This is a genomic window from Flavihumibacter sp. UBA7668, assembly GCF_002483205.1.
In the GTDB taxonomy this organism is placed as follows: domain Bacteria; phylum Bacteroidota; class Bacteroidia; order Chitinophagales; family Chitinophagaceae; genus Flavihumibacter.
Genome location: NZ_DLHM01000003.1, coordinates 1 through 57,671, shown reverse-complemented (window position 1 = coordinate 57,671; position 57,671 = coordinate 1). Strand labels below are relative to the sequence as shown.

At 42.4% G+C, this 57,671-nt stretch carries 58 protein-coding genes and 1 tRNA gene (1 of these 59 running past the window's edge); 34 read left to right on the top strand and 25 right to left on the bottom strand.

The genetic code is table 11. The annotated features are described in order from the left end of the window. Positions 1 to 201, top strand: the 3' portion of a protein-coding gene (locus B2746_RS05970) for a PKD domain-containing protein (protein ID WP_290791942.1). It extends 132 nt beyond the left edge of the window; 201 of the gene's 333 nt are visible here — the last part of the coding sequence; its start codon lies beyond the left edge, outside the window; its stop codon occupies positions 199 to 201. 207 nt (positions 202 to 408) lie between these two features. Here B2746_RS05970 and B2746_RS05965 read toward each other — a convergent pair whose 3' ends face one another. Next, complete coding sequence (locus B2746_RS05965) at positions 409 to 1,194, bottom strand: FKBP-type peptidyl-prolyl cis-trans isomerase (protein ID WP_290791941.1); 786 nt, start codon at positions 1,192 to 1,194, stop codon at positions 409 to 411. A 118-nt stretch (positions 1,195 to 1,312) separates the two neighbouring features. Here B2746_RS05965 and B2746_RS05960 point away from each other — a divergent pair, with 118 nt between their 5' ends. Together B2746_RS05960 and B2746_RS05955 are read left to right on the top strand one after the other, a co-directional pair. Further along, positions 1,313 to 2,047 (top strand): DUF4197 domain-containing protein, encoded by a 735-nt coding sequence (locus B2746_RS05960; RefSeq protein WP_290791940.1) that lies wholly within the window; start codon positions 1,313 to 1,315, stop codon positions 2,045 to 2,047. A 65-nt stretch (positions 2,048 to 2,112) separates the two neighbouring features. Beyond that, entirely contained in the window at positions 2,113 to 3,327 is a 1,215-nt protein-coding gene (locus B2746_RS05955; protein WP_290791939.1) for an MDR family MFS transporter, read from the top strand. Positions 3,328 to 3,398: 71 nt separating this feature from the next. On the opposite strand, the gene B2746_RS05950 is transcribed toward B2746_RS05955, so the two are convergent. Further along, the gene (locus B2746_RS05950; protein WP_290791938.1) at positions 3,399 to 5,285 is read right to left on the bottom strand and encodes an ABC-F family ATP-binding cassette domain-containing protein; all 1,887 of its coding nucleotides are present in this window, start codon (positions 5,283 to 5,285) and stop codon (positions 3,399 to 3,401) included. A 56-nt stretch (positions 5,286 to 5,341) separates the two neighbouring features. Between B2746_RS05950 and B2746_RS05945 the strand changes: the two genes are divergently transcribed. Together B2746_RS05945 and B2746_RS05940 are read left to right on the top strand one after the other, a co-directional pair. Continuing rightward, positions 5,342 to 6,394, top strand: coding sequence for a DUF4421 domain-containing protein (locus B2746_RS05945; RefSeq protein ID WP_290791937.1), 1,053 nt, complete (start codon positions 5,342 to 5,344; stop codon positions 6,392 to 6,394). A 7-nt stretch (positions 6,395 to 6,401) separates the two neighbouring features. Next, entirely contained in the window at positions 6,402 to 7,799 is a 1,398-nt protein-coding gene (locus tag B2746_RS05940) for a serine hydrolase domain-containing protein (RefSeq protein WP_290791936.1), read from the top strand. A gap of 2 nt (positions 7,800 to 7,801) precedes the next feature. On the opposite strand, the gene B2746_RS05935 is transcribed toward B2746_RS05940, so the two are convergent. After that, positions 7,802 to 8,932, bottom strand: coding sequence for a lactonase family protein (locus B2746_RS05935; protein ID WP_290791935.1), 1,131 nt, complete (start codon positions 8,930 to 8,932; stop codon positions 7,802 to 7,804). A gap of 9 nt (positions 8,933 to 8,941) precedes the next feature. After that, a complete protein-coding gene (locus B2746_RS05930) occupies positions 8,942 to 9,592 on the bottom strand; it encodes a DnaJ domain-containing protein (protein ID WP_290791934.1) in 651 nt (216 codons plus the stop codon). A 109-nt stretch (positions 9,593 to 9,701) separates the two neighbouring features. Between B2746_RS05930 and B2746_RS05925 the strand changes: the two genes are divergently transcribed. Beyond that, positions 9,702 to 10,565, top strand: a complete 864-nt coding sequence (locus B2746_RS05925; protein WP_290791932.1) for a polysaccharide deacetylase family protein — start codon at positions 9,702 to 9,704, stop codon at positions 10,563 to 10,565. On the opposite strand, the gene gcvP is transcribed toward B2746_RS05925, so the two are convergent. After that, positions 10,566 to 13,448, bottom strand: a complete 2,883-nt coding sequence (gene gcvP / locus B2746_RS05920; RefSeq protein ID WP_290791930.1) for an aminomethyl-transferring glycine dehydrogenase — start codon at positions 13,446 to 13,448, stop codon at positions 10,566 to 10,568. A gap of 123 nt (positions 13,449 to 13,571) precedes the next feature. Here gcvP and B2746_RS05915 point away from each other — a divergent pair, with 123 nt between their 5' ends. Both B2746_RS05915 and B2746_RS05910 read left to right on the top strand, forming a co-directional pair. Beyond that, positions 13,572 to 14,054, top strand: a complete 483-nt coding sequence (locus B2746_RS05915; RefSeq protein ID WP_290791928.1) for a YkgJ family cysteine cluster protein — start codon at positions 13,572 to 13,574, stop codon at positions 14,052 to 14,054. Between the two features lie 43 nt (positions 14,055 to 14,097). After that, complete coding sequence (locus B2746_RS05910; RefSeq protein ID WP_290791926.1) at positions 14,098 to 16,329, top strand: cation:proton antiporter; 2,232 nt, start codon at positions 14,098 to 14,100, stop codon at positions 16,327 to 16,329. Positions 16,330 to 16,334: 5 nt separating this feature from the next. On the opposite strand, the gene B2746_RS05905 is transcribed toward B2746_RS05910, so the two are convergent. The 3 genes from B2746_RS05905 to folK are packed head-to-tail and all read right to left on the bottom strand — an operon-like array spanning position 16,335 to position 18,714. Then, positions 16,335 to 17,591, bottom strand: a complete 1,257-nt coding sequence (locus tag B2746_RS05905) for an MFS transporter (RefSeq protein WP_290791924.1) — start codon at positions 17,589 to 17,591, stop codon at positions 16,335 to 16,337. 8 nt (positions 17,592 to 17,599) lie between these two features. Further along, the gene (locus B2746_RS05900) at positions 17,600 to 18,232 is read right to left on the bottom strand and encodes a deoxynucleoside kinase (protein ID WP_290791922.1); all 633 of its coding nucleotides are present in this window, start codon (positions 18,230 to 18,232) and stop codon (positions 17,600 to 17,602) included. Next, positions 18,229 to 18,714 carry a 2-amino-4-hydroxy-6-hydroxymethyldihydropteridine diphosphokinase gene (gene folK / locus B2746_RS05895; protein ID WP_290791920.1) on the bottom strand — a complete coding sequence of 162 codons (486 nt, stop codon included), beginning with the start codon at positions 18,712 to 18,714 and terminating at the stop codon, positions 18,229 to 18,231. The genes B2746_RS05900 and folK overlap by 4 nt, the downstream gene beginning before the upstream one ends. 59 nt (positions 18,715 to 18,773) lie before the next feature. Here folK and sppA point away from each other — a divergent pair, with 59 nt between their 5' ends. The 6 genes from sppA to B2746_RS05865 all read left to right on the top strand — a co-directional run bounded on the left by sppA (position 18,774) and on the right by B2746_RS05865 (position 24,945). Beyond that, positions 18,774 to 20,531, top strand: coding sequence for a signal peptide peptidase SppA (sppA, locus tag B2746_RS05890; protein WP_290791918.1), 1,758 nt, complete (start codon positions 18,774 to 18,776; stop codon positions 20,529 to 20,531). A 17-nt stretch (positions 20,532 to 20,548) separates the two neighbouring features. Continuing rightward, positions 20,549 to 20,995, top strand: a complete 447-nt coding sequence (locus tag B2746_RS05885; RefSeq protein WP_290791915.1) for a hypothetical protein — start codon at positions 20,549 to 20,551, stop codon at positions 20,993 to 20,995. An 18-nt stretch (positions 20,996 to 21,013) separates the two neighbouring features. Continuing rightward, positions 21,014 to 21,502 carry a DUF2911 domain-containing protein gene (locus tag B2746_RS05880; protein ID WP_290791913.1) on the top strand — a complete coding sequence of 163 codons (489 nt, stop codon included), beginning with the start codon at positions 21,014 to 21,016 and terminating at the stop codon, positions 21,500 to 21,502. Between the two features lie 187 nt (positions 21,503 to 21,689). Further along, positions 21,690 to 22,262, top strand: a complete 573-nt coding sequence (locus B2746_RS05875) for an RNA polymerase sigma factor (RefSeq protein ID WP_290791911.1) — start codon at positions 21,690 to 21,692, stop codon at positions 22,260 to 22,262. Beyond that, positions 22,249 to 23,694: an outer membrane beta-barrel protein gene (locus B2746_RS05870; protein ID WP_290791909.1), complete on the top strand. Its 1,446-nt coding sequence runs from the start codon at positions 22,249 to 22,251 to the stop codon at positions 23,692 to 23,694. Before B2746_RS05875 ends, B2746_RS05870 begins: the two co-directional genes overlap by 14 nt. A 6-nt stretch (positions 23,695 to 23,700) precedes the next feature. Continuing rightward, on the top strand, positions 23,701 to 24,945 hold the full coding sequence (locus B2746_RS05865) for an LVIVD repeat-containing protein (RefSeq protein WP_290791907.1): 1,245 nt from the start codon (positions 23,701 to 23,703) through the stop codon (positions 24,943 to 24,945). Here B2746_RS05865 and queG read toward each other — a convergent pair. Further along, on the bottom strand, positions 24,930 to 25,880 hold the full coding sequence (queG, locus tag B2746_RS05860; protein WP_290791905.1) for a tRNA epoxyqueuosine(34) reductase QueG: 951 nt from the start codon (positions 25,878 to 25,880) through the stop codon (positions 24,930 to 24,932). The genes B2746_RS05865 and queG overlap by 16 nt on opposite strands. 35 nt (positions 25,881 to 25,915) lie before the next feature. Between queG and B2746_RS05855 the strand changes: the two genes are divergently transcribed. Together B2746_RS05855 and B2746_RS05850 are read left to right on the top strand one after the other, a co-directional pair. Continuing rightward, positions 25,916 to 27,943, top strand: a complete 2,028-nt coding sequence (locus tag B2746_RS05855; RefSeq protein WP_290791903.1) for a DUF3857 domain-containing protein — start codon at positions 25,916 to 25,918, stop codon at positions 27,941 to 27,943. Further along, on the top strand, positions 27,940 to 29,850 hold the full coding sequence (locus B2746_RS05850) for a DUF3857 domain-containing transglutaminase family protein (protein WP_290791900.1): 1,911 nt from the start codon (positions 27,940 to 27,942) through the stop codon (positions 29,848 to 29,850). Before B2746_RS05855 ends, B2746_RS05850 begins: the two co-directional genes overlap by 4 nt. Here the strand turns inward: B2746_RS05850 and B2746_RS05845 are convergent. After that, on the bottom strand, positions 29,847 to 30,911 hold the full coding sequence (locus B2746_RS05845; RefSeq protein ID WP_290791898.1) for a serine hydrolase domain-containing protein: 1,065 nt from the start codon (positions 30,909 to 30,911) through the stop codon (positions 29,847 to 29,849). The genes B2746_RS05850 and B2746_RS05845 overlap by 4 nt on opposite strands. A gap of 206 nt (positions 30,912 to 31,117) precedes the next feature. Here B2746_RS05845 and clpB point away from each other — a divergent pair, with 206 nt between their 5' ends. The 9 genes from clpB (at position 31,118) to B2746_RS05800 (ending at position 38,752) form a co-directional block, all read left to right on the top strand. After that, positions 31,118 to 33,718: an ATP-dependent chaperone ClpB gene (gene clpB / locus B2746_RS05840; RefSeq protein WP_290791896.1), complete on the top strand. Its 2,601-nt coding sequence runs from the start codon at positions 31,118 to 31,120 to the stop codon at positions 33,716 to 33,718. Positions 33,719 to 33,730: 12 nt separating this feature from the next. After that, positions 33,731 to 34,474: an SOS response-associated peptidase gene (locus B2746_RS05835; protein WP_290791894.1), complete on the top strand. Its 744-nt coding sequence runs from the start codon at positions 33,731 to 33,733 to the stop codon at positions 34,472 to 34,474. A gap of 8 nt (positions 34,475 to 34,482) precedes the next feature. Next, a complete protein-coding gene (locus B2746_RS05830) occupies positions 34,483 to 35,001 on the top strand; it encodes a YdeI/OmpD-associated family protein (RefSeq protein ID WP_290791892.1) in 519 nt (172 codons plus the stop codon). Positions 35,002 to 35,048: 47 nt separating this feature from the next. Next, positions 35,049 to 35,597, top strand: a complete 549-nt coding sequence (locus tag B2746_RS05825) for a DsbA family protein (protein WP_290791890.1) — start codon at positions 35,049 to 35,051, stop codon at positions 35,595 to 35,597. Positions 35,598 to 35,631: 34 nt separating this feature from the next. After that, positions 35,632 to 36,321 (top strand): hypothetical protein, encoded by a 690-nt coding sequence (locus tag B2746_RS05820; protein ID WP_290791888.1) that lies wholly within the window; start codon positions 35,632 to 35,634, stop codon positions 36,319 to 36,321. 39 nt (positions 36,322 to 36,360) lie between these two features. Next, positions 36,361 to 36,723, top strand: coding sequence for a 6-carboxytetrahydropterin synthase QueD (gene queD, locus B2746_RS05815; protein ID WP_290792341.1), 363 nt, complete (start codon positions 36,361 to 36,363; stop codon positions 36,721 to 36,723). A gap of 78 nt (positions 36,724 to 36,801) precedes the next feature. Then, positions 36,802 to 37,128: a hypothetical protein gene (locus tag B2746_RS05810; protein WP_290791886.1), complete on the top strand. Its 327-nt coding sequence runs from the start codon at positions 36,802 to 36,804 to the stop codon at positions 37,126 to 37,128. 86 nt (positions 37,129 to 37,214) lie between these two features. Next, the gene (locus tag B2746_RS05805; protein WP_290791884.1) at positions 37,215 to 38,264 is read left to right on the top strand and encodes a hypothetical protein; all 1,050 of its coding nucleotides are present in this window, start codon (positions 37,215 to 37,217) and stop codon (positions 38,262 to 38,264) included. Next, entirely contained in the window at positions 38,264 to 38,752 is a 489-nt protein-coding gene (locus tag B2746_RS05800; protein WP_290791882.1) for a nucleoside deaminase, read from the top strand. The genes B2746_RS05805 and B2746_RS05800 overlap by 1 nt, the downstream gene beginning before the upstream one ends. On the opposite strand, the gene B2746_RS05795 is transcribed toward B2746_RS05800, so the two are convergent. Both B2746_RS05795 and B2746_RS05790 read right to left on the bottom strand, forming a co-directional pair. Further along, positions 38,749 to 39,105, bottom strand: a complete 357-nt coding sequence (locus B2746_RS05795; protein WP_290791880.1) for a hypothetical protein — start codon at positions 39,103 to 39,105, stop codon at positions 38,749 to 38,751. The genes B2746_RS05800 and B2746_RS05795 overlap by 4 nt on opposite strands. Then, on the bottom strand, positions 39,102 to 39,680 hold the full coding sequence (locus B2746_RS05790; protein ID WP_290791877.1) for an RNA polymerase sigma factor: 579 nt from the start codon (positions 39,678 to 39,680) through the stop codon (positions 39,102 to 39,104). The genes B2746_RS05795 and B2746_RS05790 overlap by 4 nt, the downstream gene beginning before the upstream one ends. Before the next feature lie 63 nt (positions 39,681 to 39,743). On the opposite strand from B2746_RS05790, the gene B2746_RS05785 reads away from it, so the two are divergent. Next, positions 39,744 to 40,505 (top strand): C40 family peptidase, encoded by a 762-nt coding sequence (locus B2746_RS05785; RefSeq protein ID WP_290791875.1) that lies wholly within the window; start codon positions 39,744 to 39,746, stop codon positions 40,503 to 40,505. On the opposite strand, the gene B2746_RS05780 is transcribed toward B2746_RS05785, so the two are convergent. The 7 genes from B2746_RS05780 to B2746_RS05750 form a co-directional block, all read right to left on the bottom strand. Next, positions 40,502 to 40,921, bottom strand: coding sequence for a TSUP family transporter (locus tag B2746_RS05780; RefSeq protein WP_290791873.1), 420 nt, complete (start codon positions 40,919 to 40,921; stop codon positions 40,502 to 40,504). The genes B2746_RS05785 and B2746_RS05780 overlap by 4 nt on opposite strands. A gap of 2 nt (positions 40,922 to 40,923) precedes the next feature. Then, on the bottom strand, positions 40,924 to 41,466 hold the full coding sequence (locus tag B2746_RS05775; RefSeq protein WP_290791871.1) for an inorganic diphosphatase: 543 nt from the start codon (positions 41,464 to 41,466) through the stop codon (positions 40,924 to 40,926). A 32-nt stretch (positions 41,467 to 41,498) separates the two neighbouring features. Beyond that, positions 41,499 to 41,906: a hypothetical protein gene (locus tag B2746_RS05770; RefSeq protein ID WP_290791869.1), complete on the bottom strand. Its 408-nt coding sequence runs from the start codon at positions 41,904 to 41,906 to the stop codon at positions 41,499 to 41,501. Between the two features lie 66 nt (positions 41,907 to 41,972). Then, positions 41,973 to 42,947, bottom strand: coding sequence for a PhoH family protein (locus B2746_RS05765; RefSeq protein ID WP_290791867.1), 975 nt, complete (start codon positions 42,945 to 42,947; stop codon positions 41,973 to 41,975). Positions 42,948 to 43,057: 110 nt separating this feature from the next. Further along, complete coding sequence (locus B2746_RS05760; RefSeq protein ID WP_290791865.1) at positions 43,058 to 43,459, bottom strand: SET domain-containing protein; 402 nt, start codon at positions 43,457 to 43,459, stop codon at positions 43,058 to 43,060. A 12-nt stretch (positions 43,460 to 43,471) separates the two neighbouring features. Continuing rightward, positions 43,472 to 44,356 (bottom strand): cysteine synthase CysM, encoded by an 885-nt coding sequence (gene cysM, locus B2746_RS05755; RefSeq protein ID WP_290791863.1) that lies wholly within the window; start codon positions 44,354 to 44,356, stop codon positions 43,472 to 43,474. A gap of 42 nt (positions 44,357 to 44,398) precedes the next feature. Beyond that, the gene (locus tag B2746_RS05750; RefSeq protein ID WP_290791861.1) at positions 44,399 to 44,662 is read right to left on the bottom strand and encodes a hypothetical protein; all 264 of its coding nucleotides are present in this window, start codon (positions 44,660 to 44,662) and stop codon (positions 44,399 to 44,401) included. Positions 44,663 to 44,785: 123 nt separating this feature from the next. Between B2746_RS05750 and B2746_RS05745 the strand changes: the two genes are divergently transcribed. Beyond that, the gene (locus tag B2746_RS05745; protein ID WP_290791859.1) at positions 44,786 to 45,241 is read left to right on the top strand and encodes a DUF4268 domain-containing protein; all 456 of its coding nucleotides are present in this window, start codon (positions 44,786 to 44,788) and stop codon (positions 45,239 to 45,241) included. On the opposite strand, the gene B2746_RS05740 is transcribed toward B2746_RS05745, so the two are convergent. Next, entirely contained in the window at positions 45,242 to 47,137 is a 1,896-nt protein-coding gene (locus B2746_RS05740) for a beta-N-acetylhexosaminidase (protein WP_290791857.1), read from the bottom strand. It lies immediately after the preceding gene. Positions 47,138 to 47,213: 76 nt separating this feature from the next. Here B2746_RS05740 and B2746_RS05735 point away from each other — a divergent pair, with 76 nt between their 5' ends. After that, a complete protein-coding gene (locus tag B2746_RS05735) occupies positions 47,214 to 47,723 on the top strand; it encodes a hypothetical protein (RefSeq protein ID WP_290791855.1) in 510 nt (169 codons plus the stop codon). Between the two features lie 70 nt (positions 47,724 to 47,793). Here the strand turns inward: B2746_RS05735 and ahcY are convergent, their stop codons facing one another. From ahcY to B2746_RS05710, 5 genes are all read right to left on the bottom strand, one after another. Beyond that, complete coding sequence (gene ahcY / locus B2746_RS05730) at positions 47,794 to 49,122, bottom strand: adenosylhomocysteinase (protein ID WP_290791853.1); 1,329 nt, start codon at positions 49,120 to 49,122, stop codon at positions 47,794 to 47,796. Between the two features lie 90 nt (positions 49,123 to 49,212). Then, positions 49,213 to 49,680, bottom strand: coding sequence for an NUDIX hydrolase (locus B2746_RS05725; protein WP_290791851.1), 468 nt, complete (start codon positions 49,678 to 49,680; stop codon positions 49,213 to 49,215). A gap of 3 nt (positions 49,681 to 49,683) precedes the next feature. After that, the gene (locus B2746_RS05720; protein WP_290791849.1) at positions 49,684 to 50,622 is read right to left on the bottom strand and encodes a magnesium transporter CorA family protein; all 939 of its coding nucleotides are present in this window, start codon (positions 50,620 to 50,622) and stop codon (positions 49,684 to 49,686) included. 11 nt (positions 50,623 to 50,633) lie between these two features. After that, positions 50,634 to 51,422, bottom strand: a complete 789-nt coding sequence (gene dapF / locus B2746_RS05715; protein WP_290791847.1) for a diaminopimelate epimerase — start codon at positions 51,420 to 51,422, stop codon at positions 50,634 to 50,636. A gap of 4 nt (positions 51,423 to 51,426) precedes the next feature. Beyond that, positions 51,427 to 52,302 (bottom strand): nucleoside phosphorylase, encoded by an 876-nt coding sequence (locus B2746_RS05710; protein ID WP_290791845.1) that lies wholly within the window; start codon positions 52,300 to 52,302, stop codon positions 51,427 to 51,429. A gap of 87 nt (positions 52,303 to 52,389) precedes the next feature. Between B2746_RS05710 and B2746_RS05705 the strand changes: the two genes are divergently transcribed. From B2746_RS05705 to B2746_RS05680, 6 genes are all read left to right on the top strand, one after another. Continuing rightward, positions 52,390 to 52,460, top strand: a tRNA-Cys gene (locus tag B2746_RS05705). Positions 52,461 to 53,059: 599 nt separating this feature from the next. Beyond that, positions 53,060 to 53,686 (top strand): toll/interleukin-1 receptor domain-containing protein, encoded by a 627-nt coding sequence (locus tag B2746_RS05700; RefSeq protein ID WP_290791843.1) that lies wholly within the window; start codon positions 53,060 to 53,062, stop codon positions 53,684 to 53,686. A gap of 2 nt (positions 53,687 to 53,688) precedes the next feature. Next, positions 53,689 to 55,131, top strand: coding sequence for an SIR2 family protein (locus B2746_RS05695; RefSeq protein WP_290791841.1), 1,443 nt, complete (start codon positions 53,689 to 53,691; stop codon positions 55,129 to 55,131). A 14-nt stretch (positions 55,132 to 55,145) separates the two neighbouring features. Further along, positions 55,146 to 55,637 (top strand): TIR domain-containing protein, encoded by a 492-nt coding sequence (locus B2746_RS05690; protein WP_290791839.1) that lies wholly within the window; start codon positions 55,146 to 55,148, stop codon positions 55,635 to 55,637. A gap of 183 nt (positions 55,638 to 55,820) precedes the next feature. Beyond that, entirely contained in the window at positions 55,821 to 56,417 is a 597-nt protein-coding gene (locus B2746_RS05685) for a hypothetical protein (RefSeq protein WP_290791837.1), read from the top strand. Continuing rightward, positions 56,417 to 57,454, top strand: a complete 1,038-nt coding sequence (locus tag B2746_RS05680) for a DUF262 domain-containing protein (RefSeq protein WP_290791834.1) — start codon at positions 56,417 to 56,419, stop codon at positions 57,452 to 57,454. The genes B2746_RS05685 and B2746_RS05680 overlap by 1 nt, the downstream gene beginning before the upstream one ends. Positions 57,455 to 57,671 lie beyond the last annotated feature (217 nt).

The following is a 57,671-nucleotide window of genomic DNA, read 5'->3' as shown; positions in this document are numbered from 1 at the left end:
ACCGGTTCACGCGAACCGGATGGAATTATTTCCAGATATCACTGGACCCAGACTGCCGGTAATCCCGTTGAAATAATTAACCCAGGTGCTGCCATTACCGGCCTCAACAAAGTTCAAAAAGGAACCTACTCCTTCCGCCTAACTGTTATGGACGATAAAGGTGGGGTGTCATCTGACGAAGTGAAACTTATAGTAAAGTGAGAAGTGAAGGTGAGACATCAGAAGTGGGAAGTGAGAAGTGAGAAAAAACCAAATAAAACTTGGACAGTCCTTCTATGGTACTGTTTAAAATAAAAAAGCAAAAGACCGGAGACTTCCGGTCTTTTGCTTTTTTAGTGTTAATCTTCTCCCATTCCCCTCTTTCTCCCTCTCCTCCTTTGTCTCCTTTTCCTCCGTTGTCTCCTTTTCCTATTTTCCGACAATTTCTATCAACTCCACATCAAACACGAGGGTAGATCCGGGGGCAATCTTGGCTCCCGCCTGCTGGTCACCATAAGCAAGATCTGCCGGGATGAAGAGTTTCCATTTACTGCCAACCGGCATCAATTGAAGGGCTTCAATCCAACCGCGAATCACGCCGTTAACCGGAAAATCGATGGGTTGTCCGCGATCTACCGAGCTATCAAATATGGTTCCGTCCAGCAATGTTCCATGATAATGGCATTTTACCTTATCCGTTAAACCGGGTTTGGGTCCGGTTCCTTCCTGAATGATCTGGTACTGCAGGCCACTGGGTAATTCAACCACACCTGGTTTGGTTTTGTTGGCTGCCAAAAAATCAGCGCCCTGCTTTCTTGCTGCAGCTGATTTTTCTTTCTTTAAATTCTGTAAATAATTGGTAATACTCATATTCATTTGTTCTTCGGTGAGCAATGTTGGTTGATTTTTTAATGCATCATTTAAAGCTCTGGAAACCAAGCCTGTATTGATATCGGATATGCCCTGGTCTTTATAAAAATTAGCCAGACTCATACCAATGGCATAACTCATACTGTCTTTAGCCGTTTTCAGAACCGGTGCGCCTGCTGTTGCTGTTTTTGTAGGAGGTTTGGTTACGGATTTGCTTCCTGGTTTTGCTGCTGTGTTAGTAGCTGGCTTTTTAACCGGAGTAGCCGTTTTGGGTTTCCCACTGGTCTGGGCTATTGAACAGGTTGCCCATAAAAGAAATCCGGAGGATACAAGAATTTTACGCATAGATTATTTTGAAGGGTCGAATTTACTATCCTTTTTAACATTAATTGTTGGTTGGATACATCTATTCTTTGTTGAGATACGTTTAATTTAGTGTAATTGATTGATTAAATAAGTTCCTATGCGAAAACTAGTACTCTCCTTTTTAGCTACATCCCTATTTTTTACCACCCAGGCCCAAACCGGTGAAAGTGGCGGTGGCAGCATTCTGAAAAAAGCCGGTGGACTCCTGAATAAAAACAAATCAGGAGGTGGTTTATCCTCTGAAGATATTGTTGCCGGCCTTAAAGAAGCACTTGCAGTCGGTACCCAAAACAGTGCCAACAAACTTTCTGCTGCAGATGGATTTTTCAAAGATGCAGCCGTAAAAGTATTATTGCCCCCGGAAGCTCAGCAGGTAGAACAAAAATTACGTGCGCTCGGCATGGGTAAACTGGTGGATGATGCCATTCTAAGCATCAACCGGGCAGCGGAAGATGCTTCCAAATCAGCAGCACCTATTTTTGTTAGTGCAGTAAAAAACATGACCGTAAAGGACGGATTAAGTATCCTTCGTGGTACTGATACAGCAGCCACCGGTTATTTGAGAAAATCAACCTCGCCTGAATTAATGTCCGCTTTCCGGCCGGTTATTGAATCCTCACTAGAAAAAACAGGTGCCACCAAATACTGGACAGCTGTATTTGACGCCTATAATAAAGTGAGTTTTAAAAAAGTAAATCCCGATCTTTCTGCCTATGTAACCGATAAAGCCATCGATGGTATTTTCTATTATGTGGCAGACGAAGAGAAAAAAATCAGAACTAATCCTGCTGCCAGGGTAAATGATATTCTCAAAAAAGTATTCGGCAGTTAATATCCGTTAAATCTTGTTAAACGGTAACCAAGTAAAGGCGGCACAGAATATTTTTGTGCCGCCTTATGCTTTCACGAACTTTTTCTGCTTATCGCGGTGCATATTCCGGTTTGTCCCGGGAAACCTGGCTGCTCTCCCTGATCATGCTGATCAATCGGAGCGGTACTATGGTAGTGCCCTTTCTATCTCTGTATATGACCAGTCCGGAAATGGGCTACTCAATAGGAGATGCCGGACTTGTATTCGGCTGCTTTGGAATTGGAGCATTTGCCGGTGCTTTTGTTGGAGGGAAACTCACGGATAAGATTGGCTTTTATAAAGTCCAGATGGTTGCCCTGGGCGGTGGTGCCATTTTATTCTGGGTATTGAGCTTTATTCAATCCTTCCCCTTTATTTGTCTTTTTACCTTTTTGCTGAGTTTTGTTAACGAAGCGTTTCGTCCTGCAAATTCAACTGCTATTGCCTTTTATAGTACACCGGAAAACAGAACCAGATCCTATTCCCTCAACCGGCTGGCAGTAAATCTGGGTTGGGCAGTTGGCAGTGCAATGGGTGGAATTATAGCCAAATTCAGCTATCAGTGGTTATTCTGGATCGATGGCATTACTAATTTTTTAGCTGCCATTTTAATGGTTGTTTTTTTACGCGAAGCGGCTGATCATCATACCAGACAGCAAAAGCATAAAACCGCTGCCATCCCACCCGGACCAACCGTATATAAAGACAAAGCCTACCTTTTGTTTATAATTTTGGTTACCTTATTTGCTGCCTGTTTTTTTCAAATTTTCACAACTCTTACGGTTTATTTCCGACAGACGCTTCATTTTTCAGAACCTCAGATTGGTATGCTGATGGCTTACAATGGGGTACTTATTGTTTTTGTTGAAATGATCCTGATATATCAGTTGGAGGGCCGCAGAAACCAGCTAACCTATATCGCCATGGGAGTAGCATTGGTAGCAGTATTTTATCTGTTGCTTGGACTCGGAACAATCGGACTCCCCATCGCTTTTGTGTTTATTACCATTATTACTGCAGGTGAAATGCTGGCAATGCCATTCATGAACAGTTTCTGGATTAATCGGAGCAGTGCCCATAACAGAGGTCAATATGCGGCCTTGTATACAATGGCCTGGTCTGCAGCACAAACCCTCGGACCAATGTTGTCTTCCCAATTGGCTGAGTCCAATGGATTTCGTTTCACCTGGTTTGTTAATGGTTGTATCTGTACCCTGGTAGCCCTTGCATTCTGGCATTTCAAACGCCGCCGCATCCTCTAACTTTCACCTTTCACCTTTCACCTCTAACTTTCACCTTTCACCTTTCACCTCTAACTTTCACCTTTCACCTCTCACATTTCACTTAATTCCAGCCACCTCATTTCCTTATTTTCCAGCTCCTGTGTAATTTTTCCAATCCTGTTTGCCAGATCCTGAAGCTGATTGTAATCGAGCGAACCTGCTGCCATCTGCTCACTCAGTTTTGCTTTTTCCTTTTCCAATAATGGGATTTCCTTCTCCAATTGTTCAAACTCACGTTTCTCATTAAAGGAGAATTTTTTCTTCGGTGCAGAGTTGGTGGTACTGGTTGTTTCTGTTTCTATTTGTTTCGGCTGTTCCGGAATGACGGAAACAGTTTTTTGTTCCTGTTCTTTTTGCCAGATCCGATAGAGGGTATAATTGCCAGGGAAATCACGAACGGTGGCAGCTCCTTCAAAAACGAACAGATGATCAACCAGCCGATCCATAAAATACCGGTCGTGCGAAACAATTAAAATACAACCCTGAAATTCCGATAAAAAATTCTCCAACACGGCTAGTGTAGGCAGATCCAGGTCATTCGTTGGCTCATCCAGAATAAGAAAATTCGGATTTCTGAAAAGAATAGTGAGTAGTAACAATCGCTTTTTTTCACCACCACTCAGTTTGCTGATATAACTGTATTGCTGATCCGGGCTGAAAAGAAATAACTGTAAGAATTGGGAGGCACTCAGACTACCACCGTCAGCAAGCGGAAAGTTTTCTGCAAATGTTTTCACGTATTCAATTACCCGCATATCCTCTTTGTAAGTGAGTCCATCCTGTGAATAATAGCCGAAAACAATTGTTTCACCAATATTAACCTTGCCGCTGTCTGCCTGTTCCAGACCTTGCAGAATATTTAAAAAAGTGGATTTGCCTACACCGTTCGGTCCAACAATCCCAATACGATCTCCTTTTTTAAACGTATAATCAAATCCTTTCAGAATTTCTTTTTCACCGTATTTTTTATTGATTTTTTTAAGCTCGATTACCTTTCCGCCCAGGCGGTTCATCTTCATCTGCAACTGTAAAGCCTGCTCTTCCAACCGCTGTTTGGCCTTTGATTCAACTTCTGTAAACGCATCAATTCGGCTTTTTGATTTGGTGGTTCTTGCCTTGGGCTGTTTCCGCATCCATTCCAGCTCTTTCCGGTAAATATTCCGTGCCTTATCTACACTAGCGGACTGTTGCTCCATTCTGGCTGATTTCCTTTCTATATAAGTTTCATAATCACCTTTATAGGTATATAGTTCACTGCCGTCCAGTTCCCAGATTTCTTCACAAACGGCGTCCAGGAAATAGCGATCGTGCGTTACCAGTAATAGGGTTACTTTCTCCTGATTCAAAAAATGTTCAAGCCATTCTACAGTTTGAATATCAAGGTGATTGGTAGGCTCATCCATGATCAAAAGCGTATGCTTGTGATCGAATCCTATATCAATTAGGGTTCGGGCCAATGCCACTCGCTTTCTTTGTCCGCCGGAAAGCGTACCCACTACCTGGGTCAGGTGGTGAATATTCAGCTTTCCCAGGATCTGCTTCACCTTGGCTTCAAAATCCCATCCACCGGTATCGTCCATTTTTTCAATGGCGTCCCCCATGGCATCACCATCTTCCTCTTCACTTGCTTTTTCGTAAGCCTTGATCGCATTGAGTGTAGGATGATTATGTTGGAAAATATTATCCAGTATTGTTTTATCCTCTTCAAAAACAGGTTCCTGATCAAATAATGCCACCGTTACATCTTTATTGATCCAACAGGTTCCATTTTCGGCAGTTTCCCTGCCTGCCAAAATTTTAAGTAAAGTGGATTTTCCTGAACCATTTCTTGCTATAAGGGCAATTTTGTCACCTTCTTCTATATGAAAGGAAATATTCTCGAACAGTGGCTTGATGCCATAACTCTTTCCTAACCCTTCTACCGATACATAATGCATTTCGCAAAGATAAGTAGGGGAGTGCCAACAAATTGCTGCAAATTTGTGAACCTGATATGGGACTGATTTTCCGCCTTCATAAAACGATCCTTTGCCTTATGGCTGGTTGTTCGCCATTTTGCGCCTCAGCTCAGTATCCTGATCTGGTTGCAATTGCTGACCAGGCTGATCCGGCCTATATTCAAACCTATGACAGTCTTTTAACCGGGCGTTACTATTTTTCGAGAAAATATACTTCCATTCACCTTGGGGGAGATAAATCCGTTGCCAACCTGCGCTACCGGCCAAATACCACCCTGAATATGGGGGTGGGCGCTACTTATAGAAACTTTACTCTTAATCTGGCCTATGGTTTCCCTTTTTTAAATCCTGAAAAAGGCAAAGGAAAAACCAGGTATCTTGATTTGCAAAGCCATATCTATACCCGCAACTGGACCATCGATTTTTTCGGACAATTTTATAAAGGCTATTTCCTGAATCCAAAAGGACTGGGAAATAATAATTCACAAGCCTATTATCTGCGACCCGACCTGGGGATCTCCTTATTTGGACTGGCTGTCTATAATTTGCGAAACGGTGAACGATTTTCGTACCGCGCTGCATTTTTACAAAGTGAATGGCAAAAAAAATCAGCAGGTACTTTTTTGTTTGGAGGTGAAATTTATGCCGGCTCTGTATCGGGCGATTCAGTCCTGGTTCCTTCCTTACTTGCGGATCGCTATGATCAGCGGGAAGTAAAACGAATCCGCTTTCTGGAATTGGGTCCGGGTGCCGGTTATGCCTATACGCTGGTTCTTAAAAAACATTGGTTCATGACAGGAGCAGCCACCTTAAATATGGATTTTGGTCTTTCGAGAGAGTTTTATGGCGATAGAAGTAGTGATAAAATAACCCTCAGTCCGAATTTTATTTACCGGGGAGTGGTAGGTTATAATAGTAATACCTGGAACCTGAATTTTTCACTGGTTGGAAATACTATTTTGGTGAAAGGCGCCAGTTCAAAAAACGATTATCAGTTTAATACAGGAAATTATCGGCTCACACTGGCTAAACGATTTAATCCGGGTACCAAACTGAAACGCAAATTAAAATGGCTGGATCCAAAATAAAGTAAGCATGAAATGGTTGAAAAGGGTTGTTTTGCTGGTTCTTCTTTTTGCTTTCACCTACCTGGTTAATTATCTATGGAATTCTTTTCCCATTATTACCGGGTATAGTGCAAAAATGGCCTGTTCCTGCATGTACCTGGGAGACCGTGATCTAAAATCGGTTCAGGAACAGGAATTAGGGAAATTTCCCCTCCAACTGGCAAGTTTAACCATCAACCCGGATAGTACAATAACCGCAGCCATTGCGGGGATGGCTAAACAAACAGCGGTATTCCGCCCTGGATTGGGCTGCACATTAGTAAATGAATTGAGTCTGGATGAAATCAAAGCACAAGCCTGGCAGCTGGCTGAGTTACCTTCCATTAATCCGGATACTGTTGACTGGCCGATGGGAGATCGGATTCCTGCTGACACTGGTATTGCTTTGCAAAATGCTTCTGCTTTTGAACAATCCATACGTACCGCTATTCAATTTGCATTTACCGATCAAAAACCGGATGAACCCCTGCGTACACGTGCAGTGGTGGTGCTTCATAAAGGAAGAATGGTAGCTGAACAATATGCTCCGGGATACGACCGGCATCACAGGCATTTAAGCTGGTCCATGGCCAAATCAATTACCGGAACCCTCATAGGAATACTGGTAAAAGAGGGAAGGATTTCAATTGATCAGCCGGCACCTGTAAAAGAATGGCTGACTGAAAAGGATGGCAGGGAAAAAATTACTGTCCAGCATTTATTGCAACAAACCAGTGGATTGGATTTTGAAGAAAACTATAGTAAATCTTCGGATGCTACCAATATGTTGTTTAGAAAGGCTAATATGGCCGATTATACCGCTGCCCATCCCTTAAAGGATAAGCCGGGTACTCTTTTTTATTACAGCAGTGGAAATAGTAATATTCTCTCGGGGATTATCCGGACCTCACTTGGAGATAGTCTTTACCATCGGTATCCCTATGAACGATTGTTTTACAAATTGGGCATGTATATCCCGGTAATGGAAGTGGATGCTTCCGGTAATTTTGTAGGTTCTTCCTATGTTTTTGCCAATGCCCGCGATTGGGCGAGACTTGGACTGTTATACCTGCAAAATGGTAACTGGATGGGAGAGCAGCTCCTTCCTGAAAATTGGGTTCAACTTGCTACAAAACCAGCTTCGGTTGCTCCCGTAGGTGAGTATGGTTACCAGATCTGGTTAAATGCCGGCGCACCTGGAAATCCGGCTAACAGAAAATTTCCCCAACTGCCGGCCGATCTCTATTATTTTAACGGCTTTGAAGGGCAGCATGTTTATATCATTCCATCAAAAGATCTTGTGATTGTTCGATTAGGTCAAACTGCCAATAGCAAATGGTTCGATACCCAAACTTTTGTTAATGGAATACTGGAAGTTATCAATTGATTCTATTTTCCAACTGGCACCAGCTTCAGGCAAACCGGACTTCCTACTTTTATTTCAGTTGGAAGAACGCTTAATTTTCCTGTTCCAAAATCCCGTTTGAACACCGTGATATCATTCGAGTCCTGATTGGCTACCAATAGTAATTGACCGGTTGGATCAATGGTGAAATTTCTTGGTTTCTTTCCCGGAAGATCCTGAAACCCTACAGTCTGAAGCATACCTGTTTTTTCATCAATTGAAAAAATCGACAGGTTATTTGCTTCAAAGCGGTGAGATGCATAAAGAAATTTTCCATCAGGCGAAACATGAATATCAGCACTTCCTCTGGTACCCTCATAATTGGATGGATGTGCATCTATATGCTGAAATTTTTCCAGTTTACCAGTGCCATATTTCCAACTGCTGATGGTGCCTCCCATTTCTTCAATTACATATACCCATTTTCCATTGGGATGAAAATCAAGATGACGTGGGCCGCTGCCATCGGTAATTTTTGCAAATCCCTGTTCTGTTCCACCCAGGGGCATTTTTTTCTTTTCATTGAAAGAATAAATCATGACTTTATCAGTACCCAAATCAGGCACCAACAGATATTTATTATCCGGTGTAAAATTGGTAGAATGCACATGCGGCTTATCCTGTCGTTTTGGGTTCATGCTTTTTCCATCATGATGAACCAACTGGTATTGATCAGTAAGTTTTCCTTCTTTATCAATAGCATAGGTAATCAGGTTGCCACCACCATAATTACCGACAGCTACCCATTTGCGATTTTCTGAAATAGCTATATAACAGGGACCTTCACCCCGGCTTTCTTTTTTGTTCAGAAAACTTGCCTTTCCGGTTGATGGATCCAATTTATAGGCACTGATCATACCCTTATGATCCTTACCATCTTCTGATACACAGTAAAGATATTGTCCGTCTTTGGTTACTGCCAGATAAGAGGGGTTTTCAATTCCCTTTATTACATCTACCAGTACGGTTTCGCCTGAAGGAACTGAAATCTTATAGATATAAATTCCTTCACTCATTCCATTTGTATAAGTGCCAGTATAAAGAAAATAATCCTGAGAATAGGCCATAACCGTAACTAATATGGTAAGCAATAAAAGAAGAGTTCGTTTTTTCATATTGGTAAATTAGGCAATTAAGTAAATCAGTATGCATATTAATGCAACTGTTAACAATATTATCAGTGGTTGCAATCTCATCAACAGGAATTCTTTCTTCTTTTTCTTTTCGTTTTGGTAAATAATTTCAAGCAACTGGTTATTTATTCCGGCAATTTTTACCAATGATGGAATGAGTGTTCTCCAATAATGGAATTTTAATGGATTCATTGACTTCAATACACTTAAAATGAATTCTTTTAATAAATTTTCCGATGGACAATCCTGCAACACTAAGCAATGTTTGGAATTCATTAGTTGACTTAATTCCTGATGCAGTGCTTCCTGATTCATTCGGAATACATCCATCTGACTTACTAATCTGTTGATTTTTTTTGCTTCCTGCAATAATAATTCCGGCGTTACCAGGGTAGGAGAAACAAATCGATTCTGAAAGCCTTCATGCTGCCACCTGATTTGATGGTATTCGCTTCTTTTTACCGGATTGGAAAGTATATCATAGGCTTCCTGAATTTCCCGGAAATGCTGGATCGCCAATGGGTTACCGGTATTTTTATCGGGATGATAACGCATGGCCAGTTTCCGATAGGCTTTTTTAATCTCCAATTCAGTGGCATTGTACGGTATTTCCAGAACCTGATAATAATCTTTAACCGGCATGAAAACGAAGATAAAGGTTTCCGTTTTTTTATCCACTATGATAAGAAATGCCGGATACTACCGTTATTTGTATGGAAAATCCAATAGTTAAACCAAAATGGTGGTAAAAATGAAGTCCTGGCTCGAAACCTGTTGTTATGCTGTTTTGTTGATTGGCCTGCATGCCTGTGGATCCGCCTCCGGAAATCCCACACCTGCAGAGGAAGAAGTCACCGGATTATCAAAAATAGATAGTGCAAAATTTGCACACCATGCTAAACCTGTTTTTGATAGCAGTGCAAGTTCCATTCTGGCAAGGAAGCAGGTGCCGATTCTTTGCTACCACCAGATCAGACCTTACAAGCCGGGAGATAGTCCCACTGCCAAAGCCTATATCGTTCCTCCGGACATTTTTCGCGATCAGATGAAAGCCCTTCATGATAGTGGATTTCAGACAATTCTGCCTGATCAGCTGTTGCAATACCTGTATACCGGTCAGGACTTACCTGAAAAATCGGTTTTAATCAGTTTTGATGATGGTTGTGATGAGCAGTTTGATATCACCCGTGAAATATTGGATCCATATAAAATGAAAGCTGCCTATTTTATTATGACCGTGGCGATTAATCGTCCTAATTACATGAGGGCAGAGCAGATAAAAGCCCTTTCTGACGATGGGCATACCATTGGTTTACATACCTGGGATCACCACAATGTAAAAAAATATGTGGGGGATGAATGGGTGAAACAAATCGAAAAGCCAAAAGCTAACCTTGAAAAAATTACAGGAAAGCCGGTTACGCATTTCGCTTATCCTTTTGGATTATGGAATCCCGAAGCCATTCCTGAATTAAAGAAAAGAGGAATACAATCCGCCTTTATATTATCCACAGGCAGAGATGAGAATGACCCGCTCTATACGATCCGCCGCATCATAGTGCCGGGTACCTGGTCAGGTACCCAGCTCTTGACACGTATGAAATCGGGTTTTTAATCAGGCTGTTTCTTCTGCATAGGAACTTACCGGTTCGCAGGTGCAAATCAGGTTCCGGTCGCCATGGGTATTATTTACCCTGCTGACACTTGGCCAGAATTTATTCTCCAATACATAGGGTAATGGATAGGCTGCTTCCTGACGACCATAAGGTCGGTTCCATTCGTCTGCCGTAATAATTACCTGCGTATGCGGAGCATGCTTCAAAACATTATTTGTTTTATCTGCGCGGCCTTCTTCAATGGCAGCTATTTCTTTACGTATTGAAAGCAGGGCATCGCAGAATCGGTCCAGCTCCGGTTTGTCTTCGCTTTCCGTTGGCTCAATCATGATGGTTCCCGGTACAGGAAAACTCATGGTAGGAGCATGGAAACCATAATCCATCAGTCGTTTGGCTATATCTTCTGCTTCAATTCCTGCGGATGTTTTAAATGGACGGAGATCTACAATAAATTCATGCGCACAGGTGCCGTTTTCTCCGGTATATAAAATTGGATAGGCTTTTTCCAATCTGGCTTTCATATAATTGGCATTCAGGATCGCATATTCTGTTGCGTTTCTCAAGCCTTTTGCTCCCAGGAGTTTGCAATAGGCATAACTTATCAACAGGATGGAGGCTGATCCATAGGGGGCAGCAGATACGGCACCGGAATCTTCCGGATTTATATTGCCTGTAGACCAATGTCCGGGCAGGTAATTGGCCAGATGTTGCTTTACACAGATAGGACCCATTCCTGGTCCGCCGCCACCATGCGGAATCGCAAATGTTTTATGCAGGTTCAGGTGACAAACATCTGCTCCGATCAATCCGGGTGATGTCAGTCCAACCTGTGCATTCATATTGGCACCATCCATGTATACCTGACCACCATACTGGTGAACGATTTCGCAGATTTCTTTTACGCTTTCCTCATACACTCCGTAGGTACTTGGGTAGGTTATCATTGTTCCGGCTAATACATCCTTATATTGTTCAGCTTTTGTTTTGAAATCGGCAACATCGATGTATCCGTTATCAAGGGCTTTCACCACTACCACTTTCATGCCGGCCATAACTGCTGAAGCCGGGTTGGTTCCATGGGCAGATATTGGAATCAGGCAGACTGTACGATTTGAATCGCCATTTGCCAGGTGAAAATTCCGGATGGTTAATAAGCCGGCATATTCGCCCTGTGCACCACTATTGGGTTGCATACTGCAAGCATCAAAACCAGTTATTGAGCAAAGGAATTTTGATAATTCAGAAATGATTTGCTGGTAACCGCCGGCCTGGTTTACCGGTGCAAAGGGATGCATTTTACTCCAATGTGCCCAACTCAGTGGAATCATTTCAGTTGCTGCATTCAGTTTCATAGTACAGCTTCCCAAAGAAATCATGGAAGTGTTTAAAGAAAGATCTTTATTCTCCAATGATTTCATATACCGCATCATCTGGCTTTCACTATGATGTGTATTGAATACAGGATGAGTCAGGTAGTCAGATGTTCGGGTAAGGCTGCCTGGTATTGTATCGAGAATCGCATCGTAATTAAAGGTGAGTCCGGCTGTATCAGTGCCTGCAGCAGTTGCAAAAACATGTAAAATATCCAGCAAATCTGCCTGAGTGGTGGTTTCGTCGAGCGACAGTCCAACAATCTTATCCTGATAACGGAAGTTGATTTTCTGCTGTTCGGCCAGTTCGCGAATTGCAACAATATTGGAAACTTTCACCTGAAGCGTGTCGAAATAATGTGCTTCCTCCATGGAATAACCCAAATCCTGCAGAGCTTCTGCCAGGGTTTTAGTAAGTAAGGCAACCCTTTTGGCAATTTGTAACAGACCATCCGGACCATGATATACAGCATACATAGCGGCCATATTGGCCAGTAAAGCCTGAGCTGTACAAATATTGGAAGTAGCTTTTTCCCGCTTGATATGTTGTTCCCTTGTTTGAAGTGCCATACGCAGGGCGCGATTACCGCTTGCATCCACACTAACTCCGATTATACGGCCGGGTAAGGCTCTTTTGAACTCGTCTTTCGCACTGAAAAATGCAGCATGCGGACCACCATATCCTAAAGGAACACCAAAACGCTGGGCAGATCCGAGGGCTACATCTGCACCCAACTCACCGGGTGGTGTTAAAAGTGTAAGTGCCAGCAGATCGGTCGCCATCGCAACAAATCCACCAACCGAATGCACAGATTTTATAAAGCTGCGATAATCTTCAATGCTTCCCTTGCTGTTCGGATATTGTACAAGTGCGCCAAAATAGCTGCTGTCAATGGTGGCAGTTTTGTAATCGCCTGTTACTACTTCTATTCCAATGGGAATGGCTCTGGTATAAATCAGATCAATTGTTTGAGGGAATACAGAAGCATCAACGAAAAACCGGGGTTGGTTGATTTGCTCCGTCCGGTTTACATGGTGAAAAAACATATTCATGGCTTCTGCTGCAGCAGTTGCTTCATCCAGCAGGGATGCATTCGCCAGGGGCAGGCCGGTTAAATCAGCTACCATTGTCTGATAGTTCAACAAGCTTTCCAGTCGTCCCTGTGAAATTTCTGCCTGATATGGGGTGTATTGGGTATACCATCCCGGATTTTCAAAAACATTCCGAAGTATTACGCTGGGCGTAATGGTATCATAATACCCCTGACCAATGAAATTCCGGAATACCTGGTTTTTCATGGAAACAGCTTTCAGATCACGCAGGTACTGCGCCTCACTTACTGCATCAGGAACGGCTAAGGTACCCTTTGAACGGATACTGGCAGGTACGGTTTTGTCTATCAGTTCGTCCAGGGAACCTACACCGATGGTTGCCAGCATGCTATCGGTATCTGCCAGGGTTCCAATATGACGGCCAAGAAATTCATTCGACTGTGCTTGGAATAAATTCATAATGTGTGCGGTTATGCTTTTTGGATGCGCAAAGTTACAATCTTTTCTCCACCCGATCGGTGCCACCCGACCGGAATTACCGGTCGGGTGGCACCGGTCGGGTGAAAGGAGTACCTTTGTGGAATGGAGGATTTACCGCAGCATTGGCAGAAAAGATCGGAGGAGCGTCAGAAACAGTTTAAACGGATGCTGGAAACGGCTCCCAAAAACAAGGTATTAAAAGCCCTGCCTGATTTGCATGAGGAAGCATTTGAGAAAATCAACTGTTTGGATTGTGCAGCCTGTTGCAAAAATTATTCACCAAGATTTAAGACCACAGACATCAAACGCCTGAGTAAACTGCTCGGGATGAAAGAAAGTCAGTTTATTGCCCAGTATCTCCAGCTCGACAAAGAAGGGGATTATGTTACCAAATCATCGCCCTGCCCCTTTCTTGGATCTGATAATGCCTGTAGTGTATATGATAGCAGGCCCTCAGATTGTGCCCGTTTCCCCTATACCGATGAAGATGTGCTGCTTAAAAGAATTCCACTCACACTTAAGAACAGCAGTTTTTGTCCGGCTGTTTTTCTCGTTCTGGAAAATCTGAACCAGAAATTAAAATGAAGGCCTGTCTGAAAAATGGGCTCCCTGCCCGATATTTGCGACTATGGCGCATTTACCTGTATTGATAAAAGATCTGGCATTAATTCTTGGAGCCGCTGCCATAACTACGCTTTTGTTCAAACGATTAAAGCAGCCACTGGTTTTAGGATATATCATAGCAGGTTTGCTGGTTGGGCCGAATTTCAATTTTTTCCCCACCATCGGTGATTTGGAAAATATTAAAATATGGGCTGAGATCGGGGTTGTGGTGCTGCTATTCAATCTGGGCCTTGAATTCAGCTTTAAAAAATTAATGCGGGTGGGAGGTTCCGCATCCATTGCAGGTATTTTTGAAATCACCGGCATGTTCCTCCTTGGTTACACTACCGGATCTATTCTGGGCTGGTCCACCATGAACTGTATTTTCCTGGGAGGTATAATTTCCATTTCATCCACTACTATTATTATCCGCGCATTTGAGGAACAGGGACTCAAATCAACCAGTTTTGCCAGTATGGTGATGGGGATGCTGGTTATAGAAGATATAGTTGCTGTCCTATTAATGGTTTTACTTTCCACCGTTGCTGTTAGTCAGCAGTTTTCCGGTTTGGACCTTATGATTGAAGTTGTGAAGCTGGTCTTTTTTCTCAGTCTCTGGTTTTTATTTGGAATACTTGTTATCCCCAGTTTTTTCAGATGGGTGGCACGCTGGCTCAATGATGAAACCCTGCTGATCATTTCCCTGGGTATGTGTTTGGGCATGGTAATTCTTGCAACTTATGTTGGATTTTCTGCGGCTCTTGGTGCATTTATTATGGGATCCGTTTTGGCAGAAACCACGCAGGCGGAGGCCATTGAACACCAGATGCAACCGGTGAAAAATCTGTTTGGCGCCATATTTTTTGTATCTGTCGGTATGTTGATTGACCCTGCACTCTTGTGGGAATATCGTATTCCGGTACTTATAATTACAATTGCAGTAATCCTTGGAAAAACCATCAATATTACGATTGGCTCCTTTATTTCCGGTCAACCCCTCAAACAAAGCTTGCAGGCCGGCATGAGTATGTCACAGATCGGGGAATTCTCCTTTATTATTGCAACACTTGGGGTAAGCCTTGGCGTTACCTCCGATTTTTTATATCCCATAGCAGTAGGTGTATCTGTGATAACAACTTTTTCCACCCCCTTCATGATACGATCGGCTTTACCTCTTTATAAATGGCTGGATAAAACGTTGCCACCAAAATGGCGAAACAGATTAAACCGATACAGCTCAGGTGCCCAGCAAATTCCGGCTGATGCCGATTGGAAAATGGTTTTTCAAACCTATTTCTATGCAATTGTTTTGAATTCCGTTATTATTCTTGCAGCCATTTTTCTGGCAGTTAAATTTTTGGATCCCTGGCTGGTCGAATTGCTGAATCAGCCACTTACGGCTCACCTTCTTACTATTTTCATGACATTGCTGGTTGCATCCCCGTTTATCTGGGCATTGACCATAAAAAAATTAAACCGGGGTGCCTATACAAGTCTCTGGTTAAATGAACAGGTAAACCACGGACCGCTTGTTTTGGTGGAAGTACTCCGAAATCTATTGGCTGTATTTTATCTATTCCTGTTGTTGAATCAACTCTTTACCGTTGTAATAGCCATTGTTGGTGCGGTGGTTGTGCTGGGAGTTGTATTGTTTATTTTTTCTCAACGCCTGCAAGCCTTCTATGCGCGAATTGAAAGACGCTTCATCACCAATCTGAATCATCGTGAGCTGGTGGCCAATGCAGGAGCCAATAGTACCCTCAGTCCCTGGGATGCCCACCTTGCCTATTTTATTATCAGTCCGGATGCCGACTGTTTGGGTATGGATCTGGAAACGCTGGCCTGGCGCGAAAAATATGGCATCAATATAGCGTCCATAGAACGTGGAAAAAAATTAATTACAACACCCCAGCGTACTGAAAAAATTTACCCGTACGATAAACTTGCTATAATTGGAACCGATTTGCAATTACAGGTTTTTCGTCCGGTTGTAGAGCCGGAAACCATGCCATTACTTACGGAAGAAGAAGAGGAAGTACGATTAATGAAAGTTCGGGTGGATGAACATAATCAGCTAAAAGGGAAAACCATAAGAAATTCAGGAATCAGAGAAAAAACAAACGGGCTGGTTGTTGGTATTGAACGAGCTGGGAATCGAATTCTTAATCCCGATTCACATACTGAATTTCAATGGGATGATATTGTATGGATAGTGGGCGACCGGGAAAAAATTGTGGATTTAATCAAAGCTGAATAAATAGTTTAATATTCCATTTTTCTTAAAGAGGGTGCTTTGAACCAGGTGATAATAACGACTGCAAGGGTCATGGTACCTCCGAAAATTACAGAGGGAACAACACCCAGCATTCGGGCAGCCATACCACTTTCAAATTGCCCAATTTCATTGCTGCTGTTGATAAACATACTATTTACGCTCATCACCCGGCCTCTCATTTCATCCGGCGTTTTCAGTTGAAGAATGGTGCCCCGGATAACAACACTGATACCATCCAGCACCCCTGAAACCAATAAAGCCGCAAAGGAAATCCAAAAAGTTTTGGAAAGCGCAAAGAGAATAATACAGCATCCAAATCCGCCTACGGCAAAAAACAGTTTTTTCCCCTGCGCTTTTTTCATGGGAAAAAAAGTCAGGGTTAGTATAACCAGAATAGCACCAATATCTGCAGCGGCATTCAACCATCCGAATCCAATTGGACCAATTTTCAAAATATCTTTTGCAAATACCGGAACCATCGCCACTAAACCACCGAATAACACGGCAAACAGATCAAGTGTCAGGGCTCCTAAAACTTCTTTGGTTCCAACTACAAAACGGATTCCCTCCTTTACACTTTCCCAGGTTTTCTGCTGGCCGGCTTTGGCAGAAGGTGGTTTGGGTAAAAGCCGGTACATGGATAACAATCCTATTGCAATCAGAGAACAAATAACCCAGAGTGTTCCGCTGGAATGAACAGTGGCAATTATAAATCCACCCGCAGCATGACCGGTTACCGAAGCAGTTAACCATACGCCCTGATTCCAGGTAATGGCATTGGCCAATAAGGGCCGGGGTACCATCTGTGCTAATATAGCCGAAAAAGAAGGGCCGGTAAAAGACCGGATTATGCCGGTGCAAAAGATTACACAATAAATACCAGTAACCAGCATGGTTTTATTATTGCCGGTTTGAAAAGAATAGGAGAGTAGTAGTAAAACACTGGCAGCAGCCAGATATAATGTCACGCCCCTTAGCAGGAGTTTTCTTTTGTCCGACAGATCAATAATATGTCCGGCATACAATGCCAGTGAAATAGCCGGCACAGCTTCCGCCAAACCAACCAGTCCAATAGCAAAGGGATCGCCTGTTAATTCATACAGCCACCATCCCACCAGGGTGGCCATCATTCTAAGCGCCATTATAAAACTAAACCGACCTGCCATCATGAACCTGAATTCCGGTAATCGCATGCTGGCCATCGGATCATTCCTGGACTGTTCAATGGTTTGTATTTCAGTCATGCTATTGTTTATGGGAGTGCAATAAAATGCTGACCATTTTCATAGTCTTTTTCAAGCGCATCCAGTATGGTATTCAGGTGTTTTTCATTACCCAGAAAATCAGCATTGGAAACATCTACAAACAGCGTTTTAATATTGTGCTGTTTTATATAATGGGTATAGGTTTCCTGTATAGAAAAGAGATATTCATCCGGAATTTTTTGTTCATAGGAACGATTGCGCTTTCTGATATTTGCCTGTAGTTTCTGTACAGGTGCATGTAAATAAATAAGGATTTCCGGCTGGATCAATTGCTGGTGAATGATTTCAAACAGGCGCTGATAAAGATGGAATTCTTCCTCAGGTAAATTCACTTTTGCAAATAACAAGCATTTGGTAAAGAGATAATCCGAAATCGTAACCGAATGAAAGAGATCTTTTGTATGAATCAATTCTTTTAATTGTTTATACCGTTCTGCCATAAAAAACAATTCCAGCGGAAAGGCAAACTGACCGGGATTCTCGTAAAACTTGGGAAGAAAGGGGTTGTCGGCAAATTCTTCCAGCACCAGTCTTGCATTATAATGTTTGGATAATAAATGCGCCAGGGTGGTTTTTCCAACGCCTATATTTCCTTCAATTGTAATATAGTGGTAGTTCATATGGTGATTTTGTGAACAGGCAGCGGATCCTTGCATACCAATAATAAATCCTGTATTGTCTTGTGAAGCACCGGATGGATAAGGTCAGGTGCTATTTCACCCAAAGGTTCTAAAGCAAAGCGCCTGTTCGGTAGTTCAGGGTGGGGGATGTTAATATGAGTAGATTGATGAACTTCCTGGTCATATAATAAAATATCAATATCAATAATCCTTGGACCATAGCGATCCAGTCGTTTGCGGCCCATCTGATCTTCTATAAGAAGGAGGGTAGTCATTAATGCAGCAGCGCTTAAAAAGGTTTCCAGCTGTACAGCCTGGTTCAGAAAGGCTCCCTGATCCGATTTTCCCCAGGCAGCTGTTTCGTACAACGAGGATACTTGTACCGGCCTGCCGGCCAAATTCCGGATCAAACCAATTGCCTGTTTAAGATATTCTTCCCGGTTTCCAATATTCCCTCCCATCAACAGATAGGCTGTATGCATAGATTCTGTACTTTACAGGCTCAAATATCAGTCAATCCGTTTTTTAACCAAGCGTTCGTATGGCACAATTCTTTAAATACTTTTTTGCGGCACTATTGGCTCTGGTTGTTTTTAGTGTTCTTTCTTTTTTTCTTCTGATTGGAATTGCGGGTGCACTTGCCAGTAAGGATGCTGTTCAGCTGGAAGCACATTCGGTTTTATACCTCGATTTGAGCAAGCCATTGCTGGAACAGTCAAAAGAAAATCCATTTGCTCCTCTTACCGGAGATGAACCCTATACACAACCCGGTGTTTATGACATGATTCAGCTTTTGGATCATGCTGCCTACAATGACCAGATTGATGGCCTCTATCTTAAAATCGGCGGGAATGCAAATGGTTTTGCCACCAATGAAGAACTTCGAAATGCAATTGGTTCCTTTAAAGATGCCGGAAAATTTGTGCTTGCTTATGGAGAAGTAATTCCACAGCAGGCCTACCATGTAGCAACCAAAGCAGAAAAAATTTACTGTCATCCCAAAGGCGGGCTGGATTGGACCGGACTAGGATTGGAATATATCTTCTTTAAAAAAGCCCTGGACCGACTGGAAATTCAACCCCAAATTTTCTATGCCGGTAAATTCAAGAGTGCAACAGAACCTTTCCGGGAAGAAAAAATGACCGAACCCAATAAATTGCAAAGCAAAGAATTATTGGAAGGAATATATTCTCATCTATTGCAATCAACAGCGGAAACTCGCAAGATTAACGTGGATGATTTACGAAAAATGGCAGACAGCAATAGTATCCGTACAGCACAGGATGCAGTGCGGGCGGGACTATTGGATGGTTACCGGTATGAAGACGAAGTAAAAGAAGAAATAAAAAGAAAAACAGATGCCGCTTCCATTGAAAAAATAAAATTTGTATCCCTGTCAAAATATGCTGAAGCAGTATCTGCATTAAGCGGAAAAGGGACGGATCGGATTACGGTAATTTATGCACAGGGAGATATTGTAGACGGTGATGGAAGTGAAGATCAGATCGGGGGAAATAAATTCAGAACCTATATCCGCAAAGCCAGACTGGATGATAAAACCAAAGCGATAGTTATTCGAATCAATTCCGGTGGGGGCAGCGCAATGGCCAGTGAAAACATGTGGCGTGAAATTGAATTGGCAAAAAAGGACAAACCGGTTGTTGTTAGTTTCGGTGATGTAGCGGCGTCCGGAGGATATTATATGGCCTGTAATGCAGATAGTATTTTTGTATTACCCAATACTATTACCGGTTCAATTGGTGTGTTTTCCATCATCCCCAATATGCAGGGATTCTTCTCCGAAAAACTCGGTGTTACCTTCGATGGAGTCGAAACCGGACCCTACGCCAATGCACCAACTATTACAGAACCATTGAGTCCGATTCAAAAAAGATATTTACAGGAAGGAGTAGACAGTATTTATCATACATTTTTGAGCAGGGTAGCAGAAGGTAGAAAAATGACGATTGCTGAAGTTGATAGTATTGGACAGGGGCGAATCTGGACAGGTACACAGGCCATCGAATTAGGGCTTGCTGATCGGTTTGGTGGAATGGAAACTGCAATGCAAGCAGCAGCAAATCTTGCTAAATTGGAATCCTACCGAATCCGGCAGTTTCCTGAGCGGCAGAACTGGTTGGAAAAATTAACCGGAAACTTCTCTCAAAATGTAGCAAAAAATAAAATCAAAGAAGAAATTGATTCAGACTGGTACCGGCTGTATGAAGAATGGAAAGCCATGGAGGCATCTTTCGGAAAGACGCAGGCAAAACTTCCATTCCAATTGATATTCAAATAAACTGTTGTTTTAAGGCTATGCGATTTATTAAATTAATTGGTATCAGTTTTGTTGCATTTTTCCTTTTATTAACAGCATTTACCAGTTTAATTCCATCAGAAATCCGAATTTCAAGGGCCGTTGATATCCAGGCAGAAAAAAAAATGGTTTTGCCTTTATTGCTGGAGGATAGAAAATGGAACCGTTGGATTCAGGATAGTACCCGGGTAATTGCAGTACGTCCCATTATTACCAGCGATTCACTTGTTAGTGCAGAATGGACAGCTGGCGACAAGACATTTAATAGCAGTTATGCTGTGTATGAAGTGAAAGAAGGAACCGTAACAGTACAATGGTTTTTTGATATGAAATTATCCTGGTATCCCTGGGACAAATTGGGAAGCATTGTGTATGATAAACAAATGGGACCTGTTATGGAAGAAAGCCTTGGAAAATTAAAGCAGCTTGTGGAATCGAATCCTTAATTTTAATAAAACAATAATATGAAATCCTTACTACTGGCGCTGGTTGCAATAAGTTTTATGCTTCCGGCCTGTGCACAAAATCGTAAAAGTCCGCATGAAACGGTTAACAATGAAAATGTAAGTGTAACCTATGGTCGTCCTGCTAAAAAGGGAAGGGATATTTTTGGTGCGTTGGTTCCCTATGGTAAAGTATGGAGAGCTGGTGCAGATGAAGCAACAGAAATAACCTTTAAGAAAGATGGAAGTTTGGGTGGAAAACCTGTTAAAGCCGGCACTTATACTTTATTTGTAATTCCGAACGCAACAGAATGGACCATCATTCTGAACGGACAACTGAAACAATGGGGTGCATATGAATATGATAAACATAAGGATAAAGATGTATTGAAGGTTTCAGCACCGGTAGGTAAAACATCCGGAGTGGTTGAGAATTTTACCATTCGGTTAGATGGCGGTAAGCTTATTATGGAATGGGATACAACCCAGGCAACTGTACCTGTGACCTGATAAACAGATTAAATCTACTTTTGAAAAAACCTCCAAATCTGGAGGTTTTTTTATTATCTGCTTGATAATTAAACTATTAACCGATTATCCTATTTAACAACCACTCTGCACGGTTAAAGAAACTATAAATAGTTTTAACAATGGTGCAACGAACCTGAACAGTACCTTGTCAGCTTATTACAAGGATATGACCAATGAACACCAACTGGTGAGGGACTGCCTGAAAGGGAAACCCGCAGCGCAAAAAGCACTGTATGAACAGTTTGCTGCCCAAATGTTGGGGGTCTGTTACAGGTACACCAAATCAATGAATGATGCTGAAGATGTTTTACAGGAGGGATTTGTAAAGGTATTTCATTATCTGGCCCAATTCCGGGGAGAAGGTGACCTGGGTGCATGGATTCGCCGGATTATGGTAACAACAGCCATCAATTATCTTAAGAAAAACAGCCGCTACCAGTATGATTTATCGTTTAGTACGGATCAGCCGGGTTACCTGCATCCGGTATCTCCCGACAATCCGGAGGTAAGTCTGGATGCCAAACAACTGGCTGACCTGGTGCGACAATTGCCGCCAGGTTATCAAACAATTTTTAACCTGCATGCAATAGAAGGTTATACCCACGTTGAAATAAGTGCCATGCTGGGAATCCATGAAGGAACTTCCAGATCACAATATGCAAGAGCCCGCAGCCTGTTGATGAATTGGCTGCAAAAAGAATCCGAATCAATTAAATCGACTCACTATGCCCGATCGTGATTTTGATAAATCCATTCAGCGCAAGGCTAACGAACTTCGCCTGGAACCATCCACTGAGGTATGGGAACGGGTTGCCGCGCAACTAAATGAAAAGGATCGAAAGCGGGGATTTGCCTGGATCTGGTTGGCTGCAGCCATGCTGGCCGGTGGATTATCCCTATGGTTTTTTGGTCCGGCATTATTGAACGAATCCCCCAAAGCAGGTCAACAGGCACAACATACTGAAAAGAAGGAGCATACAAAACCTGATCAGCACAACAGCAGGCCTATTAGCGCTTCAGAATCCAACAACCCCTCATCAACCTCAGGAAATAATGAATTAAATTCTACTTCCGGTTCCATATCTTCTTCAGCGTCTTCGTCAAACTCATCTTCTTCCGTTGAAAAATCTAAGCAGCAGCATACTGCAGATAAAAAAGCATCAGCAGCTATTGCTTTGAATAATGCAGCAAAAAAGAAATCTAATAGCCGTACTGCTGCCAGTCAAGGTGTAAAAACCGAAACGGAATTATTCGTTTCAAAAAAGACGGAGTTTTCGGTTGCAGCTGATAGAAATGTAATGGAAGAAACTGATTTGTCTGGAAAACTTATAGCGTTTCAATTGCAGAAGCCTGCAGCAGGTCCTGTTGAAGACAATGGAGCAATAGAAGGAGATACTAAATTAAATGCTGATTTGCTGGCATCTCAGCCTGAAGCACCTACAAAAAAACAAGACAACTGGAACCTGGCATTTCAAATGGGCGGAGGCAGTGGCTCAATGCGGGAAGGTTTGAGTAATTCCTATGCACCCCGGTATGAAGCAATGGCCGGTAATGCACTGTTAGGCCCAAGTGTTGCAGCCCCTCTTGACCCTCGTCCTTCAGATGTTAAAGCAGGTCCTTCCTTTCAGGCAAGTATAGGTATCAGTCGCCCTATAGGCAGAAAAACAAATTTTATAACTGGCTTACAGTATGCCTATTTCTCCAACAGAATTGAGGTGGGCAGAAAAATCGACAGTAGTGCCGTGAATTCCAATTTCCGGTTACAATCCATTTCCGGAACAGCTGCTTATACTGGTGCCGGTAATGAAGGAAAAGCTTATTATAATGCGTATCACTACCTGCAGATACCGTTGGAAATTGGCTGGGCGCTGGATGCAAAAAACAGACTGTCCTGGAATAATGGGATCGTGCTTGGTTACCTCATAAGCACAGATGCCCTTCATTATAATGAAACGGCTGGTGCTTACTATAAGGATAATGACCTGGTAAACAAATTTCAAACCAGCGCACAAACCAGCTTACAGTATCGCCTGTTTCCCGGATCTTCCTGGAACTTATCTATTGGTCCTTATCTCAACTATCAGTTGCGGAATATTGATAAAACGGCAGGTAGCAAACGCCTGTTTACCGTTGGATTGAATGCCCGTTTATTATTAGGTAATTCTAAATAAATCGATATGAAACTGCTTATGACAAAAGGAAAAATTTTCCTTGCTGCCTGCTGCTGCCTGCTGTTTTCTTCCTGCTTTAAAGATAAAGTAACACGTACCTATACACTCCAAAAGCCGGTCTTTGCTTCCAAAGCATCCGTTTTGGCTAATATTAAGGCCGAAGCTGCACATCCTATTAAAGAATCCGGGAAAATATACTGGTTTGGGAAGTGGATCTTCATGAGCGATCCGGCCAGAGGTATTCATATTATTGATAATGCCAATCCGGCTGCTCCAAAAGCAAAAGCCTTTATCGCTCTTCCCGGCAATGTGGATATCGCTGTAAAAGGCAATGCATTGTACGCAGACCTGTTTACCGATTTGCTTGTTCTGGATATTAATGATCCGCTGAACCCGGTACTAAAACAAACCATCAAAGGCGCTTTCCCGGAAAGAAATTATGTAAACGGATATTTTCTGGATACATCACTTGTAATTGTTGACTGGATCAAAAAGGATACAACAGTTGATGTTGAGACTGATATCATAGATATGCCTGGCTTTGGTTGCCCTAATTGTTCCTTTGCACAATTGAGCTCCGGCAGCGCCAAAGCTTCCGATGGAAAAGGTGGTTCAATGGCCAGACTTGCCCTGGTTAATGAAAATCTGTTTCTGGTAAATACGGGGACACTAAAAAGTTATTCAATTAGCTCCAACTTTGATCCGGCATTTCAGGGTGATCTTAACCTGGGATGGGGAATTGAAACAGTGTATCCATTCAAAGACAAATTATTTATAGGCTCTAATACAGGAATGTTTATTGCAGATATACAGAATCCGGCACAACCTCAGTTACTCGGATCTTTCACGCATGCCAGAGCCTGTGATCCGGTTGTAGCAGATGATAAATATGCCTATGTTACGTTGAGAACCGGAAATATCTGCACCGGCACCACGAATCAACTCGATATTCTGGATGTGAGTAATGTAATGCAACCTGCTCTGGTTAAATCCTTTCCTATGACCAATCCACATGGACTTGGATTGAAAGGCGAGTTTATTTATTTATGTGATGGGAAAGCCGGACTTAAAGTGTATGATGTTTCCAGCAAAACCTCCATTAAGTTAAAGCAGCAACTGGATATAGCCGAGGCATTTGATATTATCCTAAATGGAAATCTGGCACTGGTAGTAGGGAAAGATGGCCTCTATCAGTTTCAGATAAAAACAGATGGCCGGTTGGAATTTCTAAGTCACTATAAATTTTCCTGATTCGGTTTTTCAATAAAGTGAAGATTTCGGAGTATTCCTTTGTGTTTTGCTCTTTTGATGGGAGAATGACGAAAAACACTCCGAAATTTTTCCTCTCCCATTGCTTCCCAGTCTGCCGCACTTAAATTAAACAGTTCCGGAATGGGTGTAAACTGTGCTTCTTTAGTTGCAGTTGAAAAACGATTCCAGGGACAAACATCCTGACAAATATCGCATCCAAACAGCCAGTTCTCAAATTTCCCTTTTTCCGATTCGGGAATCAATTCCTCTTTTAATTCAATCGTAAAATAGGAAATGCATTTACTTCCGTTGACAGTTTTATCCGGTTCAATTGCATCCGTGGGACAGGCGTCCACGCATTTCGTACAAGTGCCGCAATAATCCTTCGCATACGGATAATCGTATTGGTCCACGGCTAAATCTGTAATCAGCGTCGCAATAAAAAAAAAGGAACCGGACTGGCGATTGATCAGATTTCCGTTTTTCCCGATCCAGCCCAAACCCGTTTCCCTTGCCCAGGCACGTTCCAAAACCGGTGCTGAATCAACAAAGCCACGTCCCTCCACATCGCCGATTGTTTCCCTTATCCGCTCCAGAAATTGCCGCAGTTTCTCCCGGATGACCTCATGATAATCCATTCCATAGGCATATTTTGAAATACGCGGAAGCTGGTCTGGCTGGATTTCAGCGGGAAAATAATTCATGAGTAAAGTAATAACCGATTGAGCCCCGGGAACCAGTTTAGCCGGATTGATCCGCATATCAAAATGGTTGGCCATATATTGCATGCTTCCGTGGTAGCCCCTGTTCAGCCATAATTCAAGCCTTCTTGCATCCTCGTCTAATTGTTTACTCTTAGCGATTCCACAATAGCTAAAGCCCAATTCTGAAGAAATCTGTTTTATTTGCTGGGCTCTATTTTGATTATTGATCAATTTTTCTATTTTTCGCGTTTGAAACCTTAAACCTTATGCTGAAAAGAATCCAATTTCTTGTATTATTCGCTGTTGTATTAATCTCTATCTCGGTTAATGCACAAGATAAGCCTCCTTTCAAATTTGGGAAAGTTAGTCCCGAAGATTTCAAACAAAAAACTCCTTCATTTGATTCCGGAGCACATGCCATTATTCTGGGTGATATGGGATATTCAAGAATTGTACCCAATAATGATGCTGGTTTTGGCTATGAATTTGAACGTAAAATCCGAGTTTTTATCGTGGATAAAAACGGAATTGATGCCGGGCAATTTCTTATTCCGCTTTTTTCTTCAACCAATAATGATATGAAGGAAGAAATTCGAAAGTTTAACGGGGTAACCTATAATCTGGAAAATGGCAAAGTAGTTGAGACAAAACTGGATGGAGATCAGGTATTTACGGAAAAGGTTACCAAAAACATAACAGCCAAAAAATTTTCCCTGCCAGCATTAAGGGAGGGTTCCATTTTTGAGTTGAGCTACCTGCTTCGGTCTGATTATATTTTCGAATTCAAGCCATGGGATTTTCAACGTGAACACCCGACTCTATGGAGTGAATATGAAGTGGAAATTCCTGAATATTATGATTATGTGTTTCTCACACAAGGTTACAAGGCCTACCATATAAACACTAGTAAGGAATCTTCCAGAACGTATCGAATTCATAGTACCAGATCGGAAGGATTAGGTTCTGTAAACAGGGATATTGTATTTACGGGAATGGCAAAAATGAAACGCTGGGTAATGAAGGATGTGCCAGCGTTGAAACCTGAAAATTTTATTACCACTCTTGAAAATTACAGAAGTAAAATTGAATTTCAACTTTCTGCTGTTCGTTATCCCAATCAGCCGGTTCAAATGGTTATGGAGAATTGGTCAAAGGTTACAGATGACCTTATGAAAAGGGAATCGTTTGGCGAGGCTATGAGAAAAGTGGAAGGCAGTCTGGATGATTTATTGAAACCTGTAATTGCCGGAATAACCGACCAGACCGAAAAAGCTAAACGTATTTACGAATATGTCCGCGATAATTTTACCTGGAATGGATCTGGCGGCATCTATTCAAGTGGAAATCTGAAGAATGTTATCAAAACAAGAAAAGGCGGTGTTGGAGATATCAACCTGATGTTGATTTCAGCATTGAAGTCAAATGGCATTACTGCTTATCCAGTAATTCTAAGTACCAGGGATCGCGGTTATACGCATGAGCTATACCCTCTGATGGATCGGTTCAATTATGTGGTCTGTGCCGCTTTGATTGGTGATAATGATTATTTATTGGATGCAACTGAACCGGAATTGGGATTTGGCCGCCTGGGTTCTAAATGTTACAATGGTCATGCAAGAGTATTGATGAATGAACCCATTCCTATTATGCTCTCTGCAGATTCAGTATTGGAAAGAAAAGTTACATTGGCTACAATAGTTGCATCGCCTCAGGATATTAAAGGAAGTATTCAAGCCAGTCTGGGTTATTTCCAATCAACTAAATACAGGAATTTAATTCGTCAACAAGGGCAGGATGCTATATTCAGCAGTTTAAAAACACAATTTGGTTCAACTTTTGAAATCAGTAATACCGGAATAGATTCCCTCAAAAAACAGGATTTGCCAATAAAAATAACCTACGATTTTGTTGCCAAAAACGAAGATGCGGATGTACTTTATATAGATCCCGTATTGGACCCCTTCAGCAAGGATAATCCTTTCCAATCGGCCCAACGCGCTTACCCGGTAGAAATGCCTTACAGGATTGATGAAACCTACCTGTTGAATTTTGAAATTCCACCGGGTTATGTAGTAGATGAATTGCCAAAATCGGCCAAAGTTGGTTTGAATGACGGGGATGGATATTTTGAATACCTGGTATCTGCAGAACCCACCCGTATTCAGTTAAGAACAAGAGTAGTATTATCAAAAGCTTATTTCTCACCAGAAGAATACGAGCCATTACGAGAATTTTTTGGATATGTAATTAAAAAACAAGCAGAACAGATTGTTCTGAAAAAGTCACAGCCATGAGAGAAAAAATAGCTGTTTTTATTGTGGTTCACCTGCTGGTTGGTTTTTCCGCCTTCGCCGATGAATATCCTTCTTTTACTATTCCAAAAAACCTGCTGAAATATGCCAATGCAGTTATCAGAAAACATGAAACGGTATTGGAAATCCATTCTGAAAGCAAAGTAACTATCCGGGAACATTATGTACTGACCGTTTTGAATGAAGCTGGCAGCAGGTATGCATATTGGTCTGATAATTATTCAAAGCTCTCCAGTATTGACAAAATAGAAGGAACTCTGTACAATGCAATGGGGGTTAAAATCAGGAGTCTTAAAAAATCAGAGATTCAGGATCGGCCGGCTTATGCAGCAGGTCAAATGATAGTAGATGATCGTATAAAGTATCATTCATTTGAACATAAGGAGTATCCTTATACCATTGAATATACTTCTGTAGTAACGAATAACCAGACTATGTTTCTACCTGGATGGAGTCCGGTTAAAGGAAGAAGTATGGCAGTTGAGAGCAGCAGCTTCGTTATAGTTTCCGAACCAGACTATACCTATCGAACTAAATTGTTCAATCTGCCGGGAATGAGTATTAAAACCAACACAGGTAAGAAGAAAACAGAAATCTGGACGGTCAGTAATCTCAATGCCGTACCGGATGAATACGGCGCACCACCTATTCATGAAGTTTCTCCTTATATAGCATTGGGAGCTTCGACATTTAAACTTGGGAATTATAAAGGAGATATGTCGACCTGGCAGGAGTTTGGAAAATTTATTAAAACCCTCACAGACGGACAAGATCAATTGCCGGAAGAAGAGAAGCAAAAGGTACAGGCAATTATCAGCAATTGTAAAACGGAAGAAGAAAAAGTAGTTAAGCTTTATCAATACATGCAATCTAAAACCCATTATATAGGCATCCAATTGGGAGTTGGCGGCTGGGTTCCATTTTCTGCAAAATATTTAGCATCCAACGGGTATGGTGATTGTAAAGCCCTGAGTAATTATATGGTTGCATTGCTGAAAGAAGCCGGTATCAAATCCCACTATGTCTTAATTCGAGCAGGAGAGGAGGAACGTGATATTCCGGTTGATTTTCCCGCCTCCTATTTTAATCATGCTATTTGTGCAGTTCCATTTCAAAAGGATACCATCTGGCTTGAATGTACCAGCCAAACCAAAGCGGCAGGTTATATGGGCGGATTTACCGGAAATCGATATGCACTTCTGATTACGGAATCGGGAGGTGTTTTGGCCCGTACACCCGCTTATACCAAAAAAGACAATCAATATCTTTCTTCCATAACAGCAGAACTGAATAAAGAGGGACAATTAAAAATCAAAGCTAATAACCGTTACAAAGCAATGCTGGGAGATGATCTTCACTTTTTTATTCATGGTTATTCTCAGGAGGAAAAACTAAAAAAACTGCAATCAGTTATAGATATTCCGCAATATGCCATCACTTCATTTGATTACAAAGAAACATCCGGCATTATTCCCGAAATAAAAGAAAACCTGGAAATTACCGCAGATCATTATGCGCAGTTCACAGGCAAGCGCCTTTTTATTGTACCCAATATTTTTAATAAATGGGAACATAAATTATCAGTAGATACCAATCGCCTTTATGATATCATCCTGAATAAGGAAAAGATTGAATCAGATACAGTTCAAATCAGCATTCCAGAAGGGTATAAAGTAGAACGACCTATAAAAGATGGTGAACTCAAAACTCCTTTTGGTACCTATCAGGCAAAAGCAGAACTTAAGGGTACTACCCTTGTTTATACCCGCCGGCTTGAACTGATCAAAGGCAGATTCCCGGCAAAATCATACAATGAGCTGCTTGTTTTCTACGAAAAGATGTATAATGCTGACCGTGCCAAACTGGTTCTTGTAAAAGCGGAGAATTAATTAAGATGCTGCTCAATCAGTTCGCGGATTTCTTCAAAAACCATCCGCTTCTGTTCGGGCATATCTCCTTTGGTAAATACAATCGCAGCATAACCTTTGGAACGGTTGATCCAGGGCCAGGTGCCGGTTACACCCGGACAATTAACCAGGGTACCAACTCCGGCTTCGTCCTTTTCCTGAATCCAGCAACCAAACCCATAGTCATTGCCCTGTGATACCGGAGAAGTATAAGCAATGCTGGCAGCACCTGTTTGTTTTTTCATCAATTCATTTACGGAGGCTTCACTTAGTACCCTTTTTTCTCCAACCATACCTTTGTTTAGCAACATGGTAAGGAATTTCATATAATCATCCGGTGAGGATTTGGCACCGGCAGATGGATTTTCTGCATATACACCATCACTCATGAAATTTGTTCTGCGCCAGCCGAGTTGTTTGCCCAACCGATCGCGCATTACCCGGTCAAATGGGCGCTTAACCACCAGTTCCAAAACCCTGCCTGCTATATTGGGTCCAACTGTTCCATAATAAAACTGTGTACCCTGACGGCCTTTCATATTTCTGTCTTTCGCAAAACTGGCCACCTCTTCTTCCAGTGTATCGAATTTCTTCTTTTTAAGTGCTGTTCTGAAAATGGGTGGGTCTGATTCAATGGTTGTTGTATGGGAAAGACACATCCGCATGGTGATATAACCTTTGCTATAACTCTGAAAAATAGGGAGATAATCCCCCAATTTATCATCCAGGCTAATCTTTCCTTCATCCACATAACTCATTACCAGCGCGGCAGTAAGCCACTGACTGGCCGCCCCAATTGGCTCCTGTGTGGTGGCCCGCATTTCACCAAATTCCCGGCGATACACATCTTTCCCATCTTTATGAACGATTACAACAAAATCATTCCCCAGATCTTTCTTGTATTTTTCCAATCCACTTGTAATTTCGGGGATATCAACCTGATTGTTCTTAAGTTTTTGCGCTGTTGATGGGAGGTTTTGCGCTGTTGAAGGAAGGCTTATCAATAAACCAAGGCCAAGTAAGCTGGTAAATAGTTGTCTCATAATTGGATATATCTTCTAAATTAAAAAACGGGACGAAGTCATAACGTTAAAATTCGGAGATCGTTATGGTTCCTGAAAAAAAATCCGATTTTTTCTACAAAATCGGCGTATGCGTCAGTACGTATATCATTTTACTGTCATTATTGCCTGAATTAACAGCTTGGATTGTAGTTTGATCAGTAGAATTGAACACTGAAAAGAATACTATGAATCTAAATAATTTTACTGTTAAAGCAGCTGAAATCATTCAACAGGCCCAGCAATTGGCCTTCAATGGTCAGCATGCCAATATTGAATCCGAGCATATATTAAAAGCCCTGCTCGATCAACAGGATTCTCCCATTGAATACCTGCTGAAGAAGAATTCCGTAACAGTGAACCAGCTGGAGCAACAGCTGGATCAACTGCTTGATAAATTACCCAAAGCACAGGGGGCAGATCCGGCACAATCAATCAGCCGCGATGCAAATAATGTGGTACTTCGGGCCGGAGCTGCGCTTAAATCATTTGGTGATGAATTCGTAACCCCGGAACATCTACTGCTCGCTATACAGCAGGGAAATGACAGTACTTCTAAACTTTTAAAAGATGCAGGGTTAACGGAGAAAGGATTAATTACCGCTATCAAGGAATTGAGAAAGAGCGGAAATATCACCTCCCAAACCCAGGAAACACAATTCAATACCTTAAATAAATATGCCAAAAACCTGAACGAGATGGGCCGTAATGGCAAACTCGATCCGGTAATCGGCCGGGATGAAGAGATTCGCAGAACACTGCATATCCTGAGCCGGCGCAGCAAAAACAATCCGATCCTGGTAGGTGAACCCGGCGTTGGTAAAACAGCCATCGCCGAAGGATTGGCCATGCGAATTGTAAATGGAGATGTTCCTGAAAACCTAAAGAGTAAGATCATTTTTGCACTTGATATGGGGCAGTTGATTGCAGGCGCCAAATACAAAGGGGAGTTTGAAGAACGCTTAAAAGGTGTAGTGAATGAAGTGGCTAAAAGTGATGGGGAAATTATCCTTTTCATTGATGAAATCCATACCCTGATTGGTGCAGGTGGGGGAGAAGGCGCAATGGATGCCGCCAATATTCTGAAACCCGCCCTTGCGCGTGGTGAACTGCGTGCCATCGGTGCAACCACCCTCAATGAATACCAAAAATACTTTGAGAAAGATAAGGCACTCGAACGCAGGTTCCAGAAAGTATTGATTGATGAGCCCAATGTGGAAGATGCAATTTCCATCCTGCGTGGTATCAAGGATAAATATGAAACCCACCACCATGTGCGAATCAAAGACGAGGCAATTATTGCAGCAGTTGAATTATCACATCGGTATATAAGCGATCGTTTTCTGCCTGATAAAGCCATTGATCTGATTGATGAAAGTGCCGCCAAACTTCGGTTGGAAATGAATTCCATGCCCGAGGAATTGGATAAACTGGATCGCCAGATAAGGCAGTTGGAAATTGAACGGGAAGCCATCAAAAGAGAAAATGATGAAGAGAAATTAAAGGACCTCAGCATTGAAATTGGCAACCTCAGTGTGGAACGTGATACCCTGAAAGCAAAATGGCAACAGGAAAAAGAAATGGTGGAGAAGGTTCAGACTGCCAAAGCTACCATTGAAAATTATAAACTGGAAGCAGAAAAAGCAGAGCGGAATGGTGACTATGGAAAAGTAGCGGAGATCCGCTATGGTAAAATTCAGGAACAGGAAAAACTGATCGCTGATTTGTCAGAGGAACTGATAGCCTATGGTAAACACAGCAGTCGCCTGATGAAAGAAGAAGTAGACGCTGAGGATATTGCAGAATCAGTAGCCAAATCAACCGGGATTCCGGTGGCTAAAATGTTGCAGAGTGAAAAAGAAAAACTGCTTCTGCTGGAGGATCAGTTGCACGAGCGGGTAGTTGGACAGGAAGAAGCCATTACCGCCGTGGCAGATGCCATCCGCCGCAGCAGAGCCGGCTTAAGTGATCCTAAAAAACCAATTGGCTCCTTTATTTTCCTGGGAACCACCGGTGTTGGTAAAACAGAACTGGCAAAGGCACTGGCAGCTTATCTCTTTGACGATGATCATATGATGACCCGGATAGACATGAGTGAATACCAGGAGAAACATACGGTATCGCGCCTGGTTGGTGCACCTCCCGGTTATGTTGGATACGATGAAGGCGGACAACTTACTGAAGCAGTAAGACGCAAACCATACAGTGTGGTATTATTGGATGAGATTGAAAAAGCACATCCGGATGTCTGGAACATTATGCTGCAGGTATTGGATGATGGCCGCCTCACTGATAACAAGGGCAGGGTGGTGGACTTTAAAAATACCATCATCATTATGACCAGTAATATCGGCAGTCATATTATTCAACAGAATTTTGAAGATGTAACAGAAGAGAATAAGGAAGAAGTAGTGGGTCGCACCAAATACGAAGTAATGGATTTGCTGAAGCAGACCATCCGTCCGGAATTTCTGAATCGCGTGGATGAAATCATTATGTTCCAGCCATTGATGAGGAACGATATCCGCAATATCATCCGCATTCAGTTGAATCAACTGAAACAATTGGTAGCAAAAAATGGCATTGATCTGAAATTCAGCGAGTATGCCATTGATTATCTTGGAGAACATGGATTTGATCCTGTATTCGGCGCAAGACCGTTGAAAAGGCTGATCCAGAAAGAAATCGTGAATCAATTGAGTAAGCGGATTCTGATGGGTGATATCGATAAAAATAAAGCCGTACTGGTAGATGTTTTTGATGGAGTAGTGGTTTTTAGAAATGAATAATTATCTTCCGGCATGTGTTATTATAACAGGCTGATCGTTCCGGAAAGCAGGGCTTTTTCCATTGGCGATTTGAGTCTTGCATTACCGGAATTATCACCTTCCGTTTTTGCGATGCAAAGTGGATTTGAATACGGCAACTGGCCCATTATTCGATTGTCTGAGCATGTCGCAAAACCCGAGGTAGTCAGTGCACATTGGGAGTTTCTGGCCCCCTGGTTGAAAAACCGGACAGCTGTTGAAGCCAACCGCCAGAAATACACCACGCTGAATGCAGTGGGTGAAAATCTGCTGAGTTCCAATCTCTACAAGGAAGCCGCCATTCACAGAAGATGTCTGGTTCCATCCAGCGGATTTTATGAGTGGCGGCATGTGAAACTGGAAGGCGCTAAAAAAGAAACAGCTATACCCTATTTCATTTATCTGCCGGATCAACCGGTTTTTTATATGGCGGGGATCTGGCAGGAATGGACCGACCGGGATACGGGCGAACACCTGGTTAGCTTCGCGATTGTTACAACAGCCGCCAATACGCTGATGAGTAGTGTTCATAATAAAAAGAAAAGAATGCCGCTTATTTTGCCTGATCAACTTGCACTTGAATGGATTCGGCCAAAACTGCAACCGGAACGAATAAGGGAGTTAACAGCTTATCAGTTGGAGAGCGATAAACTAAAGGCCTATTCCATTCAGAAAGACTTCCGGCAGGTTTTAAATCCGGTTGAACCGGCTGAATTTGAAGGATTGCCAACTTTATAATTGGAATTATGTTAGTTAGCTGGATAGCCCGAATAGAGAAATTTGATCAGCAGGGAGAAAAAACCGGCTGGTCATACCTGCTGATTTCACAAAAACAGGCAGAAAAGCTGAATCCCGGCTGCAAGAAATCCTTCCGGGTAAAAGGACGACTGGATGAACTGGAAATCAAAGCAATGGCGCTGTTGCCAATGGGTGGAGGCGATTTTATCCTACCCCTGAAAGCAGGAATAAGAAAGGCGTTGGGTAAGCAAAAAGGAGACAGCATTCGCCTAAAACTGGAATTTGACCCGCAAGAACTAAAAATAAACGGAGATTTGCTGGAATGTCTGCAGGATGAACCAGCCGCCAGGGAATTTTTCAATTCCCTTACGCCAGGTCATCAGCGGTATTTCACCAAATGGATTGAAGAAGCCAAAACAGAACAAACCAGAACCCGTAGGGTAGCCCAATGCGTGGATGCCCTGTTTAAAAAATGGGACTATGGTCAAATGATCCGGGCCGGAAAGAAACAACCTTTTGGCCCCTAAAATTGTCTTATAACCACCAACTAACTGCTCAAAAAAAAGGAGCATATATGTCAATTCCGAACAAAGTAGAAATTATTGAACCCAAAACCATCTGGATTGGCAGCGAAAAAGCGCCTGTCCGCCTGGTAATGTATGGGGATTATGAAAGTGAAGCCTGTGCAAAAGCACAGGAAGCCATCGATTTGTTACTGGAGAAATATCCTGATCAGATTCGCTTCCAATACCGCCATTTCCCATTAACCAAAGTGCATCAATTCGCACATAAAGCAGCAGAAGCAGCAGTGGCAGCCGTGCAGGAAGGTCGTTTTTGGGAAATGCACCATCTTCTGTTTAACAACCGTAAACGCCTGGGTTCCATCAGTTTGAAGGAATATGCGCGGGAGGCAGGAGTGAAGGATAAGAATCTGATTCCCAAACTTGTAGACTCATTATACGGGTGGACGGTTCGGGCTGATCTATTGGAGGGAGTAGATAAAGGGGTAAGGGAAGTTCCTGCCGTTTTTATAAACGATACCTTGTATGAAGGTAAAATAACTCCAACAGCTTTGGTTAAGCATTTACAGGATCATTTACCTGCAAAGAAAAAAAGAGCCTGATCGTTCAGATGGGGAAAAAAACTAAATTGGAATCATGAAACATTCAGGATTCCTTTTTTTATGCCTTTTACTCTCCGGTTTGGCCGGCGCCCAGGTTAAAGTGCTGGGTGTTCAGGCCATTTTCGCCACCGACCGGGAAGGCCGTGGCATGATTTCAAATGCCAAAGAAATTGAAGGTTCGCCCTTTGCAACCGAAGAGTGGAAGCCCGGCAATATAATTTTCAGTAATGGCTTAAAATCGCAGGAGGGGGCCCTGAATTTTGATCTCTATAGCAATAAGCCGGCATTTCGGGATGGGCAGAATCAAATGCATTTCAAGGATCCGGTAAAGCAGATCACCTATACGGTTGATCTGAATGGCCAGCCCACAACCTATCTTTTCCGAAATGAATATCCGGCTATTGGCAGTCAGGACCGGTCTTTTTATTATCGGGTAATGGAGGATGGTGCCAATTTTCATTTGCTTCAATTATTGGAAAAAACAGTAAGTCAAGAGATGATAAATATTGGAACTTATAAGAACAAATTTGTGCAAAAAGAGGACTGGTACCTCTATGATGTGAAAGCTGCAAAACTGGTTAAATTTCCCAAATCAAAAAAAGACTTAAATGGGTTGGCTGCTGAATTATCACCCGCATTCGGAAACTACCTGAAAGAGGCAAAATCTGTAAATCCCAAAAATCCGGATGAGTTGATCCGCATGGTTCAGCAGCTGAACCAATAAATAAATTGCTTCATTAATCCTACCTTCGCGGCATATTTGCTGACTATGTTGCTGTTTAAGGAATTTACATTTGATTCTGCTCATTTTTTACCCAATGTGCCCGAGGGACATAAATGTAAGGAAATGCATGGCCATACCTATCGGCTTCGGGTTTGGGTGGAAGGCCCGCTGGATCCGGTATTAGGATGGGTAATGGATTTCGCTGTTCTGAAAAAAGTGGTAAAGCCGGTTGTGAATCGCCTGGATCATAAATGTTTGAATAATATAGACGGACTGGATAATCCCACCTGCGAACGAATTGCCGTTTATATCTGGGATCAGGTGAAACCATTGCTGCCCTTACTGGCCAAAATTGAGTTGCATGAAACCCCCAGTTCCGGTGTTATTTATACCGGGAAATAGCAATTTATTAAACTTGTCCAACGGCTTAATTTACGTAAATTACTAAGGTTTAAAACCTTAATCATTAAAACATTAGCGATGAGTACAAATGCAGATGACCTGAAGAACAAAGCCGAAAGTGGCTGGGATAAATTCGAAGATAAAGTGGAGGATAGCTGGGATAAAATTGAAGACAAAGCAGAAGCTCTTTGGAAACAGTTCCAGACCAAAACCGGTTTTAGTGACGAGAAAATTGAAGAGCTGAAAACAAAAGCCAGCACGAAAATTGATGAATTAAGTGCAGAGGTGGATACCTGGGACGATGAGGCCAAAGAGAAATGGGAAGAACTAAAAGGTAAAGCCGGCGGCTGGTGGGCTAAGCTCAAGGATAAATTCGATGGAGATGATGCTCCCAAAACTGCCTGATCAGTTCTTTATTCGCGAATAACAAAATACTAAACAAGCCATCAACAACGTTGATGGCTTGTGTTTACTTACTTGAATTGAAGTTTATGAAATCTAATCTCCTCCTGAAATCCGCTATTGGTTTGACCTTCGCTGTCAGCCTTTTTTCCTGTGACTCTGTTCCAACCTCCACCGCTGCCGTTGCAGCCAGTGTGGATACCACCAAAAATCCCGAAGCAGTTGCTGACCAGCCAACGCCAGAACCTGCTGCGGTTACACTGGACACCGTCTTGTACAACCAGCAGATGACCCATATGGTCAATGGAGACAGCTCCGGGAAATGGCCGGTTAAAACTGCCTATCCATTGCCCGGCGCCATTCTTCCTTTTAAAAGAATCATCGCGTATTACGGAAACCTCTATAGCACGCGGATGGGCATCCTTGGAGAATTACCTCCCAAGCAAATGATCGACCGCCTCAAAGTTGAAATCAAAAACTGGGAAGCGGCCGATCCGGCAACACCTGTTCAACCTGCCCTGCATTATATCTGCGTAACAGCGCAGGGTAGCCCCGGTGCTGCTGGTAAATACCGCCTCCGTATGCCGTTCAAACAAATCGATTCGGTATTGAACATTGCCAAAATGATTGATGCCATCGTGTTTCTGGATATTCAGGTAGGGTTAGGCTCCTTACAGGAAGAAATTCCCGAACTGGAGAAATACCTGGCCATGCCCAATGTGCACCTGGGAATTGATCCGGAGTTTTCTATGAAAGGCGGACAGGCACCTGGTAAAGTAATTGGATCCTTTGATGCTGCTGATATCAATTATGCTACTGATTACCTCGCTAAACTGGTAAAAAAATACAACCTGCCTCCCAAAGTGCTGGTAGTACACCGCTTCACCCGCCCCATGGTAAAAAATTACCAGCAGATCATCACCCGTCCTGAAACGCAGATTGTAATGCATATGGATGGATGGGGTGCACCAGCGCGTAAAATCGGAACCTATAAACACTTTATATATACTGAGCCAATTGAGTTTACCGGCTTCAAAATATTCTACAAAAACGATCTGAAAGAAACGCCTTCCCGTTTACTGACCGCTGAAGAGCTGATGAAACTGAAACCACGTCCGCTATACATTCAATACCAGTAATGGAGGGTATTGCTGAAAACAGGGATCGTTATTTTCTGGAAATGGCCATAGCTGAAGCAGCTAAGGGTATGGAAGAAGGTGCTGGCGGACCTTTTGGATGCGTCATTGTTAAAGACAATAAAGTACTGGCATGCGCGCATAATAAAGTGCTTTCCACCAATGATCCCACAGCCCATGCCGAAGTGGTGGCCATTCGCGAAGCCTGTTCTGCCATGAATGATTTTCAGTTAACCGGTTGTGTGGTGTATGCCTCCTGTGAGCCCTGTCCCATGTGCATGGGTGCTATTTACTGGGCAAGGCCCGAACGCGTAGTGTATGCAGCTTCCAAAAAAGAAGCAGCCGAAGCAGGCTTTGATGATTCCTTTATTTATGAAGAAATTGCTGTGGCATATCCGGATAGAACCATCCCTTTTGTGCACCTGCACCATCCTGCAGCGGAAACGGTTTTCAGTAATTGGGTGAAGAAAGAGAATAAAACCCTGTATTAGCGGTTGACCATTTCTAGCACAACATAGGCCAGCACCAGGAATAATAAAATCAGTAAGAGCGCAAGATAGGTCCAGGGATTTTCTTTAATCCGTTTCTTCTCTCTTCGTTGTTTCTTCGACTGGATATAATTCTTTAATTCCTTGTTGAGTTGGATCACGTATTGCTGCAGTTCTTCCTTGTTACCAAAAGCTTCAAGGCCTTCCAGCGCATCGGCTTCAAATTCATTTTCCTGCAACCATTCTTCCACCGTATGCCGGTCTGAATGAGACAATTTCCCGCTGATATAGTCCATCAGCAACTGGTTGTCGATATCCTTATTGCTATTGGTTAATATGTTGAGTAAATTGTTCATTTGCTGATTTCATTTTCCTGCTGCTTTCGCAGTATCATAAGCCTCAGGTTCCTTTTTCCATTCTGGATATTACTTTTAACCTGCAACATCGTAAAGCCGGTTTGGTCTGCTACTTCCTGGTAACTTTTTTTCTCCAGATAGAATAAAGTTACACATTGCTGTTGCTCCTGATTCAGGTTTTTTATACTGTCATGCATCCAGTCCAGCAATTGATCTTTTTCCTGCAGGGCGATTTGTCCATCCAGATCTTCCACACCTCCCTGATTTTCGGATAGCTCCACCATTAACCTGTTTTTATCCCTGAATTGCATCAGGCAATGATTTTTTGCAATCATATACAACCAGGACTTTACATATTCCACCTGATATTTTTCCAGTTCCGTTATTGCCTTCAGAAAAATCTGTTGTACGGCATCGCGGGCTGCATCCTCATTCTTCAGGTATTTCATGCAAACACCCAGCAATAAGAGCGTGTACCGCTGCAGCAATATTCCCAGCCAGTCCTTATTTCTGTCCTGGTAAAAATTGCGAAGCAGTTCCTGCTCACTGATATGGTTGTACTTGTCAAAATTCACTGGTACAATTTATCATTTATTCAGAGATGCGAATCTGCTTCTTTTCCATAATTTGTGCCAGATATGTTTACAGATCCTATTTATATTCCGGTAGTGTCGGTATGCCCGGTTCGGGAAACGCCCAACCATAGAACTGAAATGAGCAGTCAGTTATTATTGGGAGAACAGGTACATGTGCTGGATCGTTCCGTAGAAGGCTGGTTGCAGGTTCGTTCCATTCACGATGGCTATGAAGGCTGGTGCCAGGCCATCCAACTGGCTGAACTAGCCGGCCCGATTACAGAACCACTGGGTTATTTTGACAGAGAATTGGGCTTCGCTAACGTAAACGGCCAACCGATGCCTGTCTTCATGGGCACACCGGTTTATGATTCAACCCTAACAGCAGGTGTATTTTCCATTTCCTTTACCGGTTTAACTATTCAGTCCGATACCGATGATAAACACCTGCAGGTGCAGGAATTGGCCCTGCAATATTTGAATAGTCCCTATCTCTGGGGCGGACGAACTTTTGCCGGTATTGATTGCAGCGGGTTTGCACAAATGGTGTACCGGCAACTTGGTATTCATTTATTAAGAGATGCGTATTTACAGGCAGGAGAGGGGGAGTCGGTTGGTTTTTTGCAGGAAGTGCAGCCGGGTGATCTGGCTTTTTTTGATGAGCCGGATGGCCGTATCACGCATGTAGGTATCCTTTTAAATGATCATGAAATCATCCATGCATCCGGAAAGGTTCGGATAGATGATATTGATCATGAGGGAATAATTAGTCGTGATCAGAAACGCCGCACACATCGCCTGCGCATTATCAAACGCTATTTTTAACTAACCAGCGATTTCACCCAGCGAATCAGGGCCTGGTCCCATTGTAATAATTTTACTGCAGTATATAGGAGTAAAATGGCGAATAGCTTTTTCATCAGTTCGCCATCAATTTTGGTGGCGATTTTACCACCGAGGAAACCACCCAGAATAAAACCGATGGCCAGTATGCCAACAATCTTTAAATCAATGGGATTTCCATTGGCCTGACCATATTTATAATACTGGTAAAATCCCAGGAATACAACCGGAAGCATCAGTACACCCAATGAAGTTCCCTGTGCCTGATGCTGGCTATATTTCAGAAAATAAACAAGGGCAGGCACCAGCACAATTCCTCCGCCGATGCCTACCAGTCCGCTTAAAACACCGGCCAGCAGCCCAATCCCAATAATGAGCAGGATTTCAGGAAGCGCCATTGTTATTTTTGAAAGGTTTCTTTGTAAAAAGCTACACCGTCCTGAATAATTTTCAATGCAGTTGCCTTATCCTGAAATTCATTTACTACTACTGATTTATTTTCCAGTCGTTTGTACTCTTCGAAAAAGTGACGCAATTCATCAAAGAAATGCTTGGGCAGCTCTTCGATATTATTGTAATAGTTCACACTCGGATCATTGGCTGCAACGGCAATGATTTTATCATCTGCATCGCCACTGTCAATCATGCGCATAACACCTACCACTTTGGCCTCCATCAAACACATGGCCTGAACCGGCTGACTGGTAATAACCAAAATATCCAGCGGATCCTTATCATCGCCATAGGTTTTTGGAATAAAGCCATAATTACAGGGATAATAAAAAGAAGAATAAATAATCCGGTCCAGTTTCAGTAATCCACTGTCTTTATCGATTTCATATTTTGCTCTCGAACCCTGCGGAATTTCGATTACAGCTGTTACAACGCGGGGTGCGTTTTCTCCGGTTGGAATTCCATGCCAGGGGTGTGATACAGTTAACATGTTTTATTTGCTTTTTTTGTAAGGTTTCAGAATTAATGCAGTTCTTTTAAATCTACCTGCCAGATGCCATTGGAGCGTATAATTTTCACGGTTGTTGTATCCGTGCTTTTATACGAATTGGAGAAGGAGTAATGAACGGTAGAATCATTCTCGTTTTCAATTTTGATAGGTAAGATATTGGCGTTCTTGAAAGATACCCGTTCTTCCGTCGACAATTTATTGTAATAGTCCTTTTTCCATTTTTCAAACAACATGATGTTAGAAGAATCCTTCAGCAGGTAGAATTCTGCTTTCCGCATATTTCCATCCAGGGAAGCCCTGATGAATTCACGACCGGCATCCTGTGCGTCCTCAGCCGGACTATAACTGCTTTCATCTGCGCAGGCACTCATTAAAAGCACCGCAATTAAGGTTAACAGCGATAGGGATGTTTTTTTCATAGGTGCAAACATAAAGAAAAGGCGTCAGGTTTTAAACCAGACGCCTTTTCAGGAGAATTTGACACTCTAGGATGAAATTTGTTGTTCGCGCTCTTTTTCCCTGTCATAAGCACGAATAATGGCTTTTACCAGTCGGTGACGAACCACATCTTCCTCATCCAGCAGGATATGGGAGATGCCGTCTACATTCTTCAGAATCCGAACTGCCTTTTCAAGGCCGCTCTTTTGATTCTTGGGCAAATCTACCTGGGTCATATCACCGGTAATAATCGCTTTCGCACTGGAACCAATCCTGGTCAGGAACATTTTTAATTGCAGATCGGTGGCATTCTGGGCCTCATCCAGGATAATGAAGGCATTATCCAGGGTTCGTCCCCGCATGTAGGCCAATGGCGCAATCTCAATGGTGCGGTTGCTCATATAATACCCCAATTTATCGGCGGGTATCATATCATCCAAAGCATCGTATAAGGGGCGTAAGTAAGGGTCAATTTTTTCTTTCAGATCACCTGGCAAAAAGCCCAAACTTTCACCAGCTTCCACTGCCGGACGGGTCAGGATTATCTTTTTGACAATTTTGTTTTTCAACGCGCGCACGGCCAGCGCTACAGCCGTATAGGTTTTACCCGTACCAGCCGGACCAATGGCAAACAGGATATCATTTTTATCTGCACCCACCACCATTCTTTTTTGGTTGGCCGTTCTTGCACGTACCGTTTTTCCGTTTGGACCAAATACCAGAATATCATTCGGGTTCCGGTCAATAAAATTATCAACGGTTTCTGCATCATCGCCACCCAAAATCTGCTCAAAATAGTTTTCACTCATGTGACCATTTCTTTCCAGATATTGAACAATGAGATCAATTTTTTCTTTTGCCGTATCTACCTGTTCCGGTGCGCCGCTTAGTTTTATTTGTGTTCCGCGAGATAAAATTTTTAAGAGAGGAAATTTCTTTTTGAGGATGTCCAGTTTACCATTATTAACTCCGAAAAATTCAATCGGATTAACGGTTTCAAGGTTGATGATTTTTTCAGTCAATGCACTTCAGTTTAATGTTCACAATAATTCAAACCCACCATCTAATATAATCTGAGTATCATATTGTAAACAAAGTTACTTATACACAAATTGTGGATATTGTTAATTTTTTAAATTGCTCCAATACAATTGGGTGCACCACAGGTGCAGGGTCTTTTTCCATCGTGGTGTGTCTCCCCATAATTACAGGTTAATTCTTCACCAGCTTTGATTTTACGCAAACTATAAAACTCTACTTTATGATAACAGCACCTCATATAGGTATTCGGTAAACAGGAATGATTTACATAACGCAGTTGATTGGCATTCACCGATGCATCCAGTGCATGGCCATCACCAAACTCTACCATGGCCAGTTTTTTCTGTTGACGAATTCGTTTTCTTGCTTCACGAACGGAAATCAGTTCACCACCCAGGTTGCCGATTTTATTTCGTGCCGGAATAGTTTCAGCTGCAAAACATCCTTTCCCGTCGATGGTGCTTTTTTTATTGATCAGCCTGTATCGAATCATTTGTGGAGCTGGTTATTTATCAAATAAATCAGAAGAGAGATAACGATCACCACGATCGCAGATAATACATACAATTACACCTTCTTTTAATTCTTTGGATAGTTCAACGGCTGCATGTACGGCACCACCACTGCTCATGCCACTGAAGATGGCTTCTTCTCTTGCCAAACGATTGGCCATTATGCGGGCGTCTTTTTCTGCAATTTCTGCAACACGATCCACCCGTTCCCGTTCAAATATTTTAGGCAGATAAGCAATCGGCCATTTCCGGATGCCCGGTATTTTTGAACCATCTGTAGGCTGACATCCTACTATTTGTATATCTGGATTTTTTTCTTTCAGAAAACGGGATACACCCATAATGGTTCCGGTGGTTCCCATCGCAGAAACAAAATGCGTCACCTTACCATCGGTATCCCGCCAGATTTCAGGACCGGTTGTCCTGTAATGCATTTTATAATTATCGGGATTGGCGAATTGATTCAACATCAGATATCCGCCTTCTGCCACTTTTGCATTGGCATAATCAATGGCGCCTTCCATTGATTTTTCTTTGGGAGTCAATATTACTTTGGCACCAAATGCCTCCATGCCCAATACCCGTTCACGGGTAGCATCTTCCGGCATCACCAGTTCAATTTCAACCTTGAACAAACTGGCAATCATAGCCAGTGCAATGCCGGTATTACCACTGGTAGCTTCAATTAATTTTATTCCGGGTTTAATTTCACCTCTGTCAAGAGCACCTTTAATCATGCCGTAGGCGGCTCTGTCCTTCACACTGCCACCCGGATTATTACCTTCGAGTTTTGCGTAAATGGTTACAGCAGGGTTGACAATTACATGCTTTAATTCTACTATTGGGGTATTCCCTACGAGATCCAGAATTCCGGCCATATTATGGTTTATAAGTGAAAGCTGACCGGAAAGTTAAAAAAGTTATGCTAATTCCTCTTCTATCATTTCACTCATTAACTTTTCCTGCTCGCTTACCCAGGCGGGTACCGGTTGTGGAATAATGTGCCAGTTGGTATCGTCTTTTCGCATCCGAAACATAATGCGATTGCCACGATCATCCACTACATCTACCGAAAACAGCGTTTCCTGTAGAATTCTCATTTTTCTGAAATTGAACTCACGTAACCTTCCCTCTGCTTTAATGAGACGGGTGAATTGAATGTTTTTCACAAATTGTATCTGCATATGATTTCAGTAAACGGTAAACAAATCCAAGTCCAAATATGGTAAGCAATTCCCGTGCTAAGAATCTCTAATATCCTGCTAATTTCCTTGTTTTTTTCCCGATTTCCTTATTTATTTTGTCACATGTATTCAAAGCAGCAGGCATCGCAGGTTCGTCAGGACTTCTTTACACGATTTGGCATGTATATGTCGCCCATTTTGTCGGCAACTGGTGAAGCGCAAAACTGGCTGAATTATAAAACAGGGATACGGTCCATTTTTATCCGGATGGATACCCCCAATCGGGGTGCCTCTGTGGGATTGGTACTCAGCCATTCCGATCCTGCTTTTCGACTTCAGGCTTATCAACAAATGGAAGCCCTGCGAACGGTTTTCAACGAAATGGTAGGGCCCGATTGGATTTGGGAAGCGGAAACCCAAAATGCAACCGGACAACCCATTAGTCGAATTTATGCCAGCATTGAAGGCATATCGGTGCTCAATCAGGCAGACTGGCCGGCACTGATCAGTTTTTTCAAACCCAGACTGATTGCACTTGATGAATTCTGGCAATTCGCTAAAATTCAGTTCGAAGCCTGATTATTTGCGAATTCTTTTTTTCAACTCCGCTAATGGTAAGATCATCAGCCTGCCAATTGGTTTCCCCTGCCGATAGGTTTGCACACGAAGCGTACTGGCACCCGCTGGAAACACAATTGGGCTTTTGTATTCCGGATAGAAATTATCCGGCGGGAATTCATCAAAACTATAATGGATGTTCAGGTTCGGCACTTCGGTTTGCATGCTTACTTCAACAGCTGTATCCTTTACTGTGCGCACGGAAAGGATTGGATCGTACATGCTGGTGGAATAATTAATCCCTGCCTGATCAAAGCGTTTAAAATGAGTTTCAATCCGCTGCACAAAACTGTTCCAGTCTTTTTTCTGCTGCGGACTCCAAACCGATTCCGCCACCGCAAATGCACGAGGCCATAACATGTATTCCGCATGCCGAACTGTGTGCAATCTTTCGCTCCAGAGATTGGCTTGTCCGCCTAGTACATAGGCCGGATCTGCACCCGCTGGAACGGGATTAAATTCGTAGGTCTTTTTCAATCGCAACATACCATAGGTAGGAGGCTCGGCCAACGGATCGCCCTGGTACAAATCAACATAGGTATAGGAATTGGGCGACATCACCACCGGGTGTTTCATTTTGGATGCTGCAATGCCCCCTTTCTCCCCCTGCCAGCTCATTACGCCTGCACCCGATGCCAGGCCGCCTTCCATAATCTCATCCCAACCCATCATCTTCTTGCCTTTGGAAGCGATAATTTTTCCCACCCGTTTCACGAAATAACTCTGCACCTCGTGCATGTCTTTCAGTTTTTCGCGCTTCATCAGGTCTTTGATGGCCGCCGATTTTTCCCACCAACCCTTGTAGGTTTCATCACCCCCCATATGAATGTATTCCATGGGAAAGAGCGCCGCTATTTCAGTGAAGATGGTATCCAGCAGGGCATAGACCCGTTCATTAGCCGGACAAAGATTATTATCGATATCACTGTAAAATTTTCCGCCACCGGGCCAATGCATAAAGCGATCACCTCCATTCACCTGGTAGGCCGTACCGGGCGTACAACTTAAATCGGGATAAGCCGCCAACAGGGCCATGCTATGTCCGGGTATATCAATTTCCGGCAGAATGGAAATATGACGTTCTGCTGCATAGGCCAGCAGTTCCTTTATATCTTCCTGTGTATAATAGCCTCCATAGGTCTTGGGCTCTTTTGGATCCTGCTTACCAAACTCACCCCAGCGGCCGGTTCTTTCTCCTCTGAATGCACCCACTTCGGTTAATTTGGGCAGGGCCTTGATTTCAATCCGCCAGCCCTGGTCATCAGTTAAATGCAGGTGCAGGCGATTGTATTTATAAGCAGCCATATGATCTATAAAATCCTTTACCTGCTCTTTGGTAAAGAAATGCCGGGCTACATCCAGCATCAGCCCGCGCCAGCCAACGCGTGGTGCATCTTTTATGCTGCAATAGGGGAGCGACCAATTCATATTGGCTACCCTGGATTTGCTTTCAATTGCAGGAGGTAAGAGCTGCCAGAGGGTTTGTACACCATAAAATAAGCCGGCTGAAGAAGGCGCTTCTATCAGAATTCCTTTTTCATTAATGCTCAACTGATAGGATTCGGGAGAAAGGGATGCAGCGGCTTTGGTTAATTTAAATTGTAGCTGCGCCTGATCAGAAGGAGTTTCTTTTAATTCAATTCCGGCAATCCGCGTTAATTTGGAACCCATCTGCTGCAGCAAAAAAGATTTATCAGCAATGCCTGCATCAAAAGAAATATTCAACATAGCCGGCAAACTAAAACTACCAGCACTATACCTTGCCTCCACCGGAACCGGAATCAGTGCCGGCTCTGTTTGTGCAAAAGAACCAATACCTGTCAATAGAAAGCAACCAAACAACCAAGCTTTAACCATTTCAAAACTGTTTAGGCCTGAAAAATACTTGGTATTTTCCTAAATTGAATCCAAAATCAACCAGAAATCCAACCGTATGCGAAATTTACTACTTGGTATTTTAGTTCTACTCACCGGTACTGCGGTACAGGCACAGCAAACCGATTGCAAACTCATCAAAGGCACGGATGAATTCAGTAATGGACCGAAATTATCCACCGGATTTATCCAGCTCCAGGATGTTCAACTGAACATTGATGCGAATGGTAAAGAATTTGATCTCTTCTTCATTATTAAAAATCCGGCGGCCAATTGTATTGGTGAAGAATCAGAAGCCCTCTTTGTGTTTGAAGGCGGCAAACAAAAAATGGAAATTCGCAATACCGGCGGCGATAATTGTAATGGCTTCTTTCATATCATTATGAGAGGTGGCACTTATACGCCCGGCAACCTGAATAAACTGGCCACCAAAAAAGTAGCATCTATAACCTTCAGTGATCGGAACGATAAAAAAACAATTATCAGCCTGCGTGCGGATGAACAGGAAGTACTGATGAAGATGGCAGACTGTATAGCGAAAGAAGCAAAAACATTGCTGGCTAAATAATCAGGTAAGACCTCATGAAAAAGTCCCGGTAATTCTACCGGGACTTTTTTTATTCCACAACAAAAAACCATTAATAACGATAAGCTTCCGGTTTGAATGGACCGGCTTTAGGTATACCCAGGTAATCAGACTGTTCGGTAGTTAATTCATCCAGCTGAACACCAATTTTTGCCAGGTGCAAACGAGCCACTTTCTCATCCAGGTGTTTAGGGAGAACATATACTTTGTTCTCGTAATTGCTGGTATTGGTCCAAAGTTCCAATTGTGCCAGTACCTGATTGGTAAAGGAATTACTCATTACAAAGCTGGGGTGACCAGTTGCACAACCCAGGTTCACCAAACGGCCTTCTGCCAGTAAGATGATGTCTTTTCCATCTACATTGTAGATATCAACCTGTGGTTTGATGGTGTCTTTGGTATGACCGTAGTTTGTATTCAACCAGGCCACATCAATTTCAATATCAAAGTGACCAATATTGCAGACAATAGCTTTGTCTTTCATGGCTTTGAAATGTGTACCGGTAATCAGATCGCGACAACCGGATGCAGTAACGATGATATCCGCTTCTTTAACTGCATCAATCATTTTCTTCACTTCAAATCCATCCATGGCAGCCTGCAGGGCGCAGATCGGATCAATTTCGGTAACAATCACGCGGCAACCGGCACCAGCTAATGAAGCTGCAGAACCCTTACCCACATCACCATAACCACCTACAACAGCAACCTTACCAGCCAGCATTACATCAGTTGCGCGACGGATCGCATCCACCAGTGATTCTTTACAACCGTATTTATTGTCGAATTTGCTCTTGGTAACGGAGTCGTTTACGTTGAAAGCAGGAACCGGCAAAGTACCTTTTGCCATGCGCTCATACAAGCGATGAACACCGGTAGTGGTTTCTTCACTCAGCCCTTTCAGGTGCTGAATCAGTTCAGGGTATTTATCAAAAACGATATTGGTTAAATCACCACCATCGTCGAGGATCATATTTAACGGACGCTCAGGAGATCCGAAGAAAAGTGTTTGCTCAATGCACCAGTCGGCTTCTTCAATGGTTTGTCCTTTCCAGGCATATACACCAATACCGGTAGCTGCAATAGCGGCAGCAGCATGATCCTGTGTAGAGAAGATATTACAGGAGCTCCATTTAACCTCGGCACCCAGGGCAACCAGGGTTTCAATCAACACAGCGGTTTGGATGGTCATGTGCAAACAACCTGCAATGCGCGCACCTTTCAAAGGCTGGCTTGCACCGTATTCTGCACGAAGCGCCATCAGTCCGGGCATTTCAGCCTCCGCCAGACGGATTTCTTTGCGGCCCCAATCAGCCAGGCTGATATCCGCTACTTTATAGGGAAGAGTAAAATCAATAGTTGATTTAGCAACAGTAGACATGCTTTATTTTTTTTTACGATGCAAAGGTACAATAATGCCAGAAACTGAGAAAGCTTTGTATAAGCCGATACTTGCCTGTTTTTCAAAAGCTTACACAGGCTTTGCGCCATTCTTTAACATACCGGCAACAACTTTGTCAATAGGCAGGTGAACGGCGTTTTCATCAAAGTCTTCCCAGTTGATAAACCGGAAGGATTCAATTTCCTGTGTGGTTTCGTAGAGTTTATGCTGGGCTTCATCAAATTCAAAAGGCGTCAGTCGCAGGGGCACCTGAATGGGTTCCAGGGCATGTGCATAATAGTAAATGGAGATAATCTGCTGTGCCGGATTAAAAGCACTCATCTGGTAAAAATCAGTGGTATAAATATGCTCGCCAATGCTCACCTGCAGGTTCAGTTCTTCCATGAATTCACGCTTCAGGCAATCGCGGGTGCCTTCGCCAAATTCCAGTCCGCCACCGGGAAATTTCGTAAAATAATCGCCTCTTATTTTTTCATCACTAACCAGTACCTGGTTGTTTTCATTAAGCAGGATCCCATAAACGCGGATGGTGAACATAGATCAGAATAATTTTTTCTTTAGGAAAAACCAGCCAATCACCAATGATATGGCCATGGATAAAAAGACCGGAATATAAAAGGCGAAGGGAGAATTGGCATAGGGGATGGGCACGTTCATGCCGTAGATACTGGCCACCAGTACGGGAAAGCTGAGGGTAATGGTGATAACCGACAGCCGCTTCAACACCTCGTTCTGGTTATTGGCAATGATACTGGCAAAGGCATCGAGGGTACTGGAGAGGATATTGGTATAAATATTCGCCATCTCCAGGGCCTGTGAATTATCAACAATCAGGTCGTTCAGGATTTCCTTTTCCTCCTCATTCAGCCCCATGAAATTGGTGCGTTCCAGTTTAATCAGGAGCAGTTCATTACTGCGCAGGGCAGTAACAAAATACACCAGGCTTTTCTGGATCCGCATGAGTTGCAACAGTTCCTGGTTCCGGTTGGCATCATAGAGTTTTTGTTCCAGCAGATTCCGTTTATGGTTGATTTCTTTGAGGAATTCCATATAATTCTGCACCACTTTTTCAATGATTTTCAGCACCATCATTTTCCGGTTATCGGGATGACGGTTTTGAAAAGTGTTCAGGAATTTTTTGATGGCATCGTTCTCAAAGGAATTAACAGTAACAATCTGGTTGTGGGTGAGGATGATACAGATGGGGATGGTGATGTAAAACGCATCGCTGTCGTTAAAGGAATTATTCTCCGTAGGGGTTTTGATAACAATGAGTTTTACATTGTCTTCCTCTTCAAAGCGGGTTCTTTCATCAATATCCAGGGAGTCGGTCAAAAAATCGAGCGGAATATCCAGTTCATCTGCCAGTTCCGTAAACTCTTCCTGTTTTAAGGGCGGCAGAATATTTACCCAAACGCCATCTTCCGGTTTGTGGATGGAAACCGTCTGGTGGTTGATATTTTTAAAGTATTGAATCACGGGCAGGACGTTTATTGGGAGAGGGATAGGGCACCTGTAAAAACCTTTTCAGCGGGACCAACCAGCCAGATATTGGAATAGGTACCATCACGGTGGCGGTCGTATTCCACGGAGAGTTTTCCGCCCCTGGTATTTACCGACACCTCGTTAAAGCCCTGTTCATTGTGGTAATTTACGAGGGCACTGGCAGTAACGCCGGTACCGCAGCTCAGGGTTTCATCTTCCACGCCCCGTTCGTAGGTGCGAACGGTAATTTCGTGTTCATCTTCCACCTCCACAAAATTGACATTGATTCCGGCAGTATGGAAAGCCGCACTGTTGCGGATTTCGCGCCCCTTGTTAAAAACATTGAGCTCATCGAGCCGGCTGACCATTTTTACATAGTGGGGCGATCCGGTGTTGAGGGTATAATCACCATGTGATTCTTCAACCTCGGCCACGTCCTGCATTTTCAGGCGAACCCGACCCCTGGGGTCAATTTCCGCTTCATGTTCACCATCAATGGCAATGAATTTGTAGACCGTACGAACAATGCCCTGGTGATAGGCGAACATGGTAAGGCAGCGGCCACCATTTCCGCACATGGTACTTTCCCGGCCGTCTGAATTGTAGTATTTCATTTCGAAATCGTAGCCCTCTTTTGCATTGAGCAGCATGAGGCCGTCTGCGCCGATTCCGAAACGGCGGTTACAGAGATAATTGACCTGATCGGCGGAGAGCTCATTATAGCGCCCGTCTCTGTTATCCAGGATCACAAAATCGTTTCCGGTGCCCTGGTATTTATAAAATTGTATTTCCATGGGGTTAAATGCCTGCAATTATTTCCAGTGATTGAACGATTAATTTTTCTACGGCTGCCTGTCCGTTGGAGGAGAAGGTTTTGTTGATGCGATTGGCCACAATGGCGTTGAGGCTCAAACATTGATGTCCCAATAACCTGCTCAGCCCATAGATGGCAGAGGTTTCCATTTCAAAGTTAGTGATCCTGTGCTGACCAAAACTAAAATCTGTGAGGCGGTCTACCAGTTGGGGGGCGGCCAGTCCCAGGCGCAGGATCCGGCCCTGCGGACCATAAAAACCGGGACAGGTAACAGTAATACCGGCATGGAAACCGCTGGTAAAATGTTTTAGCAGGGCGGGGGAGGCGCTGCTGATATAGGGCATAGAAACCTGGTTATGCACCTGGGTATGGGTAATAAAGGATTGGAGCAGGAGCTGTTCCTCTTCATTTTGTTCCAGGCGGTAGAAATGCAGGAGGTTATCCAGACCCAGTCCGTGTGTGCCGGCCACAAAGGAATCCACCGGAATTTCGGCCTGCAGGGAGCCGCTGGTACCGAGGCGGATGATAGACAGTTGGGTAAGCTCGGGCTTGATGGTACGGGTAGTAAAATCGATATTGGCGAGGGCATCCAGTTCGTTGAGCACGATATCTATATTATCGGGACCGATGCCGGTGGATACCACGGTAATACGTTTATTGCCGAGGCGGCCGGTATGGGAGACGAATTCCCGGTGCTGGCGCCGGGTTTCTATGGCATCAAAATGTTTGCTGACTTCTTTAACGCGGTCGGGGTCGCCTACGGTGAGTACGATGGGGGCCAGTTCATCGGGGTGGAGATCGAGGTGGTAGACGGCGCCGCGGTTATTAATAATAAGTTCAGAAGATGCAATAGGTTTCATTCGTGTGCGTTATAAGTGAGAATTTTTTCCACTGGAATTTGCAACGAATGTATAAAAATCCTACATTCGTGCCCGGTTCAAAAAAAGGGTCCTGTGGCCGAGTGGTTAGGCAGAGCTCTGCAAAAGCTCGTACAGCAGTTCGAATCTGCTCGGGACCTCAGAAATTAACCCGCATTGGTAGTACTAATGCGGGATTTTTTTTGGGTGCTTATTCAAAATGCGATTTTCCAATATGTCAAAGAACTTGGCCTTTTCTAATTAGTATCAATAGTTGGGGATTTATTACAGGTGGTTTCAGGTTTTTTTCGGGTCTTTTTGCTTTTTCCTTACTTCATCCAAGCTTCATCCAGGCTTCTTCGTTACTTCCAAGAGGCAATTCAAGTTATCCAGAACGGGGGTATTTTTCCCGTATTTGACCATAATTACGGTTTCCCGTTATGGTGAATTTTTCAAAATGTTTATATTGTTAATTCTAAACCGTTGAGTCTCATTGCATGGGACTCAAGGGGCGAAGCAATGGGGGGGAGGGGAGAGAGATTATTTTAAAATTTCTACTTACTATTCGATAAACGCACCAATGTATTGCTTGATCATTTAAGCATGGAAAGTTAGATTGGCGTAACCACAATCTGACTAATTGCGAAGAATTCAGCTTTATAATAGGAGTAATATATTTAGGCTATATAATTATAATTGCGTAAATAAATGCGTTGCCTGCAATGATACCTAAGCAACCAAAACATTCTAGCAAACATCTATGAGCTTTAATCTACAAAACCTAAGACAAGAAGCAGATACAAGACTTTTCAGTGAGTTTAGAAAATCTGTGGATGCACCAAAAGTAACTGCGGAGACAATCATCAAGGAAAACAATTCTCAAATTCTGCTGGAAAGCAGAGGTATCGATACGAATGCCTTTGATATTTTCTTGTCGCATAGTTCAAAAGATGCCAAGATAATACTCGGTATATTGAAAAAATTAAACGATTTAGGTTATAGGGTGTATGTTGATTGGGTTGATGATCCACAACTTGATAGAAATAGTGTTACAGAAGCAACAGCTGAAAAATTAAGGGAGCGTATAAATCAAAGTAAATCGCTGCTCTATGTAACAACACTAAACGCTGAAGGATCGAAGTGGATGCCTTGGGAGCTTGGCTATATGGATGGCAAAAAAGAAAAAGCATCAATATTGCCCGTATTTGAAACCGAAACGAGTAGCAGTCACACTTTTAAAGGACAAGAGTATTTAGGAATTTACCCTTACACAATTGAGGCTCCAACTGAAAATACAAAAAAAAATAAATTATGGGTGTGCAAGAATTCTGATTTCTACGTAGCCTTTGATGAATGGCTAAATGGTAAGAAACCATACAAACATTAGACATGGAAACACATTTAAAACGTTTTGTTGATTTATACACAAAAGCAATCAAAGAAAACAACGCTGCAATTTTTGCTGGGGCTGGACTGTCCATACCTGCTGGATTTGTGAATTGGAAAAACCTGTTAAGAGATATCGCTAGCGACTTAAACCTTGATATTGATAAAGAAAATGATCTGATTGCAATTGCTCAATATCATTATAACGAGAGTGGAAATAATAGGCACAAATTAAATCAACTGCTTATTGAGGAGTTTACTCAAGGAGCTAGAATTACACCAAATCACAAAATACTTTCTTCTCTTCCAATTCAAACGTATTGGACAACGAATTATGATAAGTTGATTGAAAAAGCACTTGAAGAAGCTGGAAAGACGCCAGATGTAAAAATCAATCATAACAATTTATCAAACAACATACCGAAGCGAGACGCGGTAGTTTATAAAATGCATGGAGATGTGTCACAACCAGATCAAGCAATTTTAACGAAGGACGATTATCAAGGTTATAATGAAAAAAGACCTTTATTTACTACAGCCTTGCAAGGGGATTTGGTAGCCAAAACATTTCTGTTTATCGGTTTTAGTTTCGATGATCCTAATCTAGAATACATTTTAGGGAGGATAAGAATTTTGTTAGGACAAAATCAAAGAGATCATTATTGTTTTTTCAAGAAAGTTAATCGCAACGATTATAATACGGATGCAGATTTCAATTACGCTCAAATACAGCATCAATTAAAAATAAAAGATTTGAAGCGTTACTCAATCAACGCCCTTTTAGTGGACGACTATTCAGAAATAACAGAAACTCTTTCAGCTATTCAGAAAAAGGTATTACGTTCGAACATTTTCATTTCCGGTGCAGCCAAAATTTATGATCCGAGAACAGAGGAGGAGGTTTTTTCTTTTGTTCACAAGCTAAGCTTCACTATTGCTTCTAAAGGTTATAAAATTGTGTCAGGAGTTGGTCATGGCATTGGGCGAGTAGTAATTACTGGCGCATTGGACTACTTATTTTCAACGAACTATAGGCATCTTGATAACGCTTTGGTTTTAAGACCGTTTCCTTTAGCTTTAGCAGGTGAAAAAAGTAAAGAAGATAGAAACTTGGAATATAGAAAAGAAATGATGCAACATGCCGGAATAGCTCTCTTTATTTATGGTAATAAGGATAATGGAAAAGGTGGATGGGAAAACTCAAATGGTATGATAGAGGAATTTGAAATTGCCATACAACAAAGAGTAATACCTTTACCTGTCGGAGCTACAGCATATGCTGCTGAGGTACTTTGGCATAGAGTCATGAGTTCACCTTCCACCTATTATCCCAATAATTCTGAGCTATTAACTGCAGTAGAAAGAATGGGTAATAAAACGATTGGTGAAGATGAACTAATAAATCAAATAATTAAAGCAGTTGGAATATTACAAAATCTGTACTAAAAAATAATATAAATATGGCAAGAAGATCATTTTTTAGCTTCCATTATAAGAATGATATATGGAGAGCTATGCAAGTAAGAAATAGTTGGGTGGTGCGAAACGAAAAGGAAGCTGCTGGGTTTGTTGATGCTGCGGACTTCGAAGAAGTGGAAAAAGAAGGAGATGCTGCAATAAAAAAGTGGATAGACAATCAATTAGTTGGTACTTCTGTGACTGTGGTGCTTATAGGATCTGAAACTAGTCAGAGAGATTACGTAAAATATGAGTTGCAAAAAAGCTATTCCAAAGGAAATGGGATGCTCGGAATTTTTATTCACAATGTTAAAGATAGTGAAGGCAAGACGTCAGCTAAAGGATCTAATTTGTTCGGTGAAATCGGTAAAGATCAGAACAACAAGGCTGTTTATTTTAGTAGTGATTATCCATGCTATGACTGGGTGATGGATAATGGGTATGCAAATCTTGGAAAATGGATTGAAGAAGCAGCAAAAAAGGCTGGACGCTAATCTTTGACATGCATATTCAGACAACATCGGGTTGGCAAAAGCAAGGCTGACGAACATAGGCTAAACTTTCTATCTTTTATCATATTCGGTGCAGACGTAGGTTGACGTAATTCTAATTCCTTGCCTTTGCCAACCCAGTTAACGTTATCGGCATCCGAACCACCCTGTTAAATTTGCGAATTAATGACGCCTGAAGATTTTATTGCAAAAATCAAAATTGATCCAATTGAAGTCATATTAGATGAAGTGCTTTTAAGCGACGATGCTATGCACGTAACTGTTGGACAAAGAGACTTCATCAAAAAAACTCTTTCTGAAAGATTTGGTGTATCATTGGAACAGATTGATCTAATTATTGTTGGATCTGCAAAACTTGGTTTTTCAATCTCAGAAAAGAAACAAAAAGGCTTTCCAGCACTTCCTAGATATAGGTTATTTAGCCCTAATTCTGATGTTGACATTGCTATAATAAGTAAGCCGATCTTCGAAATAATGTGGAATGAATTGTCAATCTACTCTTTTGGTATGCCTTATTATCCTTGGGTTTCTAATAAATTTGGAGATTATCTTGTTTGCGGTTGGATGAGGCCTGACCATTTTCCTAAGCATGTTCGTTTACGAAAATGTGATGAATGGTGGGATACTTTCAGATTCCTATCATCTCGTAACATTCTTGGAAGGCGGCGAATAAGAGCCGGGCTGTTTTATAATATGGAACAACTTAAAACCTATCAAAGTAAGGCGCTTATTGACTGTATAAATTTTGAAAAATTGAAATAATGAAAACTGCTCCAAATAATAAGAAGATAAGGGAGATAATAACCCAAGTAAAAGAAGGAAAGCTAATCCCTCGCCCTGAGTTTCAAAGAAGACTTGTTTGGTCTCGTGAGGATAAAAACAATTTTATTGACACCATATTACGAGGTTTCCCTTTTCCAGAAATCTATTTTGCAGATGGAGATGTCGATCTAGATACAGGTGAGGGTACGCAATTGTTAGTTGATGGGCTTCAGCGTGTAAATACAATATTCCAATATTTCAGTGGAGATAAAGAGTTGAAACTTATTAATGTTCCCCGATATGAAGATCTATCAAAAGATGAAAAACAGGCATTTTTGCAATATGACGTAGCTGTAAGAGACTTGGGAGCAGTTTCAAAAGACCTCGTCATTGAAGTGTTCAAAAGATTAAATGCTACGAAGTATTCTTTGCATGATATTGAAATTAGTAATGCAGTATATGCAGGTGAGCTTAAAAAGTTTGCTGAGAATGTTGCAAGTAACAAGTTTTTTGAAAACCATAGTGTTTTCAATGCTGCAGATTATAAGAGAATGGGTGACCTCAGATATTGTCTAACAGTTATCTCCACGCTGCTAATTGGTTATTTTAACCGAGACGAAGTTTTTGAAGAGTTATTAGATCGATTTAATGATGATTTTCTGGCAAAGGAAGAAATTATGAACAGATTAGAAAATGTATTTGAATTTGTTGAAGAGTGTGGTTTTGAAAGTAATTCAAGAGTGTGGAAAAAAGCTGACTTGTTTACACTTTTGGTGGAGGTAGACATTGCTCTTAACCTTCACAAAATAGCTTTACAACCAAGTGACGCTATTGAGAGTTTAGAAGCATTTTTTTCCGGAATTAGTAGTCAAAAAGGAGATTTGACGTTTGCACAATCCATTTACTATAAAGCTGCACTTCAAGCAACGAATGACAGATTGAATCGTGTTAGACGAGGGGTTATTGTAGCTGGACTGCTAAGACGCCAATCTTCCGAAGAGATTGAACTAACCATTAAGGATGCAGGCCTTGGATAAAGACTACCGGCAACATTCGCTTGATAAAAAAGCGGCTGAAGTACTATATTGAGATACAGATCTTTCATCAAATTTACTATTTGGGGGTGAATGTTTGTACCGATTCAATTATGTACCACCATTCCGGGTGAAAACTGTACCACTCAGTAGGGGTGTAAATGTAGTTTCATTTTAGATAAATATGCTTTGATATTTATGCCTTTTAAAACCTACTACT

Bases quoted from the DNA above. Each gene is read 5' to 3' on its own strand.
- B2746_RS05965 (WP_290791941.1), bottom strand. From the start codon at position 1,194: ATGCGTAAAATTCTTGTATCCTCCGGATTTCTTTTATGGGCAACCTGT.
- B2746_RS05960 (WP_290791940.1), top strand. From the start codon at position 1,313: ATGCGAAAACTAGTACTCTCCTTTTTAGCTACATCCCTATTTTTTACC.
- B2746_RS05955 (WP_290791939.1), top strand. From the start codon at position 2,113: ATGCTTTCACGAACTTTTTCTGCTTATCGCGGTGCATATTCCGGTTTG.
- B2746_RS05950 (WP_290791938.1), bottom strand. From the start codon at position 5,285: ATGCATTATGTATCGGTAGAAGGGTTAGGAAAGAGTTATGGCATCAAG.
- B2746_RS05945 (WP_290791937.1), top strand. From the start codon at position 5,342: ATGGGACTGATTTTCCGCCTTCATAAAACGATCCTTTGCCTTATGGCT.
- B2746_RS05940 (WP_290791936.1), top strand. From the start codon at position 6,402: ATGAAATGGTTGAAAAGGGTTGTTTTGCTGGTTCTTCTTTTTGCTTTC.
- B2746_RS05935 (WP_290791935.1), bottom strand. From the start codon at position 8,932: ATGAAAAAACGAACTCTTCTTTTATTGCTTACCATATTAGTTACGGTT.
- B2746_RS05930 (WP_290791934.1), bottom strand. From the start codon at position 9,592: ATGCCGGTTAAAGATTATTATCAGGTTCTGGAAATACCGTACAATGCC.
- B2746_RS05925 (WP_290791932.1), top strand. From the start codon at position 9,702: ATGAAGTCCTGGCTCGAAACCTGTTGTTATGCTGTTTTGTTGATTGGC.
- gcvP (WP_290791930.1), bottom strand. From the start codon at position 13,448: ATGAATTTATTCCAAGCACAGTCGAATGAATTTCTTGGCCGTCATATT.
- B2746_RS05915 (WP_290791928.1), top strand. From the start codon at position 13,572: ATGGAGGATTTACCGCAGCATTGGCAGAAAAGATCGGAGGAGCGTCAG.
- B2746_RS05910 (WP_290791926.1), top strand. From the start codon at position 14,098: ATGGCGCATTTACCTGTATTGATAAAAGATCTGGCATTAATTCTTGGA.
- B2746_RS05905 (WP_290791924.1), bottom strand. From the start codon at position 17,591: ATGACTGAAATACAAACCATTGAACAGTCCAGGAATGATCCGATGGCC.
- B2746_RS05900 (WP_290791922.1), bottom strand. From the start codon at position 18,232: ATGAACTACCACTATATTACAATTGAAGGAAATATAGGCGTTGGAAAA.
- folK (WP_290791920.1), bottom strand. From the start codon at position 18,714: ATGCATACAGCCTATCTGTTGATGGGAGGGAATATTGGAAACCGGGAA.
- sppA (WP_290791918.1), top strand. From the start codon at position 18,774: ATGGCACAATTCTTTAAATACTTTTTTGCGGCACTATTGGCTCTGGTT.
- B2746_RS05885 (WP_290791915.1), top strand. From the start codon at position 20,549: ATGCGATTTATTAAATTAATTGGTATCAGTTTTGTTGCATTTTTCCTT.
- B2746_RS05880 (WP_290791913.1), top strand. From the start codon at position 21,014: ATGAAATCCTTACTACTGGCGCTGGTTGCAATAAGTTTTATGCTTCCG.
- B2746_RS05875 (WP_290791911.1), top strand. From the start codon at position 21,690: ATGACCAATGAACACCAACTGGTGAGGGACTGCCTGAAAGGGAAACCC.
- B2746_RS05870 (WP_290791909.1), top strand. From the start codon at position 22,249: ATGCCCGATCGTGATTTTGATAAATCCATTCAGCGCAAGGCTAACGAA.
- B2746_RS05865 (WP_290791907.1), top strand. From the start codon at position 23,701: ATGAAACTGCTTATGACAAAAGGAAAAATTTTCCTTGCTGCCTGCTGC.
- B2746_RS05855 (WP_290791903.1), top strand. From the start codon at position 25,916: ATGCTGAAAAGAATCCAATTTCTTGTATTATTCGCTGTTGTATTAATC.
- B2746_RS05850 (WP_290791900.1), top strand. From the start codon at position 27,940: ATGAGAGAAAAAATAGCTGTTTTTATTGTGGTTCACCTGCTGGTTGGT.
- B2746_RS05845 (WP_290791898.1), bottom strand. From the start codon at position 30,911: ATGAGACAACTATTTACCAGCTTACTTGGCCTTGGTTTATTGATAAGC.
- clpB (WP_290791896.1), top strand. From the start codon at position 31,118: ATGAATCTAAATAATTTTACTGTTAAAGCAGCTGAAATCATTCAACAG.
- B2746_RS05835 (WP_290791894.1), top strand. From the start codon at position 33,731: ATGTGTTATTATAACAGGCTGATCGTTCCGGAAAGCAGGGCTTTTTCC.
- B2746_RS05830 (WP_290791892.1), top strand. From the start codon at position 34,483: ATGTTAGTTAGCTGGATAGCCCGAATAGAGAAATTTGATCAGCAGGGA.
- B2746_RS05825 (WP_290791890.1), top strand. From the start codon at position 35,049: ATGTCAATTCCGAACAAAGTAGAAATTATTGAACCCAAAACCATCTGG.
- B2746_RS05820 (WP_290791888.1), top strand. From the start codon at position 35,632: ATGAAACATTCAGGATTCCTTTTTTTATGCCTTTTACTCTCCGGTTTG.
- B2746_RS05810 (WP_290791886.1), top strand. From the start codon at position 36,802: ATGAGTACAAATGCAGATGACCTGAAGAACAAAGCCGAAAGTGGCTGG.
- B2746_RS05805 (WP_290791884.1), top strand. From the start codon at position 37,215: ATGAAATCTAATCTCCTCCTGAAATCCGCTATTGGTTTGACCTTCGCT.
- B2746_RS05800 (WP_290791882.1), top strand. From the start codon at position 38,264: ATGGAGGGTATTGCTGAAAACAGGGATCGTTATTTTCTGGAAATGGCC.
- B2746_RS05795 (WP_290791880.1), bottom strand. From the start codon at position 39,105: ATGAACAATTTACTCAACATATTAACCAATAGCAATAAGGATATCGAC.
- B2746_RS05785 (WP_290791875.1), top strand. From the start codon at position 39,744: ATGTTTACAGATCCTATTTATATTCCGGTAGTGTCGGTATGCCCGGTT.
- B2746_RS05780 (WP_290791873.1), bottom strand. From the start codon at position 40,921: ATGGCGCTTCCTGAAATCCTGCTCATTATTGGGATTGGGCTGCTGGCC.
- B2746_RS05775 (WP_290791871.1), bottom strand. From the start codon at position 41,466: ATGTTAACTGTATCACACCCCTGGCATGGAATTCCAACCGGAGAAAAC.
- B2746_RS05770 (WP_290791869.1), bottom strand. From the start codon at position 41,906: ATGAAAAAAACATCCCTATCGCTGTTAACCTTAATTGCGGTGCTTTTA.
- B2746_RS05760 (WP_290791865.1), bottom strand. From the start codon at position 43,459: ATGATTCGATACAGGCTGATCAATAAAAAAAGCACCATCGACGGGAAA.
- cysM (WP_290791863.1), bottom strand. From the start codon at position 44,356: ATGGCCGGAATTCTGGATCTCGTAGGGAATACCCCAATAGTAGAATTA.
- B2746_RS05750 (WP_290791861.1), bottom strand. From the start codon at position 44,662: ATGCAGATACAATTTGTGAAAAACATTCAATTCACCCGTCTCATTAAA.
- B2746_RS05745 (WP_290791859.1), top strand. From the start codon at position 44,786: ATGTATTCAAAGCAGCAGGCATCGCAGGTTCGTCAGGACTTCTTTACA.
- B2746_RS05740 (WP_290791857.1), bottom strand. From the start codon at position 47,137: ATGGTTAAAGCTTGGTTGTTTGGTTGCTTTCTATTGACAGGTATTGGT.
- B2746_RS05735 (WP_290791855.1), top strand. From the start codon at position 47,214: ATGCGAAATTTACTACTTGGTATTTTAGTTCTACTCACCGGTACTGCG.
- ahcY (WP_290791853.1), bottom strand. From the start codon at position 49,122: ATGTCTACTGTTGCTAAATCAACTATTGATTTTACTCTTCCCTATAAA.
- B2746_RS05725 (WP_290791851.1), bottom strand. From the start codon at position 49,680: ATGTTCACCATCCGCGTTTATGGGATCCTGCTTAATGAAAACAACCAG.
- dapF (WP_290791847.1), bottom strand. From the start codon at position 51,422: ATGGAAATACAATTTTATAAATACCAGGGCACCGGAAACGATTTTGTG.
- B2746_RS05710 (WP_290791845.1), bottom strand. From the start codon at position 52,302: ATGAAACCTATTGCATCTTCTGAACTTATTATTAATAACCGCGGCGCC.
- B2746_RS05700 (WP_290791843.1), top strand. From the start codon at position 53,060: ATGAGCTTTAATCTACAAAACCTAAGACAAGAAGCAGATACAAGACTT.
- B2746_RS05695 (WP_290791841.1), top strand. From the start codon at position 53,689: ATGGAAACACATTTAAAACGTTTTGTTGATTTATACACAAAAGCAATC.
- B2746_RS05690 (WP_290791839.1), top strand. From the start codon at position 55,146: ATGGCAAGAAGATCATTTTTTAGCTTCCATTATAAGAATGATATATGG.
- B2746_RS05685 (WP_290791837.1), top strand. From the start codon at position 55,821: ATGACGCCTGAAGATTTTATTGCAAAAATCAAAATTGATCCAATTGAA.
- B2746_RS05680 (WP_290791834.1), top strand. From the start codon at position 56,417: ATGAAAACTGCTCCAAATAATAAGAAGATAAGGGAGATAATAACCCAA.